Here is a 57,671-nt window from a genome sequence, read left to right as displayed (position 1 = left end):
CACGGCGCCTGCAGGTTGGATTTGCCCTGGGCCACCAGTTCACCCAAAGACGGGCTGCCCGCCGGCAAACCGAAGCCAAGGAAGTCCAGGGCGGTCAGTGTACCGATGGCGCCGGTGAGGATGAACGGCATGAAGGTCATGGTCGAGACCATCGCGTTGGGCAAAATGTGGCGGAACATGATCGCGCCGTTTTGCATGCCCAGGGCGCGGGCGGCGCGCACGTATTCCAGGTTGCGCCCGCGCAGGAACTCGGCGCGCACCACGTCCACCAGGCTCATCCACGAGAACAGCAGCATGATCCCCAGCAACCACCAGAAGTTGGGCTGCACGAAACTGGCAAGGATGATCAGCAGGTACAGCACCGGTAGTCCGGACCAGATCTCCAGGAAGCGCTGTCCGGCCAGGTCCACCCAGCCCCCGTAGAAGCCCTGCAAGGCGCCGGCGATCACGCCGATGATCGAGCTGAACACGGTCAGGGTCAGGGCGAACAGCACCGAAATGCGGAAGCCGTAGATCACCCGGGCCAACACGTCGCGGCCCTGATCGTCGGTGCCCAGCAGATTGTCCGCCGAGGGCGGGGCCGGGGCCGGGACTTTCAGGTCGTAGTTGATGCTCTGGTAGCTGTAGGGGATCGGCGCCCACAGCACCCAGGCGTCCTTGGCCTTGAGCAGTTCGCGGATGTACGGGCTCTTGTAATTGGCCTCCAGCGGAAATTCGCCGCCGAAGGTGGTTTCCGGGTAGCGCTTGAGCGCCGGGAAGTACCAGTTGTTGTCGTAGTGCACCACCAGCGGCTTGTCGTTGGCGATCAACTCGGCGCCCAGGCTGGCGCCGAACAGGACCAGGAACAGCCACAGCGACCACCAGCCACGCTTGTTGGCCTTGAACAGTTCGAAGCGTCGGCGATTGAGAGGGGACAGGTTCATCTCAATGCTCCCGGCTTTCGAAGTCGATGCGCGGATCGACAAAGGTGTAGGTGAGGTCGCCGATCAGTTTTACCACCAGCCCGAGCAGGGTGAAGATGAACAGCGTGCCGAACACCACCGGGTAATCGCGGTTGATCGCTGCCTCGAAACTCATCAGGCCGAGGCCGTCGAGGGAGAAGATCACCTCCACCAGCAACGAGCCGGTGAAAAATATGCCGATGAAGGCCGAGGGAAATCCGGCGATCACCAGCAGCATGGCATTGCGGAACACGTGGCCGTACAGCACGCGGTGGTTGGTCAGGCCTTTGGCCCGGGCGGTAATCACGTACTGCTTGTTGATTTCGTCGAGGAAGCTGTTCTTGGTCAGCAGGGTCATGGTCGCGAAGTTGCCGATCACCAGCGCGGTCACCGGCAGCGCCAGGTGCCAGAAGTAATCGAGGATCTTGCCGCCCATGCTCAGTTCATCGAAGTTGTTCGAGGTCAGCCCGCGCAAGGGGAACCAGTCCAGATAACTGCCACCGGCGAATACCACGATCAAAAGGATGGCGAACAGGAACGCCGGGATCGCGTAGCCGACGATGATCGCCGAACTGGTCCAGACGTCGAAGTGGCTGCCGTGTCGCGTGGCCTTGGCGATCCCCAGCGGGATCGACACCAGGTACATGATCAGCGTGCTCCACAGCCCGAGAGAGATCGACACCGGCATCTTTTCCTTGATCAGGTCGATGACCTTGGCGTCGCGGAAGAAGCTGTCGCCGAAATCCAGGGACGCATAGTTCTTGACCATGATCCACAAGCGTTCCGGCGCCGATTTGTCGAAGCCGTACATGTGCTCGATTTCCTTGATCAGCGCCGGGTCCAGGCCTTGGGCGCCGCGATAGGCCGAGCCTGCCACCGAGACTTCGGCACCCCCGCCGGCGATGCGGCTGGTGGCGCCTTCGAAGCCTTCGAGCTTGGCGATCATCTGCTCCACCGGCCCGCCCGGGGCGGCCTGGATGATCACGAAGTTGATCAGCAAAATGCCGAACAGGGTCGGAATGATCAGCAACAGTCGCCGAAAAATGTACGCCAGCATCTGATTACTCCGTGCCCGCAGGATCGGCCTGCAGTGTGGTTTCGACTTCTATTGCCGGCTTGATATCGGGCTTGACCCACCAGGTGGCCGTGCCGATGTCGTACTTGGGCGAGACCTTGGGATGGCCGATGTGGTTCCAGTACGCCACGCGCCAGGTCTTGATGTGCCAGTTGGGTATTACGTAATAGCCCCATTGCAGCACCCGGTCCAGCGCACGGGCGTGGGCCACCAGGCTGTTGCGCGAATCGGCGTTGATCAGTTGCTCGACCAGTTGATCGACCACCGGATCCTTCAGGCCCATGGAGTTGCGGCTGCCGGGCTTGTCGGCGGCGTCCGACATCCAGAATTCCCGCTGTTCGTTACCCGGCGAATTGGACTGCGGGAAGCTGCCGACGATCATGTCGAAGTCCCGGGAACGCACGCGGTTGATGTACTGCGAGACGTCGACCCGGCGGATCACCAGGTCGATGCCCAGGTCGCTCAGGTTACGCTTGAACGGCAGCAGCACCCGTTCGAATTCGGTCTGGGCTAACAGGAACTCGATGACCACGGGCTTGCCGGTGGCGTCGACCATCTTGTCATCGACGATGCGCCAGCCGGCCTCCTGCAACAGTTGATAGGCTTGCCGTTGCTGGGCGCGGATCATACCGCTGCCGTCGGTGGTCGGGTTCTGGAACGCTTCGTTGAACACTTGCGGCGCCAGCTTGGCGCGCAACGGTTCGAGGATCGCCAGTTGATCGGCGTCAGGCAGTCCGGTGGCGGCCATTTCCGAGTTCTCGAAGTAACTGCGGGTGCGCGCGTAGGCACCGTTGAACAGTTGCTTGTTGGTCCATTCGAAATCCAGCAACAGTGACAGGGCCTGGCGCACACGCACATCCTGGAACACCGGGCGGCGCATGTTGAACACGAAGCCTTGCATGCCGGTGGGATTGCCGTTGGGAATCTGTTCCTTGACCAGTCGTCCTTCAGTGACCGCCGCAACGTTGTAGGCATTGGCCCAGTTCTTCGCGGTCATTTCCAGCCAGTAGTCGAACTGTCCGGCCTTGAGTGCTTCCAGGGCCACGGTGTTGTCGCGGTAGTAATCGGTGGTCATCACGTCGAAGTTGTAGAAGCCCCGATTGACCGGCAGGTCCTTGCCCCAGTAGTCCTTGACCCGTTCGTAACGCACCGAGCGTCCGGCCTTCACTTCGCTGACCTTGTACGGGCCGCTGCCCAGCGGAATTTCCAGATTGCCCTTGTTGAAGTCGCGGTCGGCCCACCAGTGCTTGGGCAGCACCGGCAACTGGCCGAGGATCAGCGGCAGCTCGCGGTTGTTGGTGTGCTTGAACTTGAACAGTACGGTCAGCGGGTCTTCGGCGACCACTTCGGCCACGTCGTTGTAGTAGCCGCGGTACATCGGCGCGCCGTCCTTGGTCAGCATCTGGAAGCTGAACACCACGTCTTCGGCGCGAATCGGATGGCCGTCATGGAAGCGTGCCTCCGGGCGCAGGTAGAAGCGCACCCAGGCGTTGTCCGGAGCTTTCTCGATCAGGCGGGCGATCAAGCCGTACTCGGTAAACGGCTCGTCCAGGCCTTGTTTGGCCAGGGTGTCGTAGATGTTGCCGATATCGTCCGCGGGCACGCCTTTGCTGATGAAGGGGTTGAGACTGTCGAAGCCACCGAAACCGGCTTGACGGAAAATCCCGCCCTTGGGCGCGTCCGGATTCACGTAGTCGAAGTGTTTGAAATCGGCCGGGTATTTCGGCGGCTCGTTGTACAGGGTCACGGCATGTTGCGGGGCGGCGCAGGCCAGCCCGGCGAACAGCAGGCCGCTGGCCTGCAGGAGCAGGGCACGGATGGGTCTCATTGATCTTTCTCCGAAGATTTCAGCCACCACGCGTTCAGACCCAGGGTGTAGGGCGGCGTGGTGACGAAGGCGAGCCGATTGCGGTACGCCAGACGGTGATAATTGAGGTACCAGTTGGGAACGATGTAGTGCTGCCACAGCAGCACGCGGTCGAGGGCCTTGCCGGCGGCGACTTGCTCATCGCGGGTCCGGGCGGCCAGCAACTGCTCGAGCAAGTGGTCGACCACCGGGTTGGATATGCCGGCGAAGTTCTTGCTGCCCTTGACCCCGGCCTGGCTGGAGTGAAAGTACTGCCATTGTTCCAGGCCGGGGCTGAGCGTCTGGTTGAGGGTCATCAGAATCATGTCGAAATCGAACTGGTCGAGGCGCTGCTTGTATTGCGCACGGTCGACTGTGCGCAGCCGCGCATCGATACCGATACTGGCCAGGGTCTCGACGTAAGGCTGGAGGATGCGTTCCAGGTTCGGGTTGACCAGCAGCAGCTCCAGTCGCAACGGCTGTCCTGCGGCGTTTTGCAGATGCTGGCCATTGAGCTTCCAGCCGGCTTCGGCGAGCAAACCGAGGGCCTTGCGCAAGGTCTCCCGGGGGATGCTGCGGCCGTCGGTCTGCGGCAGGCTGAACGGTTCGGTAAAGAGCCTGGCCGGCAGTTGCTCGCGATAGGGCTTGAGTAACAGCCATTCATGCCCGACCGGCAAACCGCTGGCCGAGAACTCGCTATTGGGGTAGTAGCTCATGGCGCGTTGGTAGGCGCCGCCGAACAGCGTGCGGTTGGTCCACTCAAAGTTGAACATCAGCCCCAGGGCTTCGCGGACCTTGGCGTCCGAGAAAGCCGGACGGCGACTGTTCATGAACAAGCCTTGGGTCTGGGTCGGGATCTGATGGGGAATCTGTGCCTTGATCACCTCGCCGCGGCGTATGGCGGGGAAGTTGTAGCCGCTGCCCCAGTTCTTCGCCTGATGCTCGATATAGATATCGAATTCACCGGCCTTGAATGCCTCGAACGCGACGTCGCTGTCGCGGTAGAACTCGACCTCCATGCGGTCGAAGTTGTACTTGCCGCGATTGACCGGCAGGTCCTTGCCCCAGTAATCCTTCACCCGTTCAAAGGCGATCTGCCGCCCTGGCGTGACCGAGGTGATGCGATACGGCCCGCTGCCCAGCGGCGGCTCGAAGGTGGTGGCCTTGAAATCGCGGCCTTTCCAGTAATGCTGCGCCAGCACCGGCATTTCACCCAGGCGCAGGATCAGCAGCGGATTGCCGGCACGCTTGAACACGAAACGGATGCGCCGGGGGTTGAGGATGTCGACCCGCGACACTTCCTGAAGGCTGGTGCGGTACAGCGGATGGCCCTCCTTGAGCAGCACGCGATAGGAGAACGCGACGTCGTAGGCGGTGATCGGCGTGCCATCATGGAAGCGTGCTTCGGGACGCAGGTTGAACACCACCCAACTGCGGTTCTCGTTGTACTCCACCGACTGGGCGATCAGGCCATAGCTGGACGCGGGCTCGTCGCCCGACGGCGCGTATTGCCCGGTGCCGACCATCAGCGGCTCGTTGAGTTCGTTGATGCCGTATTGCAGGAAACTCGGTGTGGTGACCGGGCTGGTGCCCTTGAAGGTGTAGGGGTTGAGTGTATCGAAGGTGCCGAACGCCATGACCCGCAACGTACCGCCCTTGGGCGCTTGCGGGTTGACCCAGTCGAAGTGGGTAAATCGGGCCGGGTACTTGAGCGTGCCGAACTGCGCATAACCATGGCTTTCGCTGATCGTCGCGCTTGCGGTGGAGCTCAAGGCCAGGCTGATCAGGAAGAGGAGGGGACGCTTCAAATAGGGGATCCGATCCAGGCGGCTTGGGCTTTGTGGACCGTACAGTAACAGCTTGTATGGACAGGAAAAAGACAGGGGCTTAATGCGCAGTATTGGCCAAGCAACAATCCCCACAGGTTTTTGTGCTGCCCACAAAACTGTGAAGGTATGAAAAAGCCCCTGGATTGAGGGGCTGTTTTTTTAATGCGGATTGGCCACCGTCAACATCTGACCAGGCTTGAGCGCCTGGCCGACACGCGGGTTCCAGCGCTTGAGGTGCTGCATCTCAACGTTGAAGCGCTTGGCCACGATGTACAACGAGTCGCCTTGCTGGACCTTGTACTTGGTCTGCTGCTTCTTGGTATTGGCTGCAACCACGGTGTTGACGCGCCCGGAGTTGCGCTTGCTGGTGTCCTGCATGACCAGGGTCTGGCCGGGCTTGAGGTTCTTGCCGGTCAGTTTGTTCCAGCGTTGCAGGTCCTTCACGTCGACGTTGTTGGCCTTGGCGATGGAGCCCAGGTTGTCACCCCGCTTGACCCGGTAGGAACGCTTGACGCTGGCGACCTGGGGAGCGTCGGCGCCTTCGAAGACCGGCTTGAGCGATTTCTTGCTGATCAGTTCTTCAGGGCGCATGGTCTGCAGGCTGCTGGTCAGCAGTTGCGCCTTGGAGGTCGGGACCAGCAGGTGTTGCGGGCCGTCGATGGTGGTGCGTTGCTTGAAGGCCGGGTTGAGCTGGAACAGTTCGTCTTCGTCGATGTTGGCAACTTCAGCAACCTTGGACAGGTCCATGCGCTGGTTGATTTCGACGACCTTGAAATAAGGTTCGTTGGCGATCGGATTGAGGTTCACGCCATAGGCATCCGGCGCCATCACCACCTGCGACAGTGCCAGCAACTTGGGCACGTAGGCCTGGGTTTCGGCGGGCAGCGGCAGGTTCCAGTAGTCGGTTGGCAGGCCGAGGCGCTCGTTGCGCTCGATGGCCCGGCTGACGGTGCCTTCGCCGGCGTTGTAGGCCGCCAGGGCAAGCATCCAGTCGCCGTTGAACATGTCGTGCAGGCGGGTCAGGTAATCCAGCGCTGCGGTGGTCGACGCGGTGATATCGCGACGACCATCATAGAAACGGGTTTGACGCAGGTTGAAGTAACGCCCGGTGGATGGGATGAACTGCCAAAGACCCACCGCGTTGGCCCGGGAATAGGCCATCGGGTTGTAGGCACTTTCAATCACTGGCAGCAGGGCCAGTTCCAGCGGCATGTTGCGTTCTTCAAGGCGCTCGACGATGTAGTGAATGTAGAGGCTGCCACGCTCGCCAGCGTTTTCGAGGAAAGATGGATTGCTGGCGAACCACAGGCGCTGTTGCTCGATGCGCGGGTTGACGCCCAGTCCGTCCTGCAGCTGGAAGCCCTGGCGCATGCGCTCCCAGACGTCCTGGGGAATTTGCGGGCTGGGTTTTTCGCTGAGCCAGATCGGCTTCTGCTTGGCGCGCGCGGCGATGTTCTGCGCGTGCGCCGCATCGGTCTGCGGCGCATGGCTGGAACAGCCCGCCAGGGTGGCGGACACAGCCACCGCTATGGCTTGAGCCAAGCGGGTCAATGCGTCTGAACTGATGGCTTTGCGAATAGGTGACGACATTGGCTGGAAGTAAGTTCCGGGCAAAAATGTCGGGCGATTCTAGAAAGCGCACCCTGTGCGGTCAACCTTTCAGAATTGTTGCAATCTCGAGAAGCCCCTTTAGAACCTGTCTTTCCACGCTCGAAGCGCAGCAAAAACCATATCGGGCGCCGAGTTATCGGTGCTGGTCCGTTCGTCCGCTTTTTCTTTAACGGATGTTTCGCCAGAGCGCAAAAACGGGTTTGTGAGCTTTTCCAGTGCCAGTGTCGAGGGCAGCGTCATGATCCCTGATTCCCGTTGGCGGGTGACTTTGGCCAGGCGCTCGGCGGTGTCCGGGTTGTTCGGTTCGACGGCCGCTGCAAACTTCAGGTTGCCGAGGGTGTATTCGTGGGTGCAGTAGACCAGCGTGTCGTCAGGCAAGCCGGCAAGGCGTGTCAGCGAGCTGTACATTTGCTGTGGCGTGCCTTCGAACAAGCGTCCGCAGCCGGCGGCAAACAGTGTGTCGCCGCAGAACAGCAAGCCGTGATGGTAATAGGCGATGTGCCCCAGGGTGTGACCAGGGACCGCGAGGACGTCGAAGTCCCAGCCGAGCACGCTGACCTTGTCGTTGTCCTTGAGTGCAACGTCCCGCGCCGGGATCGTTTCGCTGGCCGGACCATAGACTTTCGCGTCCGTCGCTTTTTTCAGCTGTTCGACGCCGCCGACGTGGTCATGATGGTGATGAGTGATCAAAATATCACTCAGTACCCAGCCCGGATTGGCCGCGAGCCAGGCTTGCACGGGGGCGGCATCACCCGGGTCGACGACCGCGCAGCGCTTGCTGCCGTGGTCTTGTAACAACCAGATGTAGTTGTCGGTGAAGGCGGGCAGGGCAGTGATCTGTATCATCGTCGGATTCGCCAAGCGGAAAACATTGGCGCATCTTAGAACTTCCTGGCGCGTTGGAGAATGCAATGACTGATAAAGCGTTCGCACAAGCCGATCCTGACTGGCTGGCGTTGATCAGCGCGGCCCGCGAGTGGCTGGCCGGTCCCCTCGGGCAATTTCTGCTGGACGAAGAGCGGCGCATGCTCGAAGACGAGCTCGGGCGGTTCTTTGGTGGCTATCTGGTGCATTACGGTCCCTCGGCCCAGACCCCGCCGTCGGCCCCGCAGGTGCAGCGCAATGTGCGCCTTGGCGCGCCGTTGCCGGGGGTCGAGATCGTTTGTGAGGAACAGGCCTGGCCATTGAGCGAGCATGCCGCCGATGTGGTGGTGCTGCAACATGGCCTGGATTTCTGCCTGTCGCCCCACGGCCTGCTGCGCGAGGCGGCCAGCAGCGTACGCCCTGGCGGGCATTTGCTGATCATTGGCATCAATCCCTGGAGCAGTTGGGGACTGCGGCATGTGTTTGCCCAGGATGCGCTGCGCAAGGCGCGCTGCATTTCGCCGTCACGGGTCGCGGACTGGCTTAACCTGCTGGGCTTCGCACTGGAGAAACGCCGCTTCGGGTGCTATCGTCCGCCGCTTGCGTCGCCGGCGTGGCAGACCCGTCTGGCCGGTTGGGAGCGCAAGGCCGGTGACTGGCAACTGTCGGGCGGCGGCTTCTATTTATTGGTGGCGCGCAAGATCGTGGTGGGCCTGCGACCTGTCCGCCAGGAGCGGCGCGAACCGATGGGCAAGCTGATCCCGTTGCCGATGGCCAAGGTCAACCGGCGCAACATCGAACCGTAATACACACTTTTCATTTGCAGCCGGGCCTGTCCCGGCTTCGGGCGTCGTCGATCAGCGATCGGCGGGCCAGCGCATTTTCCTGGATAGATTGGCATGAGCGATAGCGTAGAACTGTTCACCGACGGCGCCTGCAAAGGCAACCCGGGCCCTGGCGGCTGGGGCGCACTGCTGGTATGCAAGGGCGTCGAAAAGGAACTCTGGGGCGGCGAAGCCAGCACCACCAACAACCGCATGGAACTGATGGGCGCGATTCGTGGCCTGGAAGAGCTCAAGCGTCCCTGCGAGGTGCTGCTGGTGACCGACTCCCAGTACGTGATGAAAGGCATCAACGAGTGGATGGACAACTGGAAGAAGCGCGGCTGGAAAACCGCGGCGAAGGAACCGGTGAAAAACGCTGACCTGTGGAAGCTGCTCGACGAGCAGGTCAACCGCCACAAGGTCACCTGGAAATGGGTGCGCGGACACATTGGCCATCACGGTAACGAACGGGCCGACCAGTTGGCCAACCGTGGCGTGGATGAAGTGCGTGGGTACAAGCAGGGCTGATCGCGATGTCTGCCGGAGCTGCCGTAGGAGCTGCCGAAGGCTGCGATCTTTTGACTTCGATTTTCAAGATCTAGAGCAAAAGATCGCAGCCTGCGGCAGCTCCTACAGGGACCGTGTTAATATCGCGGCTTTTGCCCGAATACCGATTGAGAGCTGAGCACTGATGGCCACCAGATCCGTTGTACTCGACACCGAAACCACCGGCATGCCGGTGACCGACGGCCACCGGATTATCGAAATCGGTTGTGTCGAGTTGATCGGCCGACGCCTGACGGGCCGGCACTTTCACGTGTACCTGCAACCGGATCGCGAAAGTGACGAAGGCGCCATCGGCGTCCACGGCATCACCAACGAATTCCTCGTGGGCAAGCCGCGTTTTGCCGAGGTGGCCGAAGAGTTCTTCGAGTTCATCAAGGGCGCGCAGCTGATCATCCATAACGCGGCGTTCGACGTTGGCTTCATCAACAACGAATTCGCTCTGATGGGCCAGCAGGACCGCGCGGACATCACGCAGCACTGCTCGATCCTCGACACCCTGATGATGGCCCGGGAACGTCACCCGGGGCAGCGCAACAGCCTCGATGCCCTGTGCAAGCGCTATGGCGTCGACAACTCCGGCCGTGAACTGCACGGCGCCTTGCTCGACTCCGAGATTCTCGCCGACGTCTACCTGACCATGACCGGGGGGCAGACCAGTCTGTCCCTGGCCGGCAACGCCTCCGATGGCAATGGCTCCGGTGAAGGGGCGGACAACTCGGCTACCGAGATTCGCCGTTTGCCGGCGAACCGCCAGCCGACGCGCATCATCCGCGCCAGCGAAGACGACCTGGCCCGCCACGCGGCCCGCCTGGAAGTCATCGGCAAATCCGCGGGTGCCCCGGCGTTGTGGGTGCAACTGGCCGAGGCTGAAGCGCAGGCGTAATCCCACATTTTCAAACGCACACTCTTTGTGGCGAGGGAGCTTGCTCCCGCTCGGCGGCGAAGCCGACGTGAAACCTGCATGCAAAGTATGTCTGAAAGTACGCCGGGGGCCGCTTCGCGACCCAGCGGGAGCAAGCTCCCTCGCCACAGGGAAGCTCTCCGTTGCCACAGAATGGTGCGTGCGGTGACCGAACATGGGCATCACACTCGCCACATTCTCTGCAACACTCTACCCTGAGGTGATTGGCAGGCTCTGGTCTGCCGCCTCGGGACACTGAGCCTCATGTACAAAGACTTGAAATTCCCGGTGCTGATTGTCCATCGCGACATCAAGGCCGACAGCGTCGCCGGCGACCGCGTGCGGGGGATTGCCCGGGAGCTGGAGCAGGAAGGGTTCAGCGTCGTTTCGGCGGTGGACTACACCGAAGGACGTTTGGTGGCATCGACTTACCATGGCCTGTCCTGCATGTTGATTGCCTCCGAGGACGCCAGTACCCACTCCCATTTGTTACAAAACATGGCCGAACTGATCGGTCTGGCGCGGGTGCGTGCGCCGGATCTGCCGATCTTCGCCCTGGGCGAAAAGGTGACCCTGGAAAACGCGCCCGCCGATGCCATGGCCGAGCTCAATCAGTTGCGCGGCATTCTTTATCTGTTTGAGGACACCGTGCCCTTTCTCGCCCGGCAGGTGGCCCGCGCCGCGCGCAAATACCTCGATGGCTTGCTGCCGCCGTTTTTCAAGGCGCTGGTGCAACACACGGCCGATTCCAATTACTCCTGGCACACCCCCGGTCACGGCGGTGGCGTGGCGTATCACAAAAGTCCGGTCGGGCAGGCGTTTCACCAGTTTTTCGGGGAAAACACCCTGCGCTCGGATCTTTCGGTGTCGGTGCCGGAGCTCGGCTCCTTGCTCGATCACACGGGTCCCCTGGCTGAAGCCGAGGCCCGCGCGGCACGCAATTTTGGCGCCGATCACACCTTTTTCGTGATCAATGGCACCTCCACGGCCAACAAGATTGTCTGGCACTCGGTTGTCGCCCGCGATGACCTGGTGCTGGTGGATCGCAATTGCCACAAGTCGGTGCTGCACTCGATCATCATGACCGGCGCGATCCCGCTGTACCTGTGTCCGGAGCGTAATGAACTGGGGATCATCGGCCCGATTCCCCTGAGTGAGTTCAGTCGCGAATCGATCCAGGCCAAGATCGACGCCAGCCCGCTGACCAAGGGCCGTTCACCGAAGGTCAAGCTCGCGGTGGTGACCAATTCGACCTATGACGGCCTCTGCTACAACGCCGAGCTGATCAGGCAGCAACTGGGCAATAGCGTTGAGGTGTTGCACTTCGACGAGGCCTGGTACGCCTATGCGGCGTTTCATGAGTTCTTTGCCGGGCGCTACGGTATGGGCACCTCCCGTGATGAGGACAGCCCACTGGTGTTCACCACCCATTCGACCCACAAGTTGCTGGCGGCCTTCAGCCAGGCATCGATGATTCACGTGCGCGATGGCGGTGCGCGGCAACTGGACCGGGATCGCTTCAACGAAGCGTTCATGATGCACATCTCGACCTCGCCGCAGTACGGCATCATCGCCTCGCTGGATGTGGCGTCGGCGATGATGGAAGGGCCGGCCGGGCGTTCGCTGTTGCAGGAAATGTTCGACGAAGCCCTGAGTTTTCGCCGGGCGCTGGCCAATTTGCGCCAGCACATTGCCGCGGATGACTGGTGGTTCTCGATCTGGCAACCGCCGACGGCGCAAGGCATCGAGCGGGTCGTCACCGAGGACTGGCTGCTGCAACCCGATGCCGACTGGCACGGCTTTGGCGGCGTGACCGACGATTATGTGCTGCTCGACCCGATCAAGGTCACGCTGGTGATGCCGGGGTTGACCGCCGGTGGCGCCCTCAGCGAGCGCGGGATTCCGGCGGCGGTGGTCAGCAAGTTCCTTTGGGAGCGCGGCCTGGTGGTCGAGAAGACCGGGCTGTATTCGTTCCTGGTGTTGTTCTCCATGGGCATCACCAAGGGCAAGTGGAGTACGCTGCTCACCGAGCTGCTGGAGTTCAAGCGCAGCTACGACGCCAACGTCAGTCTGGCCAACTGCCTGCCCTGCGTGGCGCAAGAGAATGTCGCTCGCTATCAGGGCATGGGGCTGCGTGATCTGTGTGATCAGTTGCATGCCTGTTATCGCAGCAATGCCACCGCCAGGCACCTCAAGCGCATGTACACCGTACTGCCGGAAGTCGCGATGAAGCCGGCGGACGCCTATGATCAATTGGTGCGAGGTGAAGTCGAAGCCGTGTCGATCGATGCGCTGGATGGGCGGATCGCCGCGGTGATGCTGGTGCCGTACCCGCCCGGCATTCCGCTGATCATGCCGGGCGAGCGTTTTACCGAGTCGACCCGCTCGATCATCGATTACCTGGCGTTTGCCCGCACGTTTGATAGCAGTTTTCCGGGGTTCGTCGCTGATGTGCACGGATTGCAACATGAAGATCAGGGCAGTGGACGGTGCTACACCGTCGATTGCATCAAGGAATGAGGACCTTTCCCAGTATGCAACCGGTAATAAATCCGAATTATCCAGGGTTGTCGGTACGGGTTGCCGACGAAGGTTTTGCCGCCTATATCTGGGGCAGTGATTTCAGTTTTGAAGTCGCGGCCTACGGTGCGGCACAAATAGGAGCGCCGGTGGCCCAGTGGCAGGTCACCCCGATCACGCCTTATCGCAAGTGCTACGGCATCGATCCCGAGGAATTCAGCAGCTATCGCGATGCCGCCGATAGCGCGATTTTCATGGCGTATCTGGATGACCAGCCCGTGGGGCACCTGGTGGTCAGTACCAACTGGAACGGCTTTGCCCATATCGACGAACTGGCGGTGCACGCACCGGCCCGGCGACATGGTGTGGCCAAGGCCCTGCTGGATGTGGCGCAATTCTGGAGCCGCAAGAAGAAACTCCCGGGCATCATGCTCGAAACCCAGAACAACAACCTGGGGGCCTGCAGGCTCTATGAGCGCTGCGGTTACGTGATCGGCGGGATCGACCACCTGCGCTATCGGGGCATCGATCCGAACACCGCCGAAGTGGCGCTGTTCTGGTATCGATTGTTCGAAAATCCGCTGGAAAACCCGTTCAGTTCGTCAGCATCGCCGCGGCTTGTTCCGTGACGATGGCCAACAGTGCCTGAACCGCCGGAGAGGGTTCGGCGTTTTTCAGGGTCAGGGCGTAGAGACTGACCGGGATCGCTGGTGCCAGCGGGCAGGCGTCCAGGCCCGAGGCTTTGGCGCCGAGGGCGGTGAAGGGGTCGACGATGGCCAGCCCTTCGCCGGCCTCGACCATACAGCGCATCATCTGATGCGTCTGGACCCGGGTCTGGATCACCGGGGCAGGCCGCAAGCCATGCAGTTTGTTTTCCAGCGCCGGGCTCAACGGGTCGTGCCCCTCCAGGCCAATCATCGATTGACCGGCCAGATCCTGCAGTGAAATGTATTTCTGTTTCGGTTGCAGCCAGCCATGGGGGGCGAGCAGCTGGAGTTTGCCTTGGGCAATCACCTGGCAATCGAGGTCGGCGTGATCGGGGTCATGCAGGCTCAGGCCCAGATCGCTTTCACGCAGCAGCAGGCTTCTGACGATGTCGCGGGTGGGCTGGCTCAGCAGAGTGCAAGGCGCGTCGGGCAGGCGTCGGCGCAGGGCTGCGATACTGTGTGGCAGCAATTGGTTGGCCAGGGGCGGGGTGCAGATGATGCGCAGCGGCGGCGCCAGGTATTGCCTGAGGCTGTTGGCCAGGCGCTGCACCGGTTCGAGCGCGTCGTAGACCCGGGCAATTTCCACCTGCAGTTCCCGTGCTTCGCGGGTGGCCTGCAATCGCCCGCGCACGCTGGCGAACAGCATGAAACCCAACTGATCCTCGGCGTCGCGCAGCAAACGCTCGACTTCGGCCACTGGCAACTGCAGCCATTCGGCGGCGGTGCCCAGGTGACCGGTCTGCAAGAGCGCCTGGATCACTTCGATATGGCGTAAGCGCATGCGTGAAGTCCATGTTCAGCAGGTGGAGGAGTCAGTGGCTGAATCCTACCCCAAGTCCGCGCATATGACTTCTGCTCATAACGACGGGTTATGAAACGCTGACGGTTTGCGGTTCGCGGGTAATGGTCACGCCGGTTTGCACCAGCATGAATTCATTGTCGTCGACCTTGTTGACACGGTCGCCAATGGCCAGCTTGTAGGTGGTGACAGGGCCTGAACCGTCTACCGCCGGGGTGGAGTCCTGGAACTCGTGCACCGAATAAATACGGCCTTGCGCGTCTCTTGCATGGAACTGACCGACGAGTACTGCTGCCATCTGCTTAGAACCTCTGGAGATAAATCACTCAATTTGCGGCACTGTAGACCGTGCTTGGGCGAGGTAAGTTTTCCTACGGGAAAAAAATAGTCAGGGACGGTATTTTCGCTCGCCCGCTGCTTGAATCGTCATCTATAACTACAAGCTCTTCCTATCGGACAGTCGAGAAACTCTTATGAGCAACGTCTATACGATCGCCGTCGTGGTCGGCAGCTTGAGAAAGGAATCGATCAACCGCAAGGTCGCACGGGCCCTGATAGAGCTGGCGCCGGCCAATCTCAAGCTCAACATCGTCGAAATTGGCGATCTGCCGCTCTATAACGAAGACATCGATGGCGCTTCACCGCCGGCAGCCTACAGCACTTTCCGACAACAGGTGAGCTCATCCGACGCGGTGTTGTTCGTGACCCCGGAATACAACCGTTCGGTACCGGCGCCGTTGAAAAATGCGATTGATGTCGGTTCTCGCCCTTATGGCAAGAGTTCGTGGAGTGGCAAGCCCGGCGCCGTTATCAGTGTTTCGCCGGGGGCCGTCGGCGGGTTTGGTGCTAATCACAACCTGCGTCAATCCATGGTGTTTCTGAATGTGCCGATGATGCAGCAGCCGGAAGCCTATCTGGGTGGCGCCGGTTCGGCGTTCGATGAGGCGGGCAAGTTGTCCGAATCAGTCAAGCCGTTCTTGCAAAGTTTCATCAATGCCTATGGGCAATGGGTCGAGCAGCACAAGAAAGTCTGATGGTCATTGGCCGGCGCTTTGTCCTGCGAAGCGCCGGGTGGTTATCTCTTTAGGTCGGGTTGGGCCCTTCGCGAGCAAGCCCGCTCCCACAGGGATCTTCGGTGGATACAAGACTTGTGTTCGACTGGGGCCCAAATGTGGGAGCGGGCTTGCTCGCGAAGAGGCCGGATCAGGCAATGCAAGACTCAACCCTGTCCCGGCACATTCGGCCAAAGGTCCGCCACCAAAAACAGACGTTCAGCCTCTTCCCAGTCGCCGCTGGCATTCTCGGTCAGGCGCACCAGCAACTGTGCTGGCGCCAAGGGGTCCAGTTCATCCAGCCACGCCTGCATCTGTCCGGGGTTCCAGGTGTGCTCGGCCGAATAATGCGCTGGCGCCAGCCAGGCGTGGCGGGGCAGGGGTTGCCAGCGACCGGGCGGACTCTGGGCCAACAACGCCGGCCAATCCTTTTGATGCAACCAGCGACCGCGCAAATGCTGCGGATGGGCACCCGATGGCGGGGCGGCCTGACCGGGCCACGGATACAGCAAGTACCCGCCCAGCCACAAATGCGCACTGAAGGCCTGGATATCCAGCGCCGCCAGCACTTCACGGCTCTCGGGGCGCGCGGAAATCGGCAATTGATGCTGGCTCAGGTGGGCCAGTTTGCGGTCGAGCCGGTCGTGGCAGCCCGGGCCCAGCCATTGGGAGGTGTCGTGTCCGTCGCCGGATTGCGGGCCGAGGTAGAGCTTGATCGCAAGTTCCAGGTGGTGCACGCCGTCGCGGTCGCGCAGCAGCATGTCCAGTTCACCCAGGGTGTGCCCCTCGCGGCGAATCGGCAGGTTGGCGGCAATCAGTTCAATGCCTGGAGCATGCTCCACGGCGAATTGCCAGAGGCGTTCGTAGTACAGGCCCAGGCGCCGGGTTCGGGCCTGGGCGAGCCAGTGCAGCAGGCCATAACTGTCCCGGTCCAGCTGCCGCAGCCAATGTTCCAGCCGATCCGGAGCCTGCACCCAGTCGCTGCCGGCCAGCGGGTGGCGCTGCGGCCACGGGGTATCGTCCAGCATGGGCGGCGCGAGGATGACCCACGCCAGGTCACGCACTTCGGGATGGCGTAACTGATGGGGCAGGTGGAGCAAATCGGGAAATAGCATCATCTTGCGAGCATAGCCCGAAACCCGGGCACACCCTTGAAGCTGAAAGGATTTTGTCTACGGGCGGCTTTCGCCCATAATCGTGGTTTTCGCCGCCACGCAGATCCCCGCAGGAGCCCCATGGAGCAATTTCGCAATATCGGCATCATCGGTCGCCTGGGCAGTTCCCAGGTGCTGGATACCGTCCGCCGACTGAAACGGTTTCTGCTCGATCGTCATCTGCACGTGATCCTCGAAGACACCATCGCCGAAGTGCTGCCAGGGCACGGCTTGCAAACTTCGTCGCGCAAGATGCTCGGCGAAGTCTGCGACATGGTCATTGTGGTCGGTGGTGACGGCAGCCTGCTCGGTGCCGCCCGTGCGCTGGCCAAGCACAATATTCCGGTGCTCGGTATCAACCGCGGCAGCCTGGGCTTTCTCACCGACATCCGTCCCGATGAGCTGGAAACCAAGGTCGCCGAAGTGCTGGACGGCCACTATCTGGTGGAAAACCGCTTCCTGTTGCAGGCCGAAGTCCGGCGCCATGGCGAGGCCATCGGCCAGGGCGATGCACTCAATGATGTGGTGCTGCACCCAGGTAAATCCACGCGAATGATCGAATTCGAACTGTACATCGACGGCCAGTTCGTCTGCAGCCAGAAGGCCGACGGCCTGATCGTTGCCACGCCGACCGGTTCCACCGCCTATGCGTTGTCCGCCGGCGGGCCGATCATGCATCCCAAGCTCGACGCTATTGTGATTGTGCCGATGTACCCCCATACCTTGTCGGGTAGACCGATCGTGGTCGATGGCAACAGTGAGCTGAAAATCGTCGTGTCCAAGGATATGCAGATTTACCCGCAAGTCTCGTGCGACGGGCAGAACCACTTCACCTGCGCGCCGGGCGACACCATCACCGTCAGCAAGAAAGCCCAGAAACTGCGGCTGATTCACCCGCTGGACCACAATTACTACGAAGTCTGCCGGACCAAGCTCGGCTGGGGCAGCAAGTTGGGGGGTGGAGGCGACTGATGCTCGATCCCGCGCGTAGCTACGACCTGATCGGTGACGTGCACGGTTGCGCCCTGACCCTGGAGCACTTGCTCGACCGACTCGGTTATCACAAACAGGGTGGCGTCTGGCGGCATGCCTCGCGCATGGCGGTGTTCGTCGGCGATATCATCGACCGCGGCCCGCGGATTCGCGAGGCACTGCACATCGTCCACGACATGGTCGAGGCCGGTCAGGCGCTGTGCATCATGGGCAACCACGAGTTCAATGCGCTGGGCTGGGCGACGCCGGCGTTGCCCGGCAGCGGCAAGCAGTTCGTGCGCGAGCACACGCCGCGCCATGCCCGCTTGCTGCACGAAACCCTGACCCAGTTCGAAAACCATCCGGGCGACTGGCACGACTTCCAGCAATGGTTCTACCAGTTGCCATTGTTCGTCGATGCCGGGCGTTTTCGCGTGGTCCACGCCTGCTGGGACGCCGGGTTGATCGAGCCGCTGCGGGCATTGTTCCCCAACGGTTGCGTCGACGAGCATTTTGTCCAGGCGTCGGCGGAGTCGGGCTCTTTTGCCTGCACCGTATTCGACCGGCTGTTGCGCGGTACGGACATGCGCTTGCCCCATGGCCTGACCATGACCAGCGGCGACGGCCTGGTGCGCTCGTTCTTCCGGACCAAGTTCTGGGAAGACGATCCGAAAACCTACGGCGATATCGTGTTCCAGCCGGATGCACTGCCCGAACCCGTGGCCCGGACCCCGTTGACGTCCACTGAAAAGAACAGTTTGCTGCGCTACGGCATCGATGAGCCGCTGTTGTTCGTCGGCCATTACTGGCGCAGCGGCAAGCCGGCACCGATCCGGCCGAACCTGGCCTGCCTGGATTACAGCGCGGTGCTGTACGGCAAACTGGTTGCCTACCGACTGGATCAGGAAACCCGCCTGGATCCGCAAAAATTCGTCTGGGTCGATGTCGAGCGGCCGGAGGTGCTGCAATGAGTGCTGTAGCGGTATTGCGTCTGCCCCTGGCGGTGGACTTGAGCGGGTTCGTCACCCTGCTCAAGCGCATGCAAGTGCCCCACCGGGTCAGCGAAGAAGCTGGCGAGCAGGTGCTGTGGGTGCCGGACAACATCAGCGAAGACGTGCGTGCGTTGTACGAACGTTTTCCGGCGGGCGATCCCGACCAGCAACTGGACATTCCGGTGGCGCAAACCGTCAAGCGCCCGGGCTTCGTCGAGCAGTTGAAATACGCCAGGGCCACTGCGCTGGTATTGCTGCTGAGCATGATCGTCGGCGCGGTCACCTTGCTCGGCGACAACCTTGAAACGCTGCGCTGGCTGACCTTCCTCGAATTCCGCGTGGTCGGCGAGTACATCCATTTCACGCCACTGGCCGACAGCCTGGCGGCGGGGCAATGGTGGCGCCTGGTCACGCCGATGCTGATCCACTTCGGCATCCTGCACCTGGCGATGAACGGCATGTGGTACTGGGAACTGGGGCGGCGCATCGAGTCGCGCCAGGGCAGTATCAACCTGATCGGCCTGACCTTGCTGTTCAGCCTGGTGTCCAACTTCGCCCAGTATTTGTTCAGCGGCCCGACCCTGTTCGGCGGTTTGTCCGGCGTACTGTACGGCCTGCTCGGGCATTGCTGGATCTTCCAGCTGCTGGCGCCGAACCCGGCCTATCGCCTGCCGCGTGGCGTGCTGGTGATGATGCTGGTGTGGTTGCTGCTGTGCCTGTCCGGGCTGGTGTCGATGATCGGCTTCGGCGAAATCGCCAACGCGGCCCACGTCAGCGGGTTACTCATCGGATGCTTCACCGGTTTGTTGGGCGGTTTGTATAACCGCCGTAAACTGGCCGCCTAATTTAAGAACATGCAATAAAGAGACGGAGACCCAATGTCCTCTTTTAACGAAATGATCAACAACATCACTCCCGATATCTACGAGAGCCTGAAACTGGCCGTGGAAATCGGCAAATGGTCCGACGGTGGCAAGCTCACCGCCGAACAACGCGAGCTGTCGCTGCAGGCGATGATCGCCTGGGAAATCCAGAACCTGCCCGAGGACCAGCGCACCGGTTACATGGGCCCGCAGGAATGCAGCTCGAAGTCGATTCAAGTGCCCAATATCCTGTTCAAGTCGGATGCCATCCATTGATCGAGATTGGCCGCGGTGCAATCAGCAAAATGTCGGCGCGCCTGGACGGGCCGAACGTGCAATACGCTTTCCGTCTGGGCGAAACCGAGGTTCCGGTCAATCCGTTGATCGGCACCACGGTGCGCCTGGAATACCTGGGGGCGATCCACTGCACCCATTGCGGACGCAAGACCAAGACCAGTTTCAGCCAGGGTTACTGCTACCCGTGCATGACCAAGCTGGCCCAGTGCGACGTGTGCATCATGAGCCCGGAGCGCTGCCACTTCGAGGCCGGCACTTGCCGGGAACCTGAGTGGGGCGAGAAGTTCTGCATGACCGATCACGTGGTGTACCTGGCCAACTCGTCGGGGGTGAAAGTCGGGATTACCCGCGCCACCCAGTTGCCGACCCGCTGGCTCGACCAGGGTGCGAGCCAGGCCTTGCCGATCATGCGCGTCTCGACCCGCCAGCAGTCCGGCTTCGTCGAAGACCTGTTCCGCAGTCAGGTGGCCGACAAGACCAACTGGCGTGCTTTGCTCAAGGGCGATGCGGCGGCGGTGAACCTGGCCGAAGTCCGCGATCGACTGTTCGAGAGCTGCGCTGAAGGCTTGCTCGGGTTGCAGCAGCGATTTGGCTTGCAAGCGATCCAGCCGGTGACCGACGTCGAACCGTTGGAAATCCGCTACCCGGTCGAGCAGTACCCGGCGAAGATCGTCAGCTTCAACCTGGACAAGAACCCGATTGCCGAAGGCACGCTGATGGGGGTCAAGGGCCAATACCTGATCTTCGATACCGGCGTGATCAACATTCGTAAATACACGGCTTACCAGCTCGCCGTGCATCAGTAAGGACTCCAGCATGCGCACCGAACAACCGAAGATGATCTACCTCAAGGACTATCAGGCGCCCGAGTACCTGATCGACGAAACACACCTGACCTTCGAGTTGTACGAGGACCACAGCCTGGTCCATGCGCAACTGGTGATGCGCCGCAACCCCGAGCGTGGTCCGGGCCTGCCGCCGCTGGTGCTGGACGGCCAGCAGCTGGAACTGCTGTCGGTCACCCTGGCCGACCAGGCGCTTTCAGAGGCGCAGTATCAGCTGACCGAGAATCACCTGACCCTGCACCCGACCAGCACCACTTTCACGGTCGACACCAGCGTCCGGATCCACCCGGAAACCAACACTGCGCTCGAAGGCCTGTACAAGTCCGGCACGATGTTCTGCACCCAGTGCGAGGCCGAAGGCTTTCGCAAGATCACCTATTACCTCGACCGCCCGGACGTGATGAGCACCTTCACCACCACGGTCGTCGCCGAACAACACAGCTATCCGGTGCTGCTGTCCAACGGCAACCCGATCGCTTCCGGTCCCGGTGAAGAAGGCCGGCACTGGGCGACCTGGGAAGACCCGTTCAAGAAGCCGGCGTACCTGTTCGCGCTGGTGGCCGGTGACCTGTGGTGCGTCGAAGACAGCTTCACCACCATGAGCGAGCGTAATGTGGCGCTGCGCATTTATGTCGAGCCGGAAAACATCGACAAGTGCCAGCACGCCATGAACAGCCTGAAGAAGTCCATGCGCTGGGACGAAGAGGTCTACGGTCGCGAGTACGACCTGGATATCTTCATGATCGTCGCTGTGAATGACTTCAACATGGGTGCCATGGAGAACAAGGGCCTCAACATCTTCAACTCCAGCGCCGTGCTGGCCAAGGCGGAAACCGCTACCGATGCCGCGCACCAGCGGGTCGAGGCGATCGTCGCCCACGAATACTTTCACAACTGGTCGGGCAACCGCGTGACCTGCCGCGACTGGTTCCAGTTGTCGCTCAAGGAAGGCTTCACGGTGTTCCGCGATGCCGGTTTCTCCTCGGACATGAACTCGGCCACGGTCAAGCGCATCCAGGACGTGGCGTACCTGCGCACCCACCAGTTCGCCGAAGACGCCGGCCCCATGGCCCACGCCGTGCGCCCGGACAGCTTTATCGAGATTTCCAACTTCTACACCCTGACCGTGTACGAAAAGGGCTCGGAAGTGGTCGGCATGATCCACACCTTGCTCGACGCCGAAGGCTTTCGCAAAGGCAGCGACCTGTACTTCGAACGTCACGACGGCCAGGCCGTGACCTGCGATGACTTCATCAAGGCCATGGAAGATGCCAATGGCGTTGACCTGTCCCAGTTCAAGCGTTGGTACAGCCAGGCCGGTACACCGCGGCTGGCGGTAACCGAGTCCTACGACGCCGCCGCGAAAACCTACAGCCTGACGTTCCGCCAGAGCTGTCCGCAAACCCCGGACAAGGTTGAAAAACTGCCGTTCGTGATCCCGGTCGAACTGGGCCTGCTGGATTCCAAAGGCGCGGCTATTGCCCTGCGTCTGTCCGGTGAAGCTACCGCCCAAGGCACCTCGCGGGTCATTTCGGTGACTGAAGCCGAGCAGACCTTCACCTTCGTCGACATCGCCGGACAACCGCTACCGTCGTTGCTGCGCGGCTTCTCGGCACCGGTGAAGCTGAGCTTCCCGTACAACCGCGACCAGTTGATGTTCCTGATGCAGCACGACAGCGACGGCTTCAACCGCTGGGATGCTGGCCAGCAATTGTCGGTGCAGGTGCTGCAAGAGTTGATCGGCCAGCAGCAGAAGGGCGAAGCGCTGGTACTCGATCAGCGTCTGGTGTCGGCGCTGCGCACGGTGCTCTCTGACGAGTCGCTGGATCAGGCCATGGTCGCCGAAATGCTCTCGCTGCCAAGCGAAGCCTACTTGACCGAAATCAGCGACGTGGCGGACGTCGAAGCGATTCACACCGCCCGCGAGTTTGCCCGCAAGCAATTGGCCGATGCGTTGTTCGAAGGCCTGTGGCTGCGTTACCAGGCCAACCGCGAGTTGTCGAAGCAGACTCCGTACGTGGCCGAGGCCGAGCACTTCGCTCGCCGCGCGTTGCAGAACATCGCATTGTCCTACCTGATGCTCAGCGGCAAGCCGGAAGTTCTGGCGGCAACCCTGGAGCAGTTCGATGCGTGCGACAACATGACCGAGCGCCTGACCGCGCTGGCCGTGCTGGTCAACTCACCCTTTGAAGCCGAGAAGGCCAAGGCGCTGGCCAGCTTCGCCGAGCACTTCAAGGACAACCCGCTGGTCATGGATCAGTGGTTCAGCGTGCAGGCCGGCAGTGTATTGCCGGGCGGTCTGGAGCGTGTGAAAGCGCTGATGCAGCACCCGGCGTTCAACATCAAGAACCCGAACAAGGTGCGGGCGCTGGTCGGTGCGTTTGCCGGGCAGAACCTGATCAACTTCCACGCGGCCGACGGTTCGGGGTATCGCTTCCTGGCGGATCTGGTGATCGAGTTGAATGGCTTTAATCCGCAGATCGCTTCTCGGCAGTTGGCGCCTTTGACTCGCTGGCGCAAGTACGACAGTGCTCGTCAGGCTTTGATGAAGGGGGAGTTGGAGCGGATTCGGGCTTCGGGGCAGTTGTCCAGTGATGTGTTTGAAGTGGTCAGCAAGAGTTTGGTCTGAGTCTGTTCGTGACCTTGGCGGCCTTCGGGCCGACCAGGGTTGTGGGTTGATTGAGTACATATCCGTTGCTGCGGTAACGGCGGCTTATGGTTTCGCCCTGACGGCGAGTCACTTTTTTTACAAGCGCCTAAAAAAGTAACCCAAAAAACGCTCGCCCCGAACGTACGGCCCCTCGCTTGGGCTCGGGGTTCCTTCGCTCCGGCATTCATCCGGGGGCATCGCCTCCGGTCGGCTTCGCTCGACCTCCTCTCGATGTGTTCGGCTGCGCCGAACGGCGCTGCGCGCCTACCCCCGGATGAACGCCTCCGCTCAGCCTGCCGAGGGGGCGGGTGGATCAAGATCAAAAGCTGCAGGCGAGCTAACGCTCGGCCTGATGAGTGGTGAGAGGCGGCGCGGTGTGGGCTGTTCTGCCTTTGCTTTTTTGTGGGAGCGGCGGTGCGGCGATCCCACAGTTGACCAGTGTCAGGCGCAAAATCCGTGTACAACCACGTCCCCTGTGGGAGCGAGCTTGCTCGCGATGACGGCCTGTCAGCCAACTCAACTCTCAAAGGCGAACGAACCCCGCAAACAGGCCGGCCGGTAGGCCGCCTCGCTTTGGCTTTTGATCTTGATCTTCTTGCCCCCTCGAGAGGCCGAGCGCAGGTTCTGCGCAGTGGGCAACCCGGCATGGATGCCGGGTTAGCCGCCGCCGGCCATGGATGGCCGATGGCGGCGGGTCCACGGAGCAGGACCGGAGCGAGGGCATGCCGAGCCTAAGCGAGGCACCGAACGTAAGGGGCAAAGCGCTTTGGTTACTTTCGCGCTTTTCGAAAGTGACCCGCCGTAAGGGCGGAACCAATAGCGGCCGTAACCGCAGCAACGGATATGTACACCAAACCCCAAACCCCAAACCCCAAACCCGCAATCACCCCACCTGATACCCAACCATTCAGAACAACCCCCCATCCCCCCGGTTAACAAAACATAACGTGGCGTCGATTGTCAGACATTAAAAAACACCGATAGGATAAGCCAGCTTCCGAAGGGGCTCTGGATTGCGGGTTTCAGGACTATGCTCTGAAACAGCCGGACCAGACACGCACCCTTGCGGCGCCCAGAAAGGTTGAACGACCTAACAATAATAATGGGAGAAGGTCTATGAGTGAGCCTGTCATGGGTGTGGGTATCTGCCGCCCGCCGGCACTACGCAAATTCGCGTTGCTGGCCACAGCGCTCTCGCTGTTGGGCTCTGCCATGCTGTCGGCGCCTGCGCTGGCCGCGGCGGCGCCAGCATCCGATGTTGTTTATTCCATTGAATCCGCCAAGGCTGCCAAAAGCCTGATGCTCGATGTCGTCCACGCCGGCAAGCGCCTGGTGGCGGTCGGGGATCGTGGGCACATCCTGTATTCCGATGACCAGGGCGCTACCTGGACCCAGGCCAAGGTCCCGACCCGGGCCCTGCTGACGTCGGTGTTTTTCGTCGATGACAAGCACGGCTGGGCCGTCGGCCATGACGCGCAGATCCTCGCCAGCGAGGACGGCGGCGCGACCTGGACCAAGCAATTCGAAGATCTGACACGCGAATCGCCGCTGCTCGATGTCTGGTTCAAGGACGTTGACAGTGGCTTTGCCGTGGGCGCCTACGGCTCTCTGATGGAAACCACCGACGGTGGCAAGCATTGGGAAGACGCCAGCGATCGCCTGGACAACGAAGACCAGTACCACCTGAATTCGATCGCTGCGGTCAAGGACGCCGGGCTGTTCATCGTTGGCGAGCAGGGCAGCATGTTCCGTTCCGCGGACTGGGGCCAGACCTGGGAGAAACTCGAAGGTCCGTACGAAGGCTCGCTGTTCGGCGTGATCGGCACGGCGCAGCCCAATACGCTGCTGGCCTACGGTCTGCGCGGTAACCTTTACCGTTCCACGGACTTTGGCAGCAACTGGGAGCAGGTCGAGCTCAAGGCTGAACGTGGCGACCTGGAGTTCGGGCTGTCCGGCGGTACGCTGCTCGACGACGGTTCCATCGTGATCGTCGGCAACGGCGGCTCGGTGATTCGCAGCAGCGACAATGGCGAAACCTTCAAGGTGGTCAACCGTCCGGACCGTATTTCGGTTTCGGCAGTGACGGCGGCAGGCAATGGCAATCTGGTTCTGGCCGGGCAGGGCGGCGTTCGCGTCACCTCGCCGAGCGGCACCGAGTCGGGCAAATGAGCCGGGTTAATAATAAGAAGGCGGAGCTATGACTTCCTTGAGTACTCATCACCAGGACAAGGCGACGTTCCTCGAGCGCCTGATCTTCAACAACCGCCCGGCAGTGATCACGATCTGCCTGCTGGTCAGTATTTTCCTGTTCTGGCAGGCGACGCTGATCCGTCCGTCCACCAGCTTCGAAAAAATGATCCCGCTGGAGCATCCCTTCATCCAGAAGATGATGGAGCACCGCAACGATCTGGCGAACCTGGGCAACACCGTGCGGATCTCGGTGGAAGCCACCGATGGCGACATCTTCTCCAAGGAGTACATGGAGACCTTGCGTCAGATCAACGACGAAGTGTTCTACATCTCCGGTGTCGACCGTTCCGGCCTCAAGTCGCTGTGGAGCCCGAGCATTCGCTGGACCGAAGTGACTGAAGAGGGCTTCGCCGGCGGTGAAGTGATTCCGCAGAGCTACAATGGCTCCCAGGCCAGCCTCGACTTGCTGCGCAACAACGTGCTCAAGTCCGGTCAGGTCGGACGGTTGGTGTCCAACGATTTCAAGTCGAGCATCGTCGACATTCCATTGCTGGAGTCCTACCCGGACCCGCAGGACCAGGGCAAGCTGCTGGCGCTGGACTATCGCCAGTTCTCCCACGAGCTTGAAGACAAGATCCGCACCAAGTTCGAAGCACAGAACCCGAACGTGAAGATCCACATTGTCGGTTTTGCCAAGAAAGTCGGTGACCTGATCGATGGCCTGGTGATGGTGGTCATGTTCTTCGGCATCGCCTTCGTCATCACCCTGATCCTCCTGCTGTGGTTCACCAACTGCCTGCGCAGTACCGTCGCCGTGTTGAGCACGACGCTGGTGGCAGTGGTCTGGCAACTGGGCTTGATGCACTTCTTCGGCTTCGGGCTCGACCCCTATTCGATGCTGGTGCCGTTCCTGATTTTCGCCATCGGTATTTCCCACGGCGTACAGAAGATCAACGGGATCGCCCTGCAATCGAGCGAGGCGGACAACGCCCTCACGGCGGCGCGCCGTACGTTCCGTCAATTGTTCCTGCCGGGGATGATCGCGATCCTCGCCGATGCCGTGGGTTTCATCACGCTGTTGATCATCGATATCGGTGTGATCCGTGAACTGGCCATCGGCGCATCCATCGGTGTGGCGGTGATCGTGTTCACCAACCTGATCCTGCTGCCGGTGGCGATTTCCTATGTCGGCATCAGCAAGCGTGCGGTCGAGCGCAGCAAGAAAGACGCGGTGCGCGAGCATCCGTTCTGGCGCCTGCTGTCGAACTTCGCCAGCGCCAAGGTTGCCCCGGTTTCCATTCTGCTGGCATTGATCGCCTTTGGCGGCGGCCTGTGGTACAGCCAGAACCTGAAAATCGGCGACCTCGACCAGGGTGCACCGGAACTGCGTCCGGACTCGCGCTACAACAAGGACAACAACTTCATCATCAACAACTACTCCACCAGCTCCGATGTGTTGGTGGTGATGGTCAAGACCAAGTCCGAAGGCTGCTCGCGCTATGAAGCCATGGCGCCGATCGACGAGCTGATGTGGAAGATGCAGAACACCGAGGGCGTGCAGTCGGCGATTTCCCTGGTGACCGTGTCCAAGCAAATGATCAAGGGCATGAACGAGGGCAACCTGAAATGGGAAACCCTGTCGCGCAATCCTGATGTGCTGAACAACTCCATTGCCCGCGCCGACGGCCTGTACAACAACAGCTGTTCCCTGGCGCCGGTGCTGGTGTTCCTCAACGATCACAAGGCCGAGACCCTGGATCGCGCGGTGCATGCGGTGCAGGAGTTCGCCAAGGAAAACAACAAGGAAGGCCTGGAGTTCATCCTCGCCGCCGGTAACGCCGGGATCGAGGCGGCCACCAACGAGGTAATCAAGAAGTCCGAGCTGACCATCCTGATCCTGGTGTACATCTGTGTGGCGGTCATGTGCATGATCACCTTCCGTTCGTGGGCGGCGACATTGTGCATCGTGCTGCCGCTGGTGCTGACCTCGGTACTCGGCAACGCCCTGATGGCCTTCATGGGCATCGGCGTGAAAGTCGCGACCCTGCCGGTCGTGGCGCTCGGGGTGGGGATTGGCGTGGACTACGGCATCTACATCTACAGTCGCCTGGAAAGCTTCCTGCGTGCCGGCCTGCCGCTGCAAGAGGCGTACTACCAGACGCTGAAGTCCACCGGTAAGGCGGTGCTGTTCACCGGCCTGTGCCTGGCCATCGGCGTGTGCACCTGGATCTTCTCGGCCATCAAGTTCCAGGCCGACATGGGCCTGATGCTGACCTTCATGCTGCTGTGGAACATGTTCGGTGCGCTGTGGCTGTTGCCTGCACTGGCGCGATTCCTGATCAAGCCCGAGAAACTGGCGGGGCAGAAGGGCAATTCGTTGTTTGCCCACTGATCCATGCTGAAATGAAAAAGCCGCAACCTCAGGGTTGCGGCTTTTTTATTTGGGCGAAGATCAAAAGATCGCAGCCTTCGGCAGCTCCTACATTGATCGAATACACCCACAATTAATCGGTGTAGGCAATCCCACGTAGGAGCTGCCGAAGGCTGCGATCTTTTGACTTTGCCATTACGAAGGATCGCTACCCAAAACCACATTCAACGCACTGCGCGCATCATCGAGTTGCACCAGCGTCGCATGCCGCGCGCCTAGGGCATCGCGGTTTTCGATGGCGGTCAGGATCGCCTTGTGCCGGGGCAGCGCCAGTTCATGCAGGTTCGGTCGCTGGTTGGAATGCTTCAAGGCTTCGGCGATGGCCACCGAGAGCATGTTGCACAGGTTGGCCAGCAGGTCGTTGTGCGTGGCATCGGCGATGCGACTGTGGAAGTCCAGGTCCGGCTGCAACAGAGCCTCCGGCGTCGGCGCGGCTTCCATGCGCTGGTAGGCCTCACCGATGGAGGCAATGTCCGCTTCCGTGGCGAATTGCGCGGCGAGGGCGGCAGCGGCCGGTTCGATGATGCTGCGCACGCTGGTCAGCAGGTCGAAAAACTGATTCTGCGGACTGCTTTGCATCAACCAGTGCAGCACGTCCGGATCGAGCATGTGCCAGTCCTTGCGCGGCTTGACCACGGTGCCGACCCGCGGGCGGGAATACACCAGGCCCTTGGCGACCAGGACCCGGGTGGCCTCACGCAACACCGGTCGGCTGACCGCATATTCTTCGCACAACAGCGCTTCGGCGGGCAGCTTGTCGTCCGGCAGGAAACGTCCCGAGACGATCTGCATGCCCAGCTCCTGGACGATGCGCGAGTGCATGCTTTTGCGGTCGGAGGGTTTGCGGTAATCCATGGGAAACGGCGCGGTCCTGTGCGAATAGGTGTCGCGCATGATAGCAGGCGCGGACGGTAGGCGATCCAGCCCTTGAAAAGATCGCAGCCTTCGGCAGCTCCTACAGAGATCCGGTTCACCACAATGAATGTGTCTGACCTGAATCCCGTAGGAGCTGCCGGAGGCTGCGATCTTTTTTTTAGTGGGAATGACGCGGCACTTCAGCCCCGCGGCAACCGACCAGGAAGTCGAAGTCGCAGCCCTGGTCCGCTTGCAGCACGTGGTCGATGTAGAGCTGACGATAGCCACCGACGATCAGGTTCTGCGGCGGTTGCAGGTCAGCCATGCGCGCGGCCAGTTCGGCATCCGGGATGTCCAGGTGCAAACGGCCGCTGGCGCAATCGAGTTCGATCCAGTCGCCTTCTTTCACGGCGGCCAGCGGTCCGCCGGCAGCGGCTTCCGGGGCGACGTGCAGGACAACAGTGCCGTACGCGGTGCCGCTCATGCGCGCGTCGGAAATACGTACCATGTCGGTCACGCCCTGGGCCAGCAGCTTGGCCGGCAGGCCCATGTTGCCGACCTCGGCCATGCCCGGATAACCCTTCGGCCCGCAGTTCTTCATCACCAGTATCGAGTTGGCATCCACGTCCAGTTCCGGATCGTTGATCCGCGCCTTGTACATGTCGAAGTTCTCGAATACCACTGCGCGGCCGCGATGCTGCATCAGTTCGGGCGTGGCGGCGGACGGCTTTAGCACGGCGCCCAGCGGTGCCAGGTTGCCGCGCAAGACACAGATGCCGCCGTCGGCGCGGATCGGGTTGTCGAGGGTGCGGATCACTTCGTCTTCGCCATAGATCGGCGCGTCCCTGGTGTTCTCGCCGATGGACTTGCCATTGACGGTCAAGGCATTCGGGTTCGGGATCAGGTTGGCTTCACCGAGGCGACGCAGCACGGCGGGCAAGCCACCGGCGTAATAGAACTCTTCCATCAGGAAGCGCCCGGACGGTTGCAGGTCGACGATGGTCGGCATGCCGCGACCGATACGGGTCCAGTCATCCAGATCCAGCTCCACGCCAATGCGCCCGGCAATGGCTTTCAGGTGGATCACTGCGTTGGTCGAACCGCCGATGGCGGCATTGACGCGAATGGCGTTTTCGAAGGCTTCCTTGGTGAGGATCTTCGATAGCTTCAAGTCTTCGCGCACCATCTCCACGGCACGCATGCCGGACATGTGCGCCAACACATAACGGCGCGCATCTACCGCTGGAATCGCCGCGTTGTGGGGCAGGGAGGTACCCAGTGCTTCGGCCATGCAAGCCATGGTCGAGGCCGTGCCCATGGTGTTGCAGGTGCCGGCCGAGCGGGACATGCCGCCCTCGGCCGCGAGGAAATCGTCGATGCTGATGGTGCCGGCCTTGACCTGTTCGCTGAGCTGCCAGACCACGGTGCCGGAGCCGATGTCCTTGCCCTTGTGCTTGCCGTTGAGCATTGGCCCGCCGGTGACAACGATGGCTGGCACGTCGCAACTGGCGGCGCCCATCAGCAAGGCCGGGGTGGTTTTGTCGCAGCCGGTCAGCAGCACCACGCCATCGATCGGGTTGCCGCGAATGGCTTCTTCGACATCCATGCTCGCCAGGTTGCGGGTGAGCATGGCGGTGGGGCGCAGGTTCGATTCGCCGTTGGAGAACACCGGAAACTCCACCGGGAAGCCGCCGGCCTCGATCACACCGCGTTTGACGTGCTCGGCAATCTGGCGGAAATGCGCGTTGCACGGGGTCAGTTCCGACCAGGTGTTGCAGATGCCGATGATCGGCTTGCCATGGAACTGGTGGTCGGCGATGCCCTGATTCTTCATCCAGCTGCGGTACATGAAGCCGTTCTTGTCGGCGGTGCCAAACCATTGGGCGGAACGCAGGGTGGGTTTCTTATCAGACATGATCGGTTCTCTTATTGTATGACTATATTGTTCGAGCTGAGGCGTAACATAAGCGCAAATTCTGCGCTTTGGAAGTGTTGTTGCGTAAATAGTATTACTATATAGTCCGCTCAAACGGAGGGATGGCCCTGGCGAATTGTTCGCGAGAGGCGTCCCCCGAGGTTCTATAACAACAACAATCGGAGACCGATCTCATGAGCCAGGAACTGCGGCTTATCCGTCGCATCACGCTGAAACTGATTCCTTTCCTGATCCTGCTGTACCTGATCGCCTATGTGGACCGCTCCGCGGTGGGCTTCGCCAAACTGCACATGGGCGCCGACATTGGCCTGGGTGATGCGGCCTACGGCCTTGGCGCAGGGTTGTTCTTCATTGGCTACTTCCTGCTGGAAATCCCCAGCAACCTGATGCTCGACCGCTTCGGCGCACGACGCTGGTTTGCGCGGATCATGGTCACCTGGGGCGCCATCACCATCGGCATGGCCTTCGTCCAGGGGCCGAACAGCTTCTATGTGATGCGCTTTCTGCTCGGCGCCGCCGAGGCCGGGTTCTTCCCGGGCGTTCTGTACTACATCACCCAATGGTTCCCGGTTCGCCATCGCGGCAAGATCCTCGGGCTGTTCATCCTGTCGCAACCCATTGCCATGATGATCACCGGCCCCGTGTCTGGCGGCTTGCTGGGCATGGACGGCGTGCTCGGCCTGCACGGCTGGCAGTGGTTGTTCATCGTCATCGGCACCCCGGCGATCCTGCTGACCTGGCCGGTGTTGCGCTGGTTGCCCGACGGCCCGCAGCAAGTGAAGTGGATGGACCAGGCGGAAAAAGACTGGCTCACCGGCGAGCTGAAAAAGGACCTCGAAGCCTACGGCCAGACCCGCCACGGCAATCCCTTGCATGCGCTCAAGGACAAACGAGTCTTGCTGTTGGCGCTGTTCTACCTGCCGGTGACCCTGAGTATTTACGGCCTCGGCTTGTGGCTGCCGACGTTGATCAAGCAGTTCGGCGGCAGCGATCTGGTGACCGGGTTCGTGTCTTCGGTGCCCTACATTTTCGGGATCGTCGGTCTGTTGATCATTCCGCGCAGCTCTGACCGTTTGAATGATCGTTACGGCCATCTGGCAGTGCTTTATGTATTGGGCGCCATCGGTTTGTTCCTGAGTGCCTGGCTGTCGGTGCCGGTGCTGCAACTGGCCGCACTGTGTCTGGTGGCGTTCGCACTGTTTTCCTGCACGGCGGTGTTCTGGACGTTGCCGGGCCGTTTCTTTGCCGGTGCCAGTGCGGCGGCGGGAATTGCGCTGATCAACTCGGTGGGCAACCTCGGCGGCTACATCGGTCCGTTCGTGATCGGCGCGCTCAAGGAATACACCGGCAACCTGGCGTCGGGCCTGTACTTCCTGTCGGGGGTGATGGTGTTCGGGCTGATTCTGACAGGCATCGTCTATCGCCTGCTGGAACGCAAGCACGTCCTGCCAGCCGATGAGTTTGCGGCCAGTGCACGTGGGGCGTCCCGAACCTGATTTTGAGGGTTCACACCGACCAAATGTGGGAGCGGGCTTGCTCGCGAAAGCGGAGTGTCAGTCACCGATGATGTCGGGTATGACGGCCTCTTCGCGAGCAAGCCCGCTCCCACATTGGTTCTGAGGTGTTTTGAAGAATTGTTAACAGGAGAAAAATTCATGCGTTTGGTTCAGTTCGAATTGAGTAACGGCGTACGCCGTGTCGGCGTGGTCGAGGCAGGCCTGGTCCGTGAAGTGCAGGACGCGCGCACCGTTCGCGATCTGGCATTGGCGGCGATCGAGGCGGGCGCAAGCCTTGAGCAACAGGTGCAAAGCCTGGGGCTGGGCATCAGCCACGACTATGCCGAACTGCTGACGCAACGGCGCATCCTGCCGCCGCTGGACCATGCGGACCCGGCGCACATGCTGGTCAGCGGTACGGGCCTGACCCATCTGGGCAGTGCGTCGGCCCGGGACAAGATGCATCAGCAGAACGGCGACGAATCCGCGCTGACCGACACCATGCGCATCTTCAAGTGGGGCGTGGAGGGCGGTAAGCCAGCAGTGGATGAAGCCGGTGTGCAACCGGAGTGGTTCTACAAAGGCGATGGCAGCATCGTCGTCAGGCCCGGCCAGCCGTTTCCCCTGCCACCGTTTGCCGAAGATGCCGGTGAAGAGCCGGAGATCGCCGGCCTGTACGTGATTGGTCAGGACGGCAAGCCGTATCGCCTGGGGTTCGCCGTGGGCAACGAGTTCTCCGATCACGTCATGGAGCGCAAGAACTACCTGTACCTGGCCCACTCGAAACTGCGCAGCTGCAGCTATGGCCCGGAACTGCGGGTCGGCGAACTGCCGCAGCATCTGGCGGGCACCAGCCGCATCCTGCGGGACGGCGAAGTGCTGTGGCAGAACGAGTTTCTCAGTGGCGAGGCGAACATGTGCCACAGCCTCGCCAACCTCGAATTCCATCATTTCAAATACAGCCAGTTCCTGCGACCGGGGGATGTGCACATTCACTTCTTCGGCACGGCGACCCTGTCCTTTGCCGACGGCGTTCGCACGCAACCGGGTGACGTGTTCGAGATCACCCAGGCCGAATTCGGCGCGCCATTGATCAATGGCATCGCTCCGGTCGCAGCGGCTTTTGAACCCGGCACCGTCGGCACACTTTGAGGAGTTACCCATGACCCGGATTCTTGGACACAACTACATCGGCGGCCAACGCAGCGCCGCCGGCAGCGTCAAATTGCAGAGTGTCGATGCCACCACCGGTGAGGCATTGCCCCATGATTTCTATCAGGCGACCCCGCAGGAAGTCGATGCGGCGGCCAGCGCGGCGGCGGCCGCGTATCCGGCCTATCGCAGCCTGAGCGCGGAGCGGCGGGCGCAGTTTCTCGAGGCCATCGCCGATGAACTGGATGCCCTCGGTGATGATTTTGTCGCAGTGGTCTGCCGCGAAACGGCGCTGCCGGCCGGCCGGATTCAAGGCGAGCGTGGACGCACCAGCGGGCAGATGCGTCTGTTTGCCAAAGTACTGCGTCGCGGTGACTTCTACGGTGCACGGATCGACCGGGCATTGCCGGAGCGTCAACCGTTGCCGCGCCCGGACCTGCGTCAATACCGGATCGGTCTGGGACCAGTGGCCGTGTTCGGTGCCAGCAACTTTCCGCTGGCGTTCTCCACCGCCGGCGGCGATACCGCCTCGGCGCTGGCCGCCGGGTGCCCGGTGGTGTTCAAGGCCCACAGCGGTCACATGGCCACCGCTGAATGGGTGGCTGACGCGATCATCCGCGCCGCCGAGAAAACCGGGATGCCGGCCGGCGTGTTCAACATGATCCATGGCGGGGGCGTCGGCGCGGCACTGGTCAAGCATCCGGCGATTCAGGCGGTGGGCTTCACCGGTTCGCTCAAGGGCGGTCGTGCCTTGTGCGACATGGCGGCGGCCCGTGCGCAACCGATACCGGTGTTCGCCGAAATGTCGAGCATCAACCCGGTGATCGTCTTGCCCCAGGCGTTGCAGGCGCGAGCCGATACCGTTGCTCGGGAACTCACGGCGTCGGTGGTCCAGGGCTGCGGCCAGTTCTGCACCAATCCGGGTCTGGTGATCGGCATTCGCTCAGCGCCATTCAGTGCCTTTGTGCAGCAAGTGGCCGGGTTGATGGGTGACCAGCCGGCGCAAACCATGCTCAATGCCGGAACCCTGAGCAGCTATGGCCAGGGCTTGCAAAAACTGCTCGCGCATCCGGGGATCGAGCACCTGGCCGGCAATCCGCAGCAGGGCAATCAGGCGCAACCGCAGCTGTTCAAGGCCGATGTCAGTCTGCTGCTCGATGGCGATGAAGTGTTGCAGGAGGAAGTGTTCGGCCCGACCACGGTGGTGGTTGAAGTGACGGATCCTGCGCAACTGATGGCGGCCTTGAATGGCCTGCACGGCCAGTTGACCGCTACCGTCATTGGCGAGCCGGAAGACTTCGAGCAGTTCGCCGGGCTGACGGCATTGCTGGAACAGAAAGTCGGACGCATCCTGCTCAATGGTTATCCGACGGGCGTGGAAGTCTGCGATTCGATGGTTCACGGCGGGCCTTACCCGGCCACGTCCGATGCGCGCGGTACGTCGGTGGGCACACTGGCCATCGATCGTTTCCTGCGCCCGGTGTGCTTCCAGAACTACCCGGACAACTTGCTGCCGGATGCGCTGAAGAACGGCAATCCGTTGCGCATCCAGCGACTGGTGGATGGGCAGTCGTCCCGCGAGGCACTTTAACTGCCAGTCACAATCCCTGTGGGAGCGAGCTAGCTCCTACAGGGGAGGTGGTGCATGAGCTATCATTGCGTCTTTCCCATTCAAAGACTGATTGCCATGACTGCCCCAACCGACACCTTGCTCAATGCCCTCGAACACTGCGGAATGGTGGAGATCGACGGGCTGCATGCCTTCGAATTCGCCCTCGACGAGGATGATAACCTGCACATTGAATGCATGGATGGCCGTGCGGCCAAACACTGGGAGTTCACCCCGGCGCAGATTCAGGCCGCGACCTTCGATACCTCGCTGCAAAGCTGGTTGATCACCGGTGACTCGGGTGAACACCGTTTGGTGTGCCTGGGCGATGTCGTCAGCGGTGACAACGAAGATGACGACCAAGGCGATGCGTAACCTCTGGCCATTGTTGATGGCCGGCAGCATCGGCGCCATGGGCGTCCAGGTGGCATCCGCCGATGACTATCAGCTGCTGGTGGGCTCCTACACTGCGGGTCAAAGCCAGGGCATCTACCGCCTGGTGTTCGACAGCGGCACCGGGCAGATCGATGCCAGCCCACTGCAAGTGATCAAGAGCGAAAACCCGTCGTGGCTGACCCTGTCGAAGGATCGGCGACACCTGTTCGTGGTCAATGAAAACGGCCCGGGCCAAACCGATCCGGTAGGGCGCGTCAGCAGTTTTGCGATTGATCCCAAGACCCACGCGCTGAGCCTGATCAGCCAGGTGCAAAGCCTGGGCAGCGAGCCAACCCATTCCAGTCTCAGCATCGATGGCAGCCATCTGTTTGTCAGCAATTACTCGGTGGCCGAAGATCCGGGCGGCACCCTGGCGGTATTGCCAGTGACGGCCGACGGCAAGCTCAAACCGGTGGTGCAGATGAGCAGCCACCCGGCGAGCCGGGTCAATCCCGAGCGCCAGGCCTCGGCCCATGTGCATTCGACCATCCCGTCACCGGACGGCAAATACGTGTTCGCCAATGACCTGGGCGCCGACAAGGTGTTTGCCTACCGCTTCGACCCCAAGGCCAACCCGGAACTGCCGTTGACCCCGGCCACCCCGGCATTCGTGCAGCTGCCGCCGGGTAGCGGGCCGCGCCACCTGCTGTTCAGCGCCGATGGCAAACACGCCTGGCTGACCATGGAAATGAGCGCGCAAGTGGCGGTGTTCGACTACCACGACGGCCAACTCGAACAGACGCAAATGGTCGATCTGGCTGCCGGACAGCCAGTTTCAGACAAGGCTGCGGCGGCATTGCATGCCTCGGCTGACGGCAAGTTCCTCTACGTCAGCAACCGTGGTACCGCCAATCAACTGTTGGTGTTTGCCATCGATCCGGCGACCGGTCACCTCAGTGAACTGCAACGCCGGGCGGTGGAGGGCGATCATCCGCGGGAATTCAGCCTCGATCCGAGCGGCAAATTCCTGTTGATCGCCAATCAGAAGAGCAACCAGATTGTCGTCGTCGAACGCGACGCCAGGACCGGTCTGCTGGGCAAGACCGTGCAAAAACTGCCGATGGACGCCCCGAGCGACCTCAGGTTTCTGCTGCGTCAATAAGCCGCAGGCCCCGGTTGATGGGGCCTGCCTGCTTTTATCAATGACGCTGATATCTGGTACTGCTACAAAGCATTTCAAGGCACGAACCCTCGAGGGTTAAGTTTGCTTCACGGCCCCACCGGGCAAGCAAGCCAACTGAATCCGAGGAATACCGCCATGAACTTCAACATCTTCTCTGTCATCGCCGCTTCCGCCATTTCCGCCACCGTTGCGCTGCCAGCCAGCGCCAACGTTGAAATCAGCGACAAAAAAGCCCACACCCAGAGCTACACCCAGAAATACCTGCAACAGAGCGCCAACTTCTACGCCGCGCTGGATCACAAAACCCAAGCCTGAACGTTCAGCCCTGCCTTTATGCAGGAGCGAAGTCACTGATGATCGAAGCGCCTGATGTTGAATAGCAGGTGTTGAAAACGATCAGAGTGGTGTCGCTCCTGCATAACGCATGCTGCCCGCGAATCCCCTGATTAGTTCTATTGAAGGCTGAAATAGCCTGGCTTAATGATCAATGAAGCTGATGGTCACTATGGATAACCCTGAGTGGTTACCCAGGCTTTTTTGATCGATTCTGTAGGCATTGAAACATGCCTGCGGAGAACATCATGGCCAGCGCAATTCTCACTTCTGCCAAACACGGCGCCTATGTGGCGATCGGTCTTTACCTTGCCATGGTGCTGGTGGTCAGTCTTTCAGCGCAGTCGCAATCCACCTTCGAAGCGCCGATCCAGGTCGCTCATCCCGGCATCCAGTTTGAACACCGTGGGCAAAACGCGAGCGTTGATCAGGCGGAACTCGCGGGAGTCGTCGGCGCATGAAAGGGCACAGACTCTGGGTCATCGCCTTCCTGGCGTTCATGACCAACGGATCCTCCCTGTTGGGGATCGGCCAGGGCTCGGCGGGCTCGGTGGCACGGGCCATCGAAGCCAATCACAACATCGCCCGCAACATCGAAAACGCCAGTGCCCAGGGCATGCTGGCCGGCAATCCACCGATCAGGAATGAAGGTGTGGTGTTCGGGCCGTTCCAGGTTGATTGCTCGGCGATCGGGATGTGTGAGGTGTTGGCCTGAAGCTCTCTCGCTACAGTATCGGTGTTCTTACTTGCGTATCACACCGGTAAACAGCGATCCGGCCGGATGAGGTCACGTTGCGCGTCAGGACTCACGACGATTCCGATCACGTGTCGGTTAGGTAATCATGTCGTCTGTCAGCTTGGTGTGTAGCACACACGTCAACGCGTAGATGGAAAACGATCGCTCGGCCGAGGTCAACATACCGGTCTGGATGTCGAGCGTTGCTTCCAGCCGGCTGAAGACCTGCTCCCAATCGCGTGTATTCAGTTCAACCCTGTCGAGGGCCGTAACCTCTTCAGGCGGCGCGCCAATCACATTGCAGATTGTGTGAATGACAAGTTGGCGAATGAAGGTGGGTTTCATGAGTGTGGTCACTTTTTAATTGATCATCAGTTATATCCGCGCATTACATCGAATCAACTGTAGTCGCGTAGTTGCCCTCTCTGGGAGTAGTGCGATCCTGGCAAACATTGCACTTGGATAATTGCTGGATAACAACTAATTGCCATCGATAAGAGATGCCTTCTGTTCGTCCAAGTTGAATTACCGTAGCAGAGAAACTGAGCTCTGAAAATTTAAAACTTTAAATATTGTTTGTGTAAGGATTGGATGTAGTACGCTTCCCAGGACTTTGTAGTGCTTTTCAGATATTGCATATTGAATAAAAAATTTTGATGGAATAGCAGCCATGGTCGCGAATTATATTCGCAGTGTTCACGCTTTGTTCGGTACGACGCACAAGATACCGTTGTATCCCGTAGCCGTGTTGGCCGTGGGAGTATCGAAAAGCGCCAACTTGTTAGCAGCGCTATTGCATACCTTGTTTCAGAGCAGGGCCTCAAGCTATCACTTGATTAGCGATAAAAAAGTCAGTCAATTGCATGCGGACGTATTGTACGAGCAGCTTTCAACTCAAGTTCTTGCCAACCTATGGGGCGGAGGTTCGTGTACCGCATAGTGAAATTGTCGGCCTCGGAATGATCGTGGCGGCGGAAGTTGCCAGTCGCCTAGGGCGACTGAGTGGAGCAGATCAGAATCTTCATCATCGGCTGCTTAGACTGCTGGCCCAGCTACATGCCGCACCACCACAATCATCGGATCTTGCGTGCTAAACCATGACTACAGACGAAGAACAACTCTACGGACCCAAGGCGGATCGGCTCCTGCGCATCCGGAAGATCGAATCCCTGGGGAATCTTGTCCTGCCTATCTTTCCGATTGCCCCATTGCCAACCGCAGTGGCGGGCGGCCTGGCACAGGCGGATGAAGCGGTAGCGATCTACGCAGCCGCTTTGGAGGAGGCTTTTCCGCTGCTGGCGCGAAGCGTGGAGGACGTTTGTGGTTCAGCGCCCTGGATCGTGCGTAGTGCAGGTAACGAGGACCTGACGGATCACGTCAATGCCGGCGGCTACGAAAGCCTGATATGTCCCGAGCCACAAGCGCTGATACGGTGTATTGCCACTGTGGCCATGAGTGGATCGACCGAGCATGCACGACGCCAACTTGCGCTCTCGGGGCGTTACGATCATGTCGAGGCAATTCCATGCTTTGTGCAACAGCTACTGAAGATCGATGTCTGTGGCGATGTCGGTCGCGATCATTCGCCGTATCTGGACACAGCTGTTCTTGATCACATGGAGGCGGTATGTAATGAACTGATGCAGACGTTCGACTTCATTGCGATCGATTGCGAATGGGGCCTGGAGACGACACTTGGCTTCGTGTCCGTGACCACCGTCATGCCGCGAAACCCACAACTGATGAACGTCGCGCATACGATCGGTTTCGGTTTCGCCAGCGCTCAGAATACCGGCTCGCAGGCGACGGCCTTGGTGCTGCGTCCTGCTTGCTCAGACCTGAGGTTATGGCGCGCACGCCATCTGCGCGCGACGACGGTGCAACGGTTGCATCTGCTGCAGGCGCGGCCGGCGTATTCTGATGATGCCTTTCGCGATCGTGATGTGTTGACCGATGCATGCCGTGAAACATTGATCGGTCGCTACGATGTCGTGGAAGCCGGCTTGTTGATGCTGGGTGCACAATCTTCGGGCCGCGCATTGGTGGCACCTGATCTCATGAGCGCCTGGCGCCGATATCTTGCACTCAACGCGCACGAGCAGGCCGACGTGGCGGTGGTATTAGTAGACGAAGGCAGTGCGGAGGAGCACGCGGGTATCATGTTCCGCCAGCAGAAAACTACATGCGTCAGAATGGACACTCGACGCATGTCAGCCGGAGCAGACTGCGTTGTATTTGACCGCGGCACCTGCATTTTCGGTGACTCGACGCTGCTGCGATCAATTCAGAGTGAGCGTCGCCGAGAGTTGGTGTTGCCCGACGACTGCGCTCTTGTTTTCACCGATGAGGTGCTGGCACCTGGCGGCGAGCTGACGCGAGACTGCGTCGAAGTCCTTTCCCAGCTGCGTCGTTTGCCGGTCGCGCGTGAAGTCAAGGAGCGGCTGTTCGCACGTAGCGAGCAGCCGATGTCGGCGAGCTGGATGCAACGCGACGACGGAGTAGTGGAGTCACCCTCACTGCTCGCGGCAATCTGGCGGTCAAAGAATCCAGGGTATGCCGGCGAATGCTGCGCGCTCACTGAATTTGCGAGGGACTACGAACGTGCGTTCCGGGTGTCACGGAATGAGCCGCAGGGCGAACTGCGCACGCTGTTCGCGCTGTCGTCCGTGACACGCACGTTGGTCGCGAGTGGTGACCTTCGAATTGTCCTGGCACTGCTCGACTGTGAGGCGGCGACGTCCTGGCTACCGTCGCAAACGTTGCGGCGCCGGGTCGATTCGGCTGCCGTGCATTTGAAGGCGCTTCAGCGCGATAACGCCGTGTTGATTCTTGAAAGCGTGGCCTTCGTCAGGACGGAATGTAAGCGACTGCCGGTTTATGAGCCGGACGACGCCGTCTCCTACCTCGATGCACTGGCACACGATCTTGAAGATGGCTTGTTTGTCGAATCGATGGTATCCATCCGCTCTTTGGAGTTGCCGATCGCAAGTGGGATCCTGCTTGCGCGGCAGGCTCTCGTTAATCCCGCCGTCCTCGAACCAGTGGACGCATTCCGACAGTCAGTAGCGTTGTTTAGAGCTATGGTGTCGGGTGGCAGCACGACCGCGCGGCTTCCTCTGCAACTCAACGATACTTTTTTGACACTCCGGGGTGCGCTGTACGAAGCCGGTCTGGAAAACGTCGCTGAGCAGATCAGAGGATCGCTGGTCGAAACGTATGACGCCTCATTGAAAGGGCTGCTATGGCGCGCGGTGGAGGAGGGCGACGCTGGCAGCTACCGCCGCTACCTCATAGTGATGCAATGGTGGATCGAATTCCTGAACATCGGATCGCTGTCTGAGCGCGATGCCGCAGTGCTTCAGCGCTTTCAAATTTGGCTGCGTCAATGGACTGATGACGAGATGCCCGAGTCATTCGAGATACAGGACCGCAATTGGCGATTCGAGTTTGACGCCATTGTGGTTTCCCATGAAACACCGCTGCGGTACGAGAATCCGCACGTTCTTCACAATCTCCTTCATCAATACTCCCTGGCGGGGCTGCGGCTTGACGCTCTGGGGCTACCACGGCGCGTACAAGCGCTAGAACACTTCTGTTCGACGTTCAGCAGTCGCTCGACGAAGGTTCTGCGTTTCGAGCGAGAGTTGCTCGAGATTCAGATTCCGATGGGAACGCACAAGGCGAGCTACGTGTTCACGCCGCGGCAGATCTCGGTAGAGTGGACGGAGCCGCCTGATTGCTCCGGGGGCGAAATCGCGCGGATCCTGGCGTTTGAGGTATTTCTAGATCGATTCCAAATTTGGATGTTCCCGGCACTGACGGTCCGGCGCGAGCAAGTGTTGGGTACCTGGACACTGTTCATCCGCCTCAACGCGCAAGGATCAGATCCCTGGGATTACGAGCATCTCTGGCACTTTGTGGTCGCCACGCGCTTGCTATTCGACGCCTCTTACGATTTCTCGTATGTCGCCAACGAAGCCGTGGACGGTTTCGCCGAACGTTTCGACGGATTGGAATGGAAGGAGATACTTACCACACTGATACGGTATCGAGCGGTGATCGAGGACAGGGCGCAGTACGTCGCCTTGCACGCCCTGCCAATGTCGTCGACGGTCGCCGCGATGGCGTGCAGCCGAATCGTTCGCGGTCTGCTGTTACGTTGTCTGCGCAGGGGATTCGATTATTGTCGGGCCTTGATTGACGGGTATGCGCACTGGCTGAATGAGGAGGCCGAGGACAATGGACTGTGGTCCGATCGCTATGAGTCGCTCCGGCAGGCCAGCCTTTTCCTGGCGGCCAAGTGGCCAAAGGAGGCGCTTTCGGAACTCGCCGGGCGGGGCGTCTTCAATGTCGGCGATGACCTGATCGCAGCCTGCCTATTCAAACGCTCGGACCTGGCGGATGACTTGCGGCAAGTCGCGGCGGCGGGATCAATGCTATCGGGAATGCCGGGGATGATCGTGCGGCATGCCCCCGAAATTGCTATAGCGGCCCATGGCGCATCGCTCTTGGCTGCGCAACTGGTCGGCACCGGAATGCGATTTCGCCGCGCGAAACACCTTTTGGTCGCTCGATTCGGCGACTGCCTTGATCAGGACATATTGACGGGACTCCTACGGGACTTGGACACTGTTCCGTGGGGATGTACCGCTGACGCTGAGCAGGCCATCCAGACGCAGATTTTGATGAGCGGACCCGTCTGTCGATTTGAGCTAGAAAAAGGCATTGATTGGACGACGTTAGATTCGTGGCCGACTCTGGTGCAGAGGCGTCCCGTTTCCTTGGGGTCGACCGAGTGTTGAGTTATCGTGCGGACCCGTGAGCCTGTGCCCGGAATTCGTCTTGATCTGAAAAGAAGCTGGAGAGAGTACACGTCTGGCGATACAAGAATCGACTGAAAGCCACGCGTCAGAATTGCGAAAACGCCAGTGCCCAGGGCATGCTGGCCGGCAATCCACCGATCAGGAATGAAAACGTGGCTTTCGGCCCGTTCCAGGTTGATTGCTCGGCGATCGGGATGTGTGAGGTGTTGGCCTGAAGCCTGCTGTCGATGAAGGGCTTTTGTGGCGAGGGAGCTTGCCCTAATGCCGATCAGTTAACGTTTCGAACACCACACCCCCCTGTGGGAGCGAGCTTGCTCCGGGCGGCGTTCCGACGATGACGATCGCATAGTCAACATCTGCGTTACCTGACAGTCCGCTATCGCGAGCAAGCTCGCTCCCACAGGTTTTGCTCCTTGACTGACGGGCATTAGGGCAAGCCCTTCGCCATAGTGTGCGGCGGCTTATTTGCGCATCACACCGGTAAACAAGTCTGACTCCAGAAATCGCTGCAACCAGTCCTGCAAGCGCCGATACGGCGTCTGCGCGAACCAGTCGCGGTCGACGTGGGCGAACTGGCGCACGAAGGGCACCAACGCCACATCGGCCAGGCTTGGATGATCGGCCAGCAAGTAGTCGCGTCCCTCCAGCAATGCCTCCAGCCTTTGCAAAAACACCTCGCCCTCGCCGCGATAAACCTCCATCGGTTGCTCGGGATAACGTTCGGCGTACTTGTAGCGATTCAGGTGCACCTTGAACACCTGGTCGTTGTGTTCGATCAGGGGGGCGATTTGCGCCGCTGCGTCAGGATCATCCTTGAGCAACCAGTCCTGGGGATCGTTCTGTGCCAGGGCCCAGCGCATGATGTCGAGGCTTTCGTCGATCACCCGGCCATCGGCGCTCAGCACCGGCACCGTGCCTTTGCCCGACAGCGCGAGCATTTCGGCGGGCTTGGCCTTCAGGCTGACTTCGACGATGTCCACGGCCACGCCCGAGTAGCGCAGGGCCATGCGTGCGCGCATGGCGTACGGGCAGCGGCGGAAGGAATACAGGGTGTTCATTTCACCTCCAGGGTGCTCAGGCCGTTGCCCTGGCGCTGGACTTGAATCTGCACCGGAATCCGTTCATGCATTTCCTGTACGTGGGAAATCACCGCGACCTTGCGGCCCTGGGCCTGCAAGCCATCGAGGGCGTCCATGGCCAGTTGCAGGGATTCGGGATCGAGGCTGCCGAAGCCTTCGTCGATGAACAGCGACTCGATTTTCAGCGTGCTCGAGGCCATCGACGCCAGACCGAGGGCCAGTGCCAGCGAGACCAGGAAGGTCTCGCCACCGGACAGCGAATGCACCGAACGCAGTTCGTCGCCCATTTCGGTGTCCATCACCAGCAACCCGAGCATGCTGCCGCCGCGCTTGAGGCGGTAGCGGCGCACCAGTTGGCGCAATTGCACGTTGGCGTGGTGTACCAGCAGGTCAAGGTTGTAGGCCTGGGCGATCTTGCGGAAGGTGTCGCCGGTGGCGGAGCCGATCAACGCATTGAGGCGCGCCCAGCGTTGATACTCGTTGTAGGCGTCGGCAATCTGCTGCGCCAGGGCCTGATTGGCGTTCTGCCGGCGTTGGTCCTCGGCCTGCTCGGCGCGCAGTTCGGCGCAGTGTTGCTCGCTGGTGGCGGCGAGGTTTTGCAGGTCGATCAGCGCACTGGCCAACTGCTCGGCGTCGAGGTTGCCGTTGTGTTGCGTCTGGTGATCGATCAAGCGCTTGTCGCGCTCCTGCACCAGGACGCGGGCCTGTTCGATGGCTTTTTCGCTGTGCTGCAAGCGCTGGCGCAGTTCGCTGACCTGAGTGTCGTCGACGCGCAGCAGGTCTTCGAGGCCGCCGTCATCCAGTTCGGGATGGCGGGCGCGCCAGTCACCGATCTTGCCGGCGAGCTCGCGTTCTTCGCCTTCCAGTGCGTGCAAGCGCTCCTGCTGGGCCTTGAGTTCGGCGGCGAGTTGCACTGATTGCGTGAGAACGCTTTGCAGCGTCTGCGCAGTGCTGGCTTCGGCGCTGCGGGCCTGTTCCACGGCCTGTTCCAGTTGCTGCTGCCAATGCTCGGCGCTGCTGTGTTCGCCGAGTAATTGCCCGAGCGTGTGCTGGCTCGCCTGTTGCTGCTCGGCCAGCCCGCTGAATTGCTGTTCGGCGGCCTGCAATTGCTGCATGCGGCTTTGCTGGCGATCCTGTTCCTTCTCCAGGTTTTGCTGGCGCTGTTGCTGCTCGGCCAGTTCTTCCTTTTGTTGCTCGAGTTGCGCCAGTCGCTCGGCGATCTGCCGGTCGAGCTGCATGAAGGTCGCGGCCGGTTCGTCGCGCAGCGCTTGCAGGGTCTCGGCCGGCAGCAGGCTGGCGAATGCCTTGAGTTCTTCGTCCAGGCGCTGGCGGTCGTTGTCCAGTTCGCGCTGTTGATTGCTCAGGTGCTGGGCCGCCTGCTGGTGCGCGGTTTCGGCGTGACGCAGTTGCTGGGTCAGGCGCGCGGCATCCTGTTGCAGGGTGAGCAGCGCGCTCTGCCGTTGCTCGTCCTGGCTGATGCTCTGGTTGAGCTGACTGTTTTGCTGAACGAGCCAGGCATCGCGTTTGGCGGCATCCTGGTTCAGCAGTTGGGTCGCCAACGGATGCGCTTCCAGGCTCGGGGCGAGGGCTTGCTGCTGGGTCGCCAGTTGCTCCTGCTGTTGCAGCAGTTCCTTTTGTTGGGCGATCAGCCCGCCGACTTCGGCGCGCAAGTCAGTGAGTTTTTCCTTGAGCAGGTCGACGGCCTTTTGCGCATTGGCCTGTTCGCTTTCATCAAAACGACCGAGGCTCTGCAGCAAGGCTTCCGGCTGATGATAGGGGTGTTCGTTGCTGCCGCAGACCGGGCATGGCTGATCGTCCTGCAACTGCGCGCGCAGCTCTTCGACACTGGCACTGCGCGCCAGACGTTGGCGCTCCAGCAGCTCGCGCGTGACGTTGAGGGTCTGTTCGGCAACGCTCAGGTCAGCCTTGGCCTTGACCCCGTCCTGGGTCAGGCGTTCACGTTCCTGCTGTGCGCTGAGCTGGCGTTGTTGCAGCTCGGCACCGCGTTTGTCCAGGTCCTGCTGGCTGGCCCACAGGCGCGCAAGGTCTTCGACGGCGCGCAGTTGCTTGCGGTTGTCCTGCAACAGGCTGCCCAGAATGCCGATCTGCTCGGCGACGGCATCCGGTTCGGCGCCGGCCTCCTTGAACAGTACCTCCAGTTGTTGCTTCTGCGTGGTGAGCGCTTGTTCGGTGCTCGCGGCGTTTTGTTCGAGGCTGGCCAGTTCGGCATGGCCCTGATTCAACCGGTTGCCGATCAACATCAACTGTTGCAGGCGATCGCGGTAGGCATTCCAGGCATCGCTCAACGGAGCCAGATGGATGCTTTGCTCCAGCTCGGTGGCGATGCGTTGCAAGTCCGCGGCGCCACGGGCTTGCTGATCGAGCAAGGTCTGAATCGTGCCCTGGCCCTGGGTGCAGGCCTGTTGCGCCTGTTGCCTGGCTTCGGCGCTGAGGGCGGTGTCCTTGGCCAGGCGGGCGAGGGTGCTTTGGGCTTCGAAGGCCTGACGCTGCAACGGTGTGCTGTCGGTTTGTCGTTGTTGGGTTTCGCTCAAGGCGATCCGCGCGCTGCCGAGCTGTTGCTCAAGCTGCGTCTGACGCTCGCCGAGTTCGCCATGCTGCTGCGTGTGCAAGGCAATTTGCGCCGCCAAGGGTGTCAGCAGCGCATCGACCTCGGCTTTACGGGCGAACTGGTGCCGTTGCGGGGCCAGCTGTTCGAGGCGGGTGAACCTCAAGCGCTCACTGGCCAAGGCCTCCCAGTGAGTCTGCGCCGATTGCAGTTGTTCGCTGGCGGCCAGATGTTCGTCCTGCAAGCGACGCAGGTCCTTGAGCCAGGTGTCCTGCAGTTCAAGTTGTTTGAGCTGCGCCTGTTGGGTCTTGAGTCGCTGCTGCGCTTCGTTGAAGCGCCCGTCCAGTTCCGCGCGGGCTTCGGGCGACAGTGGCGTCACACCGCTGGCCTGATCCTGCAGCAGCTTGTGCGCCTCGCGGGCTTCCTTGGTCTTGTCGAAGGCGCGACGGCCGAGGCGGGTGTAGAGCGCCGTGTCGGTGAGTTTTTCCAGCAGTTCGCTGCGGTCATTGTCGTCGGCCTTGAGGAAGGCGCTGAACTCGCTTTGCGCCAACATCACCGCGCGGGTGAACTGTTCGAAATTCAGCCCCAGCGCGGCTTCGAGCTGAGTCTTGTATTCGCCTTTCTGGCTGGCGAGCAATTGATCCTGATCGATGTCACGCAAGCTCTGGCGGCTGGCTTGCAGCTTGCCGGCGGCCTTGTCCCGGGCGCGATTGGCTTCCCAGCGGGCGCGGTAACGGCGGCCGTCGACACCGACGAAATCCACTTCCGCATAGCCTTCGCCCGTGCCGCGACGCAGCAGGGTACGCGGATCGCCGGTAGCGATTTCGCCGTCGGCGTCCGGCACCTTGGCGTCGCGGCCGGTGTTGTTCAGGCGCGGCACAGCGCCAAACAGCGCCAGGCACAGGGCATCGAGCAAGGTGCTTTTACCGGCGCCGGTGGGGCCGGTGATGGCGAATAGTCCAGCACTGGCCAGGGGTTCGGCGGTGAAGTCGATTTCAAACGGCCCGGCCAGGGAGGCAAGGTTTTTCAGGCGGATCGCGAGGATTTTCATGGCTGTTCGCTCTCCATCTGCACGTCCTGCAACAGCTCGGCAAAGTCCTTGAGGGTCTGCTCGTCGACTTCGCTGCCGTAGTTGTCCTGCCAGGCGCGGCTGAACAGTTCCTGAGGCGTGAGCTGGTCCAGTTCGATCAGCGTGCTGCCTTCGTCGGCACCGTCACGGCCGCCGTTGCCGGCGTACTCGGCGGCGATGCGCACCAGGCGCACGGCCTTGCCTTGCAGGGCGGTTTCCACTTGATTGCGCAGGTCGGGCTGTGGCTCGTCGAGGCGCACCCGCACCTCCAGCCATGGCTGGCGCTGGATCTCGGCCAACAGGTCGATGTTCGGCAGGTCCGCCAGTTGCAGCAGGATCTCGCTCAATGGCGCCGGGCCGATGCGCTGCAGGTTGACCGCGCGGGGGATCAGTTTCGGCTCGACGCTGAGCAGGGTTTCGCCGTCGAGCTTGATGTCGAGAATCTGGTGCTGATAGCTGATCTCGGAGAACGACAGCGGAATCGGCGAGCCGCTGTAGCGGATGCGCTCCTCGCCGTTGACCTTCTGCGGCTTGTGCAAGTGGCCGAGGGCCACGTAGCTGATGCTCGGCCCGAACAGGCTGGCGGGCAGGGCTTCGGCGTTGCCGATGATCAGGCTGCGCTCGGAGTCTTCCGACACCGAGCCGCCGGCCATGTGCGCGTGGCTGATGGCGATCAGTGCCTGACCCGGCTGGCGCTTGGCGTTGGCCGCTTCGATCAGCCACTCGTGCACCTGGCCGATCCCGCGCAGGTAGTTGTCGCCCAAATGCGCGCCGGTGACTTCCGCCGGACGCAGGAATGGCAGCGCCAGGCACCAGCCGGCGACTTCACCACTGGCATCGGGCAACGGCAGCAACAGGCGCTCGGCGTCCAGTTGACCGTCGTCGAGCCACAGCACGCGGCCCAGCGCATGAGTGCGCAAGCGGCGCATCAAGGGGGCGGGCAGTTCAATCCGCGAGCCGGAATCGTGGTTGCCGGCAATCATCACGATGGTCAGCAACGGCTGCTGTTCGTGGGCGCTGACGATGAAGTCGTAGAGGCGTTCCTGGGCTTTGACCGGCGGATTGACCGTGTCGAAGATATCGCCGGCGATCAACAGCACATCCGGTTGATCCAGTTTCAGCTGGCGCAACAGCCACTCGAGAAAACAGCCGTGTTCGAAATCGCGATCCTGGCCGTGCAGGTTCTGCCCGAGGTGCCAGTCGGAGGTGTGAAACAAGCGCAAGGCGGACTCCGCTACAAAATAGGTAATGGCCGCGTGAAAAATGAAGGCGGCGAAAGGGGAGAGAGTTTACTGGCAAAAGGTCGGGAATGCAGAGGGCAAAAAAAACAGCCTGCGACATCTCCTACAGGGTATGCACATATCCAATGTAGGAGCTGCCGCAGGCTGCGATCTTTCGATCTTGTTGTTGGTAGAAGGGGCGCGCCTGATCGAGATACATTGGCCTTCGGGACGTCTGGTGTTGAGGGTGACACAAGATCTCTCGACGTCGATCAGGGCCGGCATGCTGTTCGAAGGTCATTTTCAAATGTGGGCAGGCGCCGTGTTCACGGTCATTGCCCATCCGCCGGGTGCTGTTGCGCACCATCAGGGAGTGGTTCAGTGCCTATCCGGCCGAATGAAAAGGAAGTGTCATGACTCAACGGTTACTGCAACTTGATCATGTGTCGCTCAACCTGTCCGACGGGCGCGTGCTGTTCGATCACTTGAACCACACCTTCAGTACCAGGGCCACCGGCATCGTGGGTGCCAATGGCTGTGGCAAGTCCTTGCTTGGCCGGCTCCTCACTGGCGAGCAACTACCCGCCAGCGGCATCGTCCGTCGCGAAGGGCGGGTTTACGCCGTGGCGCAGTTACTGGAACCCGTGCACTACCCCAGCGTTGCCGCGCTGGCCGGGGTCGACCATATTCTGGCGGCGCTTGCGCGCATTGCCCAAGGCAGCGTCGAAGATGACGACCATGCGCTGGCGGTCGACCAATGGGATTGCGCCACACGCCTTGAGGCGGAACTGCAGCAGATCGGCCTCGGTCACTTGAGTGCCAACGCGCGCACCGACGCACTCAGTGGTGGCGAACGGCAACGGGTGGCGCTGTTGGGGGCGTGGTTATCCAGGGCCGACTGGCTGATTCTCGATGAGCCCAGCAACCACCTGGATATTGATCAGCAACACAAGCTTGCGCAGCAGATCGAGCGCTGGCCCAACGGTCTGGTGTTGATCAGCCACGACCGGGGCCTTCTGGAACACGTGAACGAAATTGTCGATCTTTCGCCCTTGGGGCTGGCGGTTTATGGCGGCAACTACAGTCAGTATGCGGCGACGCGCGAGCAAGAACAGCAGTCGTTCCAGTCGGCATTGCAAGGGGAGAGGGCGCAGGCCAAGCGCGAGCAACGTGAGATGGCCGTGCAGATGGCGCGTCAGCAACGGCGTAATGCGCGCGGCGACCGTCAGGCCCGCGACGGTAATCAGACCAAGCTGATCACCAACGCCCAGAAAGAGCGCAGTGAAAACAGTCAGGGAAAATTGCGCCTCAATCAACAGGTGGCACGGGAGCAGCAACAACAACGTATCGCCGAGGCCCGTGCGCGGTGCGCGCCGGACATTCAACGCATGATGTTGTCTCCGGAAAGCGTAGTGCCCAATGGCAAGCTGATTGTGCAGCTCAACGACGTCATTCTCCCGTTCGGTTACGCGGCGCCGGTCAATCTGACGCTGACGGGGCCTATGCGCATGGCGATCCTGGGCGCCAACGGCAGCGGCAAGTCGACCCTGTTGCGAGTAATCGCCGGCCAACTGCCGGTGCGCGAAGGCGAACTCATCCGCAGTTGCCATGTCGGCTGGCTGGATCAACACGCCGGATTGCAGTATCCCGAACGCACGGCGGTGCAATGGCTATACGAGAGCAATCCCGAATTGCCCGAAGCCGAGGCACGAACCCGCTTGGCGCAGATGGGGATTGATGCTGACCGTGCGATGCTCAAGACGTACCAGTTGAGTGGCGGCGAACGCCTGAAAATAGCGCTCGCTGCGCAGTTGTATGCACGGCGGCCACCACAATTGCTGTTGCTGGACGAACCGGATAACCATTTGGATCTGCCCAGTCGAATAGCACTGGAGCAGATGCTTAATCAATACCAAGGGGCATTGATCGTGGTTTCTCACGATTGTGCTTTTTTACACGCTATTCATCTAGATGTTGAGTTTCATCTCAAAAACTAAAAACAATCACTTCGGATAAAGCGGCGGCAATCCACTGTCACCGACCGGGTCCTGGACCCGTTCAGCCATCGGGATCGCCTTGATCACCCGCCACAACTCGTCACCTTGCCAGTGTTGGCCGGTTTCGCTGTACAGCGCGCCGTTCAGGCCGTCGAGGGCGTCGGACAGTGGCACGAAGCGGGCGGCCATGTCGGCCAGGGTTTCCGGCTGTTGGCGGGCCCAGGCGTCGAGGGCCTGGCGGGTGGCGTGGGAATCGTTGGCCTGGCAGGCGCGCTTGAGGTCGTCTAGAACGGTGCGCGGGCTCGGGCCGGTTTGAGCGACACGCGCCACCGCCGGTTGCCAGCGGCCACGCCACCAGAGGCCGAAGCCGAGCAGGGTGGTGCAGGCCAGGATCAGGGTACTGAGCTTCCAGCGCCAGAGCGCTTCGCTGTCGGCGCCGGCATCGACCGGTGAGGCGTCGGCCGGGGTGTCGGCCATCAGACTCGGATTGGCCGCCACGTGCAGCGTGCGGGCGGGCAGGCTGCTGTGTTCCAGATGATCTTCGAAGGTGTTCCACCAGACCACGTCGACGGTGGGCAACTCGATGGCGCCGGTCCGTGTCGGCACCAGGGCCTCGCGGTCTTCACGGCTGCCGACCAGGCCACGTTCGCTGTTCTGGTTACCGAGCACCGGTTGATCCGGGTAGCGCCGCAGGCCGCCGACGTCGGTGCCGGGCAGCGGAGGCAGTTGGGTGCTGGACAAGCCTTCGGCCTTCACTGTCAGGCTGCGGGTCAGCGAATCGCCGACCTGGGTGTGATCCGGCTCCGGGCTCCAGCTTTCGCTCAGGGTCAGGCTACGCGCAGGCAGCCAGGGGGCATCGGCCGGATAGGTGATGGGTTTGGCCTTGACCGTCAACAGCAACTCGACCGAGGTGACGCGCATCAGCTTGCCGGCTTTGGGCCCTTGGGCTGCGTCCTGTACCGGTTGTGGGTCGACCAGCGCGGCGTTGAAGACCTGTGCCGGAATGATCAGTTCGCCACTGTGTTGCGGGTAGATCGCGTAGCGCATTTCGATCACGCCGTGGCGCAGGCCGTCGATGTCCTTTTCGTAGGTGCGCGATTCGCCCAGTTGTTCGATGCGTGCGTCAGGTATCTGCAAGGGCGGCAGGCTGCTGTCGTCGTACAGCGACACCGAATGGTAGATGCGCAGGGTCAGGACCGCCTGGGCCTGCACGTAGACGCTGGTTTGGTCGAGGCTGGCGTCAATGAACACCGCGGCCCGCTTGTCCGGGTTGTCCTGTGTTTCGCTCTCGACCACTTGCAGGGTAATTGGCTGGCTCTGCAGTTCGCCCAGTTGCAGTGACGGAATCACTACGCTGCCGTTTTGCCGGGGCAGGAGGGTGACGATCCAGCGGGTGGTGGCCTGGTTTTCACCGCTCAGGGTGTTCAACTGGTTGACCTGGCGTGTGCCGCGCACTTCGAACAACGGCTCCAGCGCTGTCAGGTCAGGTTTGCCGAACTGGGTGACATCGCTGGATTCCAGGGTCAGTTCGACCGTCTCGCCCGAGCTCAGGCGACTGCGATCAACACTGGCGACCAGTTCTGCTGCCTGTGCCTGAGCCGTGCAGAACAACAGGCAATGCAGCAGCGCGAGCAATAAAACGGTGAAGCGGGTCATCGAGTTTCTTCCTGATCCTGATGTTGTTGCTGTTCGTACCAGAATTTGCGCCTGAGCAGTTCGCCGGGGTCATCCGGGATCTGCCGCAGCCACTGCTCCAGTGCCTGGCGCTGTTCACCTTCGATGCTGTCGGTGGCCGGGCGCAAGGGTGGTGTGGTGTGTTGTTCGTCACCCAGTTCGCTGCCCGGTACCTCGTTGGCCCCCGGCTTCGGCGGGGTGGTGGGCGGTTGTTCCTCACCCGGGCGGGGCGGTTGCCCCTCGGTTTTCGGTTCGCCGCTGCTCGAGGGCTGGGCAGCGGCACCGGGCGGTGGCTCCGTCGGTTCGGTTTCGGGCCGGGCGTTGCTGGCTGCGTCTGGCTCAGGAGGGGGTGGCGTGTTTTTCTCCTTGAGCAGACGTTCGACCAGCGCCTTGTTGGTCAGTGCCGGACGCAGATCCGGTTGACGCTCCAGTGCCTGTTCGTAAGCGTCCAGGGCTGCCTCCAGCTCACCGCTTTTGGCCAGGGCATTGCCTCGATTGTAGTGGGCGTGGGCATCGTCGCCTTCGGCAAACCGCTCGGCGGCGCCCGCGTAGTCGCCGGCCTCATAGAGCGCCACGCCTTGCCACTGATGGTTTTCGAAGCGTCGGGAAGCCTGCGCAGGGCGCTTCTGCTTGAGTAAATGCAGGCCTTGTTGATCAGGGCGCAGCCAAAGGTCCGCGAGGTCGAAGGCGTAGCTCGGTTGAGGCAGCGCCAATAGCAGCGGCAGGCACAACAGCCAGCCGCGACGTCCCGCGCAGGCCGCGAGCAGCAACAGTGGCAGCAGCAACCAGTAACCCTGATCGGCCCAGGTGTCCAGGCGCAAGGTCTGACCGTCGTTGCGCAAGTGACGTGGACCGTCGAGCAGGCCAAGGGCGTGCAGGTCGCTATCGTCAAGACGCGCCTGGCGATAGCGGCCATCCAGGTCGTTGGTAAAGTTTTTCAAGCCGGGTTCGTCCAGGCGCGGCACGAGAATGGCGCCTTGTTCATCCTTGAGGAAGCTGCCGTCCTCCTGGGTGATCGGCGAGCCTTCGGCGGTGCCGATGCCGAGCATCAGCAATTGAGTCGATTTACCGCTCAGCGCGCGACGGATGCCCAGCCGCTCCTGGTCGGTCAGGGACGAGCCAATCAGCAGGATCCGCCCGTCGCCCAAAGCCGCCTGGTCGAGCAGCGCCAAGGCCTTGAGCACCGCCAGATCGGCGCGATGACCGGCCTCTGGCATCAACGACGGTTTCAGTGCATCCAGCAGATTGCGGCTGGTGGAAAGATCATCCGACAGCGGCACCAGGGTGTGGGCACTGCCGGCGTAGACGACGATGGCGGTTTGCGCGTCGCTGCGAATCTGCAGCAGATCAAGCAGCTTGCGTCGCGCCTGTTCCAGTCGGTTGGGCGTAACGTCGGTGGCGAGCATTTCCGGGGTCAGTTCGAGAATCACCACCAGCGGGTCGGCGGGCTTTTGACTGGTCTGCTCGACACGCTGCCAACTCGGTCCCAGCAGGGCGAGCACGGTCAACAGCCAGGCGAGACCGAGGGCGATCCAGGGCAGTTTACTGTCGCGACCACTGCCACCGCTGAGCAGTGCCGCGTGAAAGGCCGGCGGCAGGATCATCTGCCAGCGCCCGGCGCGCTTCTTGCGGTGCCAGAGTTGCCAGAGCAACCAGCCAAGCACCGGCAGCAACAACAGCCACCAGGGGCGGAACCAGTAGGGCCACAGCACGCTCATCGGCGCCTCCGCAGGCGCAGGCGTTTGAGCCGTTGGCGCCAGTCGGGCAGCAATTGGGTTTGCAGGAACAGATCCTTGGTAAACAGGCGTTGCAAGGGGTTGTCCGGCCAAAGTACGGGTGCCAGCAGCAGCATGCTCAACCACAGCGCCAGGGCCAGTGGCCAGTGATACAAGGCTTGGGCCGGGCGGGCCTGGGTCGGTTGCTGGGCCACGGGCTCCAGTTGATCGAGGGTGTCCTTGATCGATTGCAGTTCCTTGCCATCGTGGGCGCGGAAATACTGGCCGCCGGTGGCTTCGGCGATGGCTTTGAGGGACGGTTCGTCAAGGTCCAGGCTCGGATTGACGCCGAGAAAGCCGACTGTTCCACTTTGCTCCGGATCGGCACCGATGCCGATCGGGTAGATTTTCACCCCTTCCCTGGCCGCCAGTCGCGCAGCGGTGAGCGGGTCGATTTCACCGCCATTGTTGGCGCCGTCGGTGACCAGGATCAGCACGCGGCTAGTTGCCGGACGCGAGCGCAGACGCTTGAGGGCCAGGCCGATGGCATCACCGATGGCGGTGTTTTTGCCGGCAATGCCGATGCGCGCTTCGTCGAGCCAGACGCGTACGGTGTGGCGGTCGAAGGTCAGTGGGGCTTGAAGGTAGGCCTGGCTACCGAACAGGATCAGGCCGACCCGGTCACCTTCGCGGCTTTCGAGAAAATCGCCGAGCAGGTGCTGGACCAGCGCCAGTCGGCTCACTTCTTCGTCCTGCCACTGCATGTCAGGGAAGTCCATGGAGCCGGAAACGTCCACCGCCACCAGCAAGTCACGGCCACTGGCGGCAATCGGCAGGGGTTCGCCGAGCCATTGCGGGCGCGCCGCCGAGATCAGCAGCAACACCCACAGCAGTATGAAAGGTGCCTGCTGGCGCCATGCCGGCAGGTTGGCCCGGGCGCGACGCCCGGCAAGGCCTTCCAGGTCGCTGAGGTAGCTGACCTTGAGCGCCGGTTCGCCACTGTCGGCCACCGGCAATACGATGCGCATCAGCCACGGCAAGGGCAACAGGGCGAAGATCCACGGCCAGGCGAACTCAAACATGCTTGCGAATCCAGGTGTCGACAGCCTGGGTCAGGCCGGCGATGGCCTTGTCATCGAGCTTGCACTCAGGTTTGTAGGCGCCTTCGACCAGCACCATCCAGCGGGTCAGCCCGGCTGCCGGGCAGCGGTTATCGAGGAACGCCAGCCACTTGCGGCCGTTGAGGGTGTGACTCTGGCTGTAGGGATAGTGGTTGCGGCACAGGCGCTTGAGCAAGCCGTTGAGTTGCTGCAGCCAGGCACCGGCCGGCGCACCGTCGTAGGGTTTGGGCATCATTGCCAATTCGGCCAGTGCGGCCAGGCGCACCGGGTCAAGCGGCTGCTCGGCACGTACCACGGGACGTTTGCGTGGAATGAAGTGCCGCAGCTTCCACAGGCCTAAACCGATCAATGGCACCAATAGAAGCAGTAACCACCAGCCCGGTGCCGGAGGCCAGAATTCCACCGGTGGCGGTGATATCAGTGGTTGCAGTTGATCAAGGCTGTTCATCGACCTTTCCCCGGTTTCTGTGGGTTCAGGTATTCGCGCAATTGCTCGACCATCTCGCTCTGGGTGCTCAAAGGCATCATCAGCACCCGTAGTTTTTGTGCGAGCAGTTCCCAGCGGGCGATGCGTGCTTCGGCCTGGGCCCGGTAAGCCTGGCGCAGGTCGAAATTCAGCGTATCGAGTTCCAATTGCGCGCCACGCTCGGCGAAACGTAAAAGGCCAGCGGCGGGCAGGGCATGATCCAGCGGATCGGACACCGGTAGCAGCAGCAGGTCGCAATGACGCGATAACAGGCTCAGCTGTTGCTCGGCGCTTTCCGATAGCGCGCGTTCATCGCAAATCACAATGACAAGGCTGCCAGGACGCGACACCTCCCGCGCCCGGCGCAAGGCAATGCCAAAGGCGTCACGGTCCGGCTCGCCTTCGGTGGTCAGCGACTGATTGACCCGCACCAGCCGGTTGAGCAACTGCAGCAGGCTTTGCTTGCTGCGCCGGGGCTTGATCTCGTAGTGCTCATTGTCGCCATACACCAGCCCGCCGACCCGGTCGTTGTGGCCCAGGGCCGCCCAGCCGATCAGGCTCGCGGCCTGGGCGGCGAGCACTGACTTGAACATCAGGCCCGAGCCGAAAAACAGCCGGCGGCTTTGTTCGACCATGATGAAAATCGGCCGCTCACGTTCTTCGTGGAACAGCTTGGTGTGCGGCTCCTGGGTGCGCGCAGTCACACGCCAGTCAATGGTGCGCACATCGTCGCCGGCCTGATAGACCCGCACCTGATCGAAGTCGACGCCACGCCCGCGCAATTTGGAATGGTGCAGGCCGATCAGCGGGCTGCGTTGGCTCGGCGTGGAAAACAGCTGCACTTCGCGCACGCGATGGCGCATCTCGATCAGGTCGGCGAGGCTGACACGGATGCCCGGCTCGGGCGGCAGGCTGGCGTTCATCGAGGTCAAGCGACGGCTACGACGTCGAGAATCCGCTGGACCACCCGGTCCTGATCGATGCCAGCGGCTTCGGCTTCAAAGGACAGAATGATGCGATGGCGCAGCACGTCGAACAGCACGGCCTGGATGTCTTCCGGGCTGACGAAGTCACGCCCGGCCAGCCAGGCGTGGGCGCGGGCGCAGCGGTCCAGGGCAATCGAACCGCGGGGGCTGGCGCCGTAGGCGATCCACTCGGCCATTTCCGGATCGAACTTGGCCGGGGTTCGGGTGGCCATCACCAGTTGTACCAGGTATTCCTCCACGGCATCGGCCATGTACAGACCGAGGATTTCCTTGCGCGCGACAAAAATCGTCTGTTGAGTCACCCGGCGCTCAGGCTTCGCTTCGCCGTTAAGCGCTTCGCCACGGGCCTGTTGCAGGATCTTGCGTTCAACCGTCGCGTCGGGGAAGCCGATCTTTACGTGCATCAGGAAGCGGTCGAGCTGGGCTTCCGGCAGCGGGTAGGTGCCTTCCTGCTCGATCGGGTTCTGCGTGGCCATCACCAGGAACAGCGGCGACAGCTCATAGGTGCTGCGCCCGACACTGACTTGCCGCTCGCCCATGGCTTCGAGCAAGGCCGACTGGACCTTGGCCGGGGCACGGTTGATTTCGTCCGCCAGTACCAGGTTGTGGAAGATCGGACCTTGCTGGAACACGAAGCTGCCGGTTTCCGGGCGGTAGATTTCTGTACCGGTTATGTCGGCCGGCAACAGGTCGGGAGTGAACTGAATGCGGTGGAACTGGGCTTCGATGCCTTCGGCAAGTTCTTTGATGGCCTTGGTCTTGGCCAGGCCAGGAGCACCCTCGACCAGCATGTGGCCGTCGGCGAGCAGGGCGATGAGCAAGCGCTCGATGAGTTTTTCCTGGCCGAGAATCTGCGTTGAAAGAAAGGTTCGCAGCGCCAGCAGCGCTTCACGATGTTCCATCGATGACTGTTCCTGCAAAAGGGTGGCCGAGGACGTAGGAAATACGCCAGGGCTGGGGGCGTTACTTTAATCCATCGCGGGGGGCGCCGACTAACGGCATTTTGCGCAAAGTGCGGGAAATGGTTAGCAATAGTTGTAGGAATTTTCTTCGGGTCGCAGGTGGCGGTGCTCTCTCGGGCCTCTTCGCGAGCAAGCCCGCTCCCACAGAGAGCCGCGTCGTCACTGACGCATGCGATCAAATGTGGGAGCGGGCTTGCTCGCGAAGGCGTCAGTAAGTGCGCTGATATTTAGAGTTGGCTGATATAGGTGCCAGTGCCATCAAGAATATTCTTCAAGGTCAGCTCAACTTCAGCCAAATCCACCATGTCCGGGTCGAAGGTGATCTCCAGCACATCATCCCCATTCAGCACATCGGCATCGGCAGCCGCAATTTCGATCTTCAACAGGG

At 61.2% G+C, this 57,671-nt stretch carries 46 protein-coding genes (2 of these 46 cut by a window edge); 24 read left to right on the top strand and 22 right to left on the bottom strand.

What is annotated here, in order from left to right:
• The 6 genes from ACMDB8_RS14670 to gloB form a co-directional block, all read right to left on the bottom strand.
• Positions 1 to 923, bottom strand: partial view of an ABC transporter permease gene (locus ACMDB8_RS14670; protein ID WP_056727653.1) — the 5' portion only. The gene continues 97 nt to the left of window position 1, outside the view; the window shows 923 of its 1,020 coding nt (coding positions 1–923); the start codon lies at positions 921 to 923; its stop codon lies beyond the left edge, outside the window.
• A gap of 1 nt (position 924) precedes the next feature.
• The gene (locus tag ACMDB8_RS14665) at positions 925 to 1,998 is read right to left on the bottom strand and encodes a microcin C ABC transporter permease YejB (RefSeq protein WP_007979116.1); all 1,074 of its coding nucleotides are present in this window, start codon (positions 1,996 to 1,998) and stop codon (positions 925 to 927) included.
• Positions 1,999 to 2,002: 4 nt separating this feature from the next.
• Positions 2,003 to 3,844: an extracellular solute-binding protein gene (locus ACMDB8_RS14660; protein WP_056727651.1), complete on the bottom strand. Its 1,842-nt coding sequence runs from the start codon at positions 3,842 to 3,844 to the stop codon at positions 2,003 to 2,005.
• Positions 3,841 to 5,670 carry an extracellular solute-binding protein gene (locus tag ACMDB8_RS14655; protein ID WP_056727649.1) on the bottom strand — a complete coding sequence of 610 codons (1,830 nt, stop codon included), beginning with the start codon at positions 5,668 to 5,670 and terminating at the stop codon, positions 3,841 to 3,843. Before ACMDB8_RS14655 ends, ACMDB8_RS14660 begins: the two co-directional genes overlap by 4 nt.
• Before the next feature lie 180 nt (positions 5,671 to 5,850).
• On the bottom strand, positions 5,851 to 7,281 hold the full coding sequence (locus ACMDB8_RS14650; RefSeq protein ID WP_056727647.1) for a transglycosylase SLT domain-containing protein: 1,431 nt from the start codon (positions 7,279 to 7,281) through the stop codon (positions 5,851 to 5,853).
• Between the two features lie 99 nt (positions 7,282 to 7,380).
• The gene (gene gloB / locus ACMDB8_RS14645) at positions 7,381 to 8,148 is read right to left on the bottom strand and encodes a hydroxyacylglutathione hydrolase (RefSeq protein ID WP_056727645.1); all 768 of its coding nucleotides are present in this window, start codon (positions 8,146 to 8,148) and stop codon (positions 7,381 to 7,383) included.
• A 65-nt stretch (positions 8,149 to 8,213) separates the two neighbouring features.
• Between gloB and ACMDB8_RS14640 the strand changes: the two genes are divergently transcribed.
• From ACMDB8_RS14640 to ACMDB8_RS14620, 5 genes are all read left to right on the top strand, one after another.
• Positions 8,214 to 8,972 (top strand): class I SAM-dependent methyltransferase, encoded by a 759-nt coding sequence (locus tag ACMDB8_RS14640; RefSeq protein WP_007988453.1) that lies wholly within the window; start codon positions 8,214 to 8,216, stop codon positions 8,970 to 8,972.
• Positions 8,973 to 9,065: 93 nt separating this feature from the next.
• Entirely contained in the window at positions 9,066 to 9,518 is a 453-nt protein-coding gene (rnhA, locus tag ACMDB8_RS14635; protein WP_409078790.1) for a ribonuclease HI, read from the top strand.
• A gap of 163 nt (positions 9,519 to 9,681) precedes the next feature.
• The gene (gene dnaQ / locus ACMDB8_RS14630; protein ID WP_056727644.1) at positions 9,682 to 10,440 is read left to right on the top strand and encodes a DNA polymerase III subunit epsilon; all 759 of its coding nucleotides are present in this window, start codon (positions 9,682 to 9,684) and stop codon (positions 10,438 to 10,440) included.
• 282 nt (positions 10,441 to 10,722) lie between these two features.
• On the top strand, positions 10,723 to 12,978 hold the full coding sequence (locus ACMDB8_RS14625; RefSeq protein WP_056727642.1) for an Orn/Lys/Arg decarboxylase N-terminal domain-containing protein: 2,256 nt from the start codon (positions 10,723 to 10,725) through the stop codon (positions 12,976 to 12,978).
• A 14-nt stretch (positions 12,979 to 12,992) separates the two neighbouring features.
• Positions 12,993 to 13,607, top strand: a complete 615-nt coding sequence (locus ACMDB8_RS14620) for a GNAT family N-acetyltransferase (protein WP_056727640.1) — start codon at positions 12,993 to 12,995, stop codon at positions 13,605 to 13,607.
• Here the strand turns inward: ACMDB8_RS14620 and ACMDB8_RS14615 are convergent.
• Entirely contained in the window at positions 13,573 to 14,466 is an 894-nt protein-coding gene (locus ACMDB8_RS14615) for a LysR family transcriptional regulator (RefSeq protein ID WP_409078791.1), read from the bottom strand. The two genes, ACMDB8_RS14620 and ACMDB8_RS14615, sit on opposite strands and share 35 nt — an antisense overlap.
• Before the next feature lie 88 nt (positions 14,467 to 14,554).
• Positions 14,555 to 14,782: a hypothetical protein gene (locus ACMDB8_RS14610; RefSeq protein WP_056727634.1), complete on the bottom strand. Its 228-nt coding sequence runs from the start codon at positions 14,780 to 14,782 to the stop codon at positions 14,555 to 14,557.
• 175 nt (positions 14,783 to 14,957) lie between these two features.
• Between ACMDB8_RS14610 and ACMDB8_RS14605 the strand changes: the two genes are divergently transcribed.
• Positions 14,958 to 15,518, top strand: coding sequence for an NADPH-dependent FMN reductase (locus ACMDB8_RS14605; protein WP_056727632.1), 561 nt, complete (start codon positions 14,958 to 14,960; stop codon positions 15,516 to 15,518).
• A 185-nt stretch (positions 15,519 to 15,703) separates the two neighbouring features.
• Here the strand turns inward: ACMDB8_RS14605 and ACMDB8_RS14600 are convergent, their stop codons facing one another.
• A complete protein-coding gene (locus ACMDB8_RS14600; protein WP_056727630.1) occupies positions 15,704 to 16,654 on the bottom strand; it encodes a DUF1853 family protein in 951 nt (316 codons plus the stop codon).
• A 117-nt stretch (positions 16,655 to 16,771) separates the two neighbouring features.
• On the opposite strand from ACMDB8_RS14600, the gene ACMDB8_RS14595 reads away from it, so the two are divergent.
• The 8 genes from ACMDB8_RS14595 to ACMDB8_RS14560 all read left to right on the top strand — a co-directional run bounded on the left by ACMDB8_RS14595 (position 16,772) and on the right by ACMDB8_RS14560 (position 27,891).
• Positions 16,772 to 17,662, top strand: a complete 891-nt coding sequence (locus ACMDB8_RS14595) for an NAD(+) kinase (protein ID WP_008016128.1) — start codon at positions 16,772 to 16,774, stop codon at positions 17,660 to 17,662.
• A complete protein-coding gene (locus ACMDB8_RS14590) occupies positions 17,662 to 18,633 on the top strand; it encodes a metallophosphoesterase (RefSeq protein WP_223542567.1) in 972 nt (323 codons plus the stop codon). The genes ACMDB8_RS14595 and ACMDB8_RS14590 overlap by 1 nt, the downstream gene beginning before the upstream one ends.
• Entirely contained in the window at positions 18,630 to 19,499 is an 870-nt protein-coding gene (locus tag ACMDB8_RS14585) for a rhomboid family intramembrane serine protease (RefSeq protein ID WP_056727625.1), read from the top strand. The genes ACMDB8_RS14590 and ACMDB8_RS14585 overlap by 4 nt, the downstream gene beginning before the upstream one ends.
• A gap of 33 nt (positions 19,500 to 19,532) precedes the next feature.
• Complete coding sequence (locus tag ACMDB8_RS14580; protein ID WP_056727623.1) at positions 19,533 to 19,793, top strand: YeaC family protein; 261 nt, start codon at positions 19,533 to 19,535, stop codon at positions 19,791 to 19,793.
• Complete coding sequence (locus ACMDB8_RS14575; RefSeq protein ID WP_056727622.1) at positions 19,790 to 20,620, top strand: DUF2797 domain-containing protein; 831 nt, start codon at positions 19,790 to 19,792, stop codon at positions 20,618 to 20,620. Before ACMDB8_RS14580 ends, ACMDB8_RS14575 begins: the two co-directional genes overlap by 4 nt.
• 10 nt (positions 20,621 to 20,630) lie before the next feature.
• Positions 20,631 to 23,288, top strand: coding sequence for an aminopeptidase N (gene pepN / locus ACMDB8_RS14570; protein ID WP_409078792.1), 2,658 nt, complete (start codon positions 20,631 to 20,633; stop codon positions 23,286 to 23,288).
• 1,137 nt (positions 23,289 to 24,425) lie between these two features.
• Entirely contained in the window at positions 24,426 to 25,478 is a 1,053-nt protein-coding gene (locus ACMDB8_RS14565; protein WP_056727619.1) for a WD40/YVTN/BNR-like repeat-containing protein, read from the top strand.
• 28 nt (positions 25,479 to 25,506) lie between these two features.
• Positions 25,507 to 27,891, top strand: a complete 2,385-nt coding sequence (locus tag ACMDB8_RS14560) for an efflux RND transporter permease subunit (protein WP_056727616.1) — start codon at positions 25,507 to 25,509, stop codon at positions 27,889 to 27,891.
• Between the two features lie 174 nt (positions 27,892 to 28,065).
• On the opposite strand, the gene ACMDB8_RS14555 is transcribed toward ACMDB8_RS14560, so the two are convergent.
• The gene (locus ACMDB8_RS14555) at positions 28,066 to 28,785 is read right to left on the bottom strand and encodes a FadR/GntR family transcriptional regulator (protein ID WP_156385876.1); all 720 of its coding nucleotides are present in this window, start codon (positions 28,783 to 28,785) and stop codon (positions 28,066 to 28,068) included.
• Positions 28,786 to 28,963: 178 nt separating this feature from the next.
• Positions 28,964 to 30,700 carry an IlvD/Edd family dehydratase gene (locus tag ACMDB8_RS14550; RefSeq protein WP_056727612.1) on the bottom strand — a complete coding sequence of 579 codons (1,737 nt, stop codon included), beginning with the start codon at positions 30,698 to 30,700 and terminating at the stop codon, positions 28,964 to 28,966.
• A 194-nt stretch (positions 30,701 to 30,894) separates the two neighbouring features.
• Here ACMDB8_RS14550 and ACMDB8_RS14545 point away from each other — a divergent pair, with 194 nt between their 5' ends.
• The 8 genes from ACMDB8_RS14545 to ACMDB8_RS14510 all read left to right on the top strand — a co-directional run bounded on the left by ACMDB8_RS14545 (position 30,895) and on the right by ACMDB8_RS14510 (position 37,584).
• Entirely contained in the window at positions 30,895 to 32,217 is a 1,323-nt protein-coding gene (locus tag ACMDB8_RS14545; protein ID WP_223542563.1) for an MFS transporter, read from the top strand.
• Between the two features lie 159 nt (positions 32,218 to 32,376).
• The gene (gene araD1, locus ACMDB8_RS14540) at positions 32,377 to 33,369 is read left to right on the top strand and encodes an AraD1 family protein (protein ID WP_056727608.1); all 993 of its coding nucleotides are present in this window, start codon (positions 32,377 to 32,379) and stop codon (positions 33,367 to 33,369) included.
• Between the two features lie 10 nt (positions 33,370 to 33,379).
• On the top strand, positions 33,380 to 34,960 hold the full coding sequence (locus tag ACMDB8_RS14535; RefSeq protein WP_409079246.1) for an aldehyde dehydrogenase (NADP(+)): 1,581 nt from the start codon (positions 33,380 to 33,382) through the stop codon (positions 34,958 to 34,960).
• 54 nt (positions 34,961 to 35,014) lie between these two features.
• Entirely contained in the window at positions 35,015 to 35,353 is a 339-nt protein-coding gene (locus tag ACMDB8_RS14530; protein ID WP_056727603.1) for a DUF5629 family protein, read from the top strand.
• A complete protein-coding gene (locus ACMDB8_RS14525) occupies positions 35,346 to 36,515 on the top strand; it encodes a lactonase family protein (protein WP_223542637.1) in 1,170 nt (389 codons plus the stop codon). The genes ACMDB8_RS14530 and ACMDB8_RS14525 overlap by 8 nt, the downstream gene beginning before the upstream one ends.
• Before the next feature lie 156 nt (positions 36,516 to 36,671).
• Complete coding sequence (locus ACMDB8_RS14520; protein WP_007979950.1) at positions 36,672 to 36,851, top strand: hypothetical protein; 180 nt, start codon at positions 36,672 to 36,674, stop codon at positions 36,849 to 36,851.
• A gap of 266 nt (positions 36,852 to 37,117) precedes the next feature.
• Entirely contained in the window at positions 37,118 to 37,330 is a 213-nt protein-coding gene (locus ACMDB8_RS14515; protein WP_223512683.1) for a hypothetical protein, read from the top strand.
• Positions 37,327 to 37,584 (top strand): hypothetical protein, encoded by a 258-nt coding sequence (locus tag ACMDB8_RS14510; protein ID WP_223542559.1) that lies wholly within the window; start codon positions 37,327 to 37,329, stop codon positions 37,582 to 37,584. Before ACMDB8_RS14515 ends, ACMDB8_RS14510 begins: the two co-directional genes overlap by 4 nt.
• A 117-nt stretch (positions 37,585 to 37,701) precedes the next feature.
• Here the strand turns inward: ACMDB8_RS14510 and ACMDB8_RS14505 are convergent, their stop codons facing one another.
• Positions 37,702 to 37,950 (bottom strand): DUF6137 domain-containing protein, encoded by a 249-nt coding sequence (locus ACMDB8_RS14505; protein WP_056727599.1) that lies wholly within the window; start codon positions 37,948 to 37,950, stop codon positions 37,702 to 37,704.
• Between the two features lie 752 nt (positions 37,951 to 38,702).
• Between ACMDB8_RS14505 and ACMDB8_RS14500 the strand changes: the two genes are divergently transcribed.
• Positions 38,703 to 42,407 (top strand): hypothetical protein, encoded by a 3,705-nt coding sequence (locus tag ACMDB8_RS14500; protein ID WP_409079247.1) that lies wholly within the window; start codon positions 38,703 to 38,705, stop codon positions 42,405 to 42,407.
• 482 nt (positions 42,408 to 42,889) lie between these two features.
• Here the strand turns inward: ACMDB8_RS14500 and ACMDB8_RS14495 are convergent, their stop codons facing one another.
• Genes ACMDB8_RS14495 through ACMDB8_RS14485 form a run of 3 tightly spaced genes read right to left on the bottom strand, consistent with a single transcriptional unit; the run spans position 42,890 to position 48,365 of the window.
• Positions 42,890 to 43,486 (bottom strand): glutathione S-transferase, encoded by a 597-nt coding sequence (locus ACMDB8_RS14495; RefSeq protein ID WP_409079248.1) that lies wholly within the window; start codon positions 43,484 to 43,486, stop codon positions 42,890 to 42,892.
• Positions 43,483 to 47,124, bottom strand: a complete 3,642-nt coding sequence (locus tag ACMDB8_RS14490) for an AAA family ATPase (protein ID WP_409079249.1) — start codon at positions 47,122 to 47,124, stop codon at positions 43,483 to 43,485. Before ACMDB8_RS14490 ends, ACMDB8_RS14495 begins: the two co-directional genes overlap by 4 nt.
• Positions 47,121 to 48,365: an exonuclease SbcCD subunit D C-terminal domain-containing protein gene (locus ACMDB8_RS14485; protein WP_223448254.1), complete on the bottom strand. Its 1,245-nt coding sequence runs from the start codon at positions 48,363 to 48,365 to the stop codon at positions 47,121 to 47,123. Before ACMDB8_RS14485 ends, ACMDB8_RS14490 begins: the two co-directional genes overlap by 4 nt.
• A 410-nt stretch (positions 48,366 to 48,775) precedes the next feature.
• Between ACMDB8_RS14485 and ACMDB8_RS14480 the strand changes: the two genes are divergently transcribed.
• Entirely contained in the window at positions 48,776 to 50,359 is a 1,584-nt protein-coding gene (locus ACMDB8_RS14480; RefSeq protein ID WP_409079250.1) for an ATP-binding cassette domain-containing protein, read from the top strand.
• A 6-nt stretch (positions 50,360 to 50,365) separates the two neighbouring features.
• Here the strand turns inward: ACMDB8_RS14480 and ACMDB8_RS14475 are convergent, their stop codons facing one another.
• From ACMDB8_RS14475 to ACMDB8_RS14445, 7 genes are all read right to left on the bottom strand, one after another.
• Entirely contained in the window at positions 50,366 to 52,015 is a 1,650-nt protein-coding gene (locus tag ACMDB8_RS14475; protein ID WP_223542554.1) for a BatD family protein, read from the bottom strand.
• On the bottom strand, positions 52,012 to 53,751 hold the full coding sequence (locus ACMDB8_RS14470) for a tetratricopeptide repeat protein (RefSeq protein WP_409079251.1): 1,740 nt from the start codon (positions 53,749 to 53,751) through the stop codon (positions 52,012 to 52,014). The genes ACMDB8_RS14475 and ACMDB8_RS14470 overlap by 4 nt, the downstream gene beginning before the upstream one ends.
• A complete protein-coding gene (locus tag ACMDB8_RS14465; RefSeq protein ID WP_056727582.1) occupies positions 53,748 to 54,830 on the bottom strand; it encodes a vWA domain-containing protein in 1,083 nt (360 codons plus the stop codon). The genes ACMDB8_RS14470 and ACMDB8_RS14465 overlap by 4 nt, the downstream gene beginning before the upstream one ends.
• Positions 54,823 to 55,317, bottom strand: a complete 495-nt coding sequence (locus ACMDB8_RS14460; RefSeq protein ID WP_056727579.1) for a DUF4381 domain-containing protein — start codon at positions 55,315 to 55,317, stop codon at positions 54,823 to 54,825. The genes ACMDB8_RS14465 and ACMDB8_RS14460 overlap by 8 nt, the downstream gene beginning before the upstream one ends.
• Positions 55,314 to 56,258, bottom strand: coding sequence for a DUF58 domain-containing protein (locus ACMDB8_RS14455; RefSeq protein WP_409079252.1), 945 nt, complete (start codon positions 56,256 to 56,258; stop codon positions 55,314 to 55,316). The genes ACMDB8_RS14460 and ACMDB8_RS14455 overlap by 4 nt, the downstream gene beginning before the upstream one ends.
• 5 nt (positions 56,259 to 56,263) lie before the next feature.
• A complete protein-coding gene (locus tag ACMDB8_RS14450) occupies positions 56,264 to 57,223 on the bottom strand; it encodes an AAA family ATPase (protein WP_008049510.1) in 960 nt (319 codons plus the stop codon).
• A 287-nt stretch (positions 57,224 to 57,510) separates the two neighbouring features.
• Positions 57,511 to 57,671: the 3' end of a hypothetical protein gene (locus ACMDB8_RS14445; RefSeq protein ID WP_056727575.1), read on the bottom strand. The gene runs 193 nt beyond the window's last position; the window shows 161 of its 354 coding nt (coding positions 194–354); its start codon lies beyond the right edge, outside the window — the gene reads right to left on this strand; the stop codon is at positions 57,511 to 57,513.

This window comes from Pseudomonas monachiensis, from assembly GCF_047345015.1.
Lineage (GTDB): Bacteria > Pseudomonadota > Gammaproteobacteria > Pseudomonadales > Pseudomonadaceae > Aquipseudomonas > Aquipseudomonas monachiensis.
This window is presented reverse-complemented; position numbering and strand designations above follow the sequence as displayed.

Bases quoted from the DNA above. Each gene is read 5' to 3' on its own strand.
- ACMDB8_RS14660 (WP_056727651.1), bottom strand. From the start codon at position 3,844: ATGAGACCCATCCGTGCCCTGCTCCTGCAGGCCAGCGGCCTGCTGTTC.
- ACMDB8_RS14530 (WP_056727603.1), top strand. From the start codon at position 35,015: ATGAGCTATCATTGCGTCTTTCCCATTCAAAGACTGATTGCCATGACT.
- ACMDB8_RS14550 (WP_056727612.1), bottom strand. From the start codon at position 30,700: ATGTCTGATAAGAAACCCACCCTGCGTTCCGCCCAATGGTTTGGCACC.
- ACMDB8_RS14650 (WP_056727647.1), bottom strand. From the start codon at position 7,281: ATGTCGTCACCTATTCGCAAAGCCATCAGTTCAGACGCATTGACCCGC.
- ACMDB8_RS14465 (WP_056727582.1), bottom strand. From the start codon at position 54,830: ATGTTTGAGTTCGCCTGGCCGTGGATCTTCGCCCTGTTGCCCTTGCCG.
- ACMDB8_RS14475 (WP_223542554.1), bottom strand. From the start codon at position 52,015: ATGACCCGCTTCACCGTTTTATTGCTCGCGCTGCTGCATTGCCTGTTG.
- ACMDB8_RS14595 (WP_008016128.1), top strand. From the start codon at position 16,772: ATGGAGCAATTTCGCAATATCGGCATCATCGGTCGCCTGGGCAGTTCC.
- ACMDB8_RS14455 (WP_409079252.1), bottom strand. From the start codon at position 56,258: ATGAACGCCAGCCTGCCGCCCGAGCCGGGCATCCGTGTCAGCCTCGCC.
- ACMDB8_RS14585 (WP_056727625.1), top strand. From the start codon at position 18,630: ATGAGTGCTGTAGCGGTATTGCGTCTGCCCCTGGCGGTGGACTTGAGC.
- pepN (WP_409078792.1), top strand. From the start codon at position 20,631: ATGCGCACCGAACAACCGAAGATGATCTACCTCAAGGACTATCAGGCG.
- ACMDB8_RS14525 (WP_223542637.1), top strand. From the start codon at position 35,346: ATGCGTAACCTCTGGCCATTGTTGATGGCCGGCAGCATCGGCGCCATG.
- ACMDB8_RS14555 (WP_156385876.1), bottom strand. From the start codon at position 28,785: ATGGATTACCGCAAACCCTCCGACCGCAAAAGCATGCACTCGCGCATC.
- ACMDB8_RS14480 (WP_409079250.1), top strand. From the start codon at position 48,776: ATGACTCAACGGTTACTGCAACTTGATCATGTGTCGCTCAACCTGTCC.
- ACMDB8_RS14625 (WP_056727642.1), top strand. From the start codon at position 10,723: ATGTACAAAGACTTGAAATTCCCGGTGCTGATTGTCCATCGCGACATC.
- ACMDB8_RS14490 (WP_409079249.1), bottom strand. From the start codon at position 47,124: ATGAAAATCCTCGCGATCCGCCTGAAAAACCTTGCCTCCCTGGCCGGG.
- ACMDB8_RS14580 (WP_056727623.1), top strand. From the start codon at position 19,533: ATGTCCTCTTTTAACGAAATGATCAACAACATCACTCCCGATATCTAC.
- rnhA (WP_409078790.1), top strand. From the start codon at position 9,066: ATGAGCGATAGCGTAGAACTGTTCACCGACGGCGCCTGCAAAGGCAAC.
- ACMDB8_RS14520 (WP_007979950.1), top strand. From the start codon at position 36,672: ATGAACTTCAACATCTTCTCTGTCATCGCCGCTTCCGCCATTTCCGCC.
- ACMDB8_RS14640 (WP_007988453.1), top strand. From the start codon at position 8,214: ATGACTGATAAAGCGTTCGCACAAGCCGATCCTGACTGGCTGGCGTTG.
- ACMDB8_RS14565 (WP_056727619.1), top strand. From the start codon at position 24,426: ATGAGTGAGCCTGTCATGGGTGTGGGTATCTGCCGCCCGCCGGCACTA.
- araD1 (WP_056727608.1), top strand. From the start codon at position 32,377: ATGCGTTTGGTTCAGTTCGAATTGAGTAACGGCGTACGCCGTGTCGGC.
- ACMDB8_RS14470 (WP_409079251.1), bottom strand. From the start codon at position 53,751: ATGAGCGTGCTGTGGCCCTACTGGTTCCGCCCCTGGTGGCTGTTGTTG.
- ACMDB8_RS14545 (WP_223542563.1), top strand. From the start codon at position 30,895: ATGAGCCAGGAACTGCGGCTTATCCGTCGCATCACGCTGAAACTGATT.
- ACMDB8_RS14605 (WP_056727632.1), top strand. From the start codon at position 14,958: ATGAGCAACGTCTATACGATCGCCGTCGTGGTCGGCAGCTTGAGAAAG.
- ACMDB8_RS14450 (WP_008049510.1), bottom strand. From the start codon at position 57,223: ATGGAACATCGTGAAGCGCTGCTGGCGCTGCGAACCTTTCTTTCAACG.
- ACMDB8_RS14505 (WP_056727599.1), bottom strand. From the start codon at position 37,950: ATGAAACCCACCTTCATTCGCCAACTTGTCATTCACACAATCTGCAAT.
- ACMDB8_RS14590 (WP_223542567.1), top strand. From the start codon at position 17,662: ATGCTCGATCCCGCGCGTAGCTACGACCTGATCGGTGACGTGCACGGT.
- ACMDB8_RS14665 (WP_007979116.1), bottom strand. From the start codon at position 1,998: ATGCTGGCGTACATTTTTCGGCGACTGTTGCTGATCATTCCGACCCTG.
- dnaQ (WP_056727644.1), top strand. From the start codon at position 9,682: ATGGCCACCAGATCCGTTGTACTCGACACCGAAACCACCGGCATGCCG.
- ACMDB8_RS14600 (WP_056727630.1), bottom strand. From the start codon at position 16,654: ATGATGCTATTTCCCGATTTGCTCCACCTGCCCCATCAGTTACGCCAT.
- ACMDB8_RS14495 (WP_409079248.1), bottom strand. From the start codon at position 43,486: ATGAACACCCTGTATTCCTTCCGCCGCTGCCCGTACGCCATGCGCGCA.
- ACMDB8_RS14515 (WP_223512683.1), top strand. From the start codon at position 37,118: ATGGCCAGCGCAATTCTCACTTCTGCCAAACACGGCGCCTATGTGGCG.
- ACMDB8_RS14610 (WP_056727634.1), bottom strand. From the start codon at position 14,782: ATGGCAGCAGTACTCGTCGGTCAGTTCCATGCAAGAGACGCGCAAGGC.
- ACMDB8_RS14560 (WP_056727616.1), top strand. From the start codon at position 25,507: ATGACTTCCTTGAGTACTCATCACCAGGACAAGGCGACGTTCCTCGAG.
- ACMDB8_RS14460 (WP_056727579.1), bottom strand. From the start codon at position 55,317: ATGAACAGCCTTGATCAACTGCAACCACTGATATCACCGCCACCGGTG.
- gloB (WP_056727645.1), bottom strand. From the start codon at position 8,148: ATGATACAGATCACTGCCCTGCCCGCCTTCACCGACAACTACATCTGG.
- ACMDB8_RS14615 (WP_409078791.1), bottom strand. From the start codon at position 14,466: ATGCGCTTACGCCATATCGAAGTGATCCAGGCGCTCTTGCAGACCGGT.
- ACMDB8_RS14535 (WP_409079246.1), top strand. From the start codon at position 33,380: ATGACCCGGATTCTTGGACACAACTACATCGGCGGCCAACGCAGCGCC.
- ACMDB8_RS14620 (WP_056727640.1), top strand. From the start codon at position 12,993: ATGCAACCGGTAATAAATCCGAATTATCCAGGGTTGTCGGTACGGGTT.
- ACMDB8_RS14510 (WP_223542559.1), top strand. From the start codon at position 37,327: ATGAAAGGGCACAGACTCTGGGTCATCGCCTTCCTGGCGTTCATGACC.
- ACMDB8_RS14500 (WP_409079247.1), top strand. From the start codon at position 38,703: ATGACTACAGACGAAGAACAACTCTACGGACCCAAGGCGGATCGGCTC.